The 42,686-nt window shown below is 40.8% G+C and carries 45 protein-coding genes and 2 riboswitches (1 of these 47 running past the window's edge); of the genes, 39 read left to right on the plus strand and 6 right to left on the minus strand.

What is annotated here, in order from left to right; genetic code table 11:
• The 7 genes from CSV64_RS01395 to CSV64_RS01425 all read left to right on the plus strand — a co-directional run.
• Nucleotides 1-452, plus strand: partial view of a SpoVR family protein gene (locus tag CSV64_RS01395; RefSeq protein ID WP_099633263.1) — the 3' end only. 946 nt of this gene lie to the left of the window's left edge; the window shows 452 of its 1,398 coding nt (coding positions 947-1,398); its start codon lies off the left edge, out of view; its stop codon occupies nt 450-452.
• Between the two features lie 168 nt (nt 453-620).
• The gene (locus CSV64_RS01400; protein WP_099633264.1) at nt 621-1,424 is read left to right on the plus strand and encodes an amino acid ABC transporter substrate-binding protein; all 804 of its coding nucleotides are present in this window, start codon (nt 621-623) and stop codon (nt 1,422-1,424) included.
• A gap of 109 nt (nt 1,425-1,533) precedes the next feature.
• A complete protein-coding gene (locus tag CSV64_RS01405; RefSeq protein WP_099633265.1) occupies nt 1,534-2,193 on the plus strand; it encodes an amino acid ABC transporter permease in 660 nt (219 codons plus the stop codon).
• 12 nt (nt 2,194-2,205) lie between these two features.
• The gene (locus tag CSV64_RS01410; RefSeq protein WP_099633266.1) at nt 2,206-2,955 is read left to right on the plus strand and encodes an amino acid ABC transporter ATP-binding protein; all 750 of its coding nucleotides are present in this window, start codon (nt 2,206-2,208) and stop codon (nt 2,953-2,955) included.
• 243 nt (nt 2,956-3,198) lie between these two features.
• Nucleotides 3,199-4,209, plus strand: a complete 1,011-nt coding sequence (locus CSV64_RS01415) for an ABC transporter substrate-binding protein (protein WP_099633267.1) — start codon at nt 3,199-3,201, stop codon at nt 4,207-4,209.
• Nucleotides 4,210-4,232: 23 nt separating this feature from the next.
• Nucleotides 4,233-5,276 carry an ABC transporter permease gene (locus tag CSV64_RS01420; protein ID WP_099633268.1) on the plus strand — a complete coding sequence of 348 codons (1,044 nt, stop codon included), beginning with the start codon at nt 4,233-4,235 and terminating at the stop codon, nt 5,274-5,276.
• On the plus strand, nt 5,251-6,048 hold the full coding sequence (locus tag CSV64_RS01425) for an ABC transporter ATP-binding protein (RefSeq protein ID WP_099633269.1): 798 nt from the start codon (nt 5,251-5,253) through the stop codon (nt 6,046-6,048). The genes CSV64_RS01420 and CSV64_RS01425 overlap by 26 nt, the downstream gene beginning before the upstream one ends.
• Before the next feature lie 50 nt (nt 6,049-6,098).
• Here CSV64_RS01425 and CSV64_RS01430 read toward each other — a convergent pair whose 3' ends face one another.
• Nucleotides 6,099-7,199, minus strand: coding sequence for a branched-chain amino acid aminotransferase (locus CSV64_RS01430; RefSeq protein ID WP_369823474.1), 1,101 nt, complete (start codon nt 7,197-7,199; stop codon nt 6,099-6,101).
• 130 nt (nt 7,200-7,329) lie between these two features.
• Here CSV64_RS01430 and CSV64_RS01435 point away from each other — a divergent pair, with 130 nt between their 5' ends.
• The 3 genes from CSV64_RS01435 (at nt 7,330) to CSV64_RS01445 (ending at nt 10,209) form a co-directional block, all read left to right on the plus strand.
• The gene (locus CSV64_RS01435) at nt 7,330-8,454 is read left to right on the plus strand and encodes an NAD(P)/FAD-dependent oxidoreductase (protein ID WP_099633270.1); all 1,125 of its coding nucleotides are present in this window, start codon (nt 7,330-7,332) and stop codon (nt 8,452-8,454) included.
• A 64-nt stretch (nt 8,455-8,518) separates the two neighbouring features.
• A complete protein-coding gene (locus CSV64_RS01440; RefSeq protein ID WP_099633271.1) occupies nt 8,519-9,430 on the plus strand; it encodes a pseudouridine-5'-phosphate glycosidase in 912 nt (303 codons plus the stop codon).
• Between the two features lie 20 nt (nt 9,431-9,450).
• The gene (locus tag CSV64_RS01445) at nt 9,451-10,209 is read left to right on the plus strand and encodes an exodeoxyribonuclease III (protein WP_099633272.1); all 759 of its coding nucleotides are present in this window, start codon (nt 9,451-9,453) and stop codon (nt 10,207-10,209) included.
• 147 nt (nt 10,210-10,356) lie between these two features.
• Here CSV64_RS01445 and CSV64_RS01450 read toward each other — a convergent pair whose 3' ends face one another.
• Nucleotides 10,357-10,887 carry a helix-turn-helix domain-containing protein gene (locus CSV64_RS01450; protein ID WP_099633273.1) on the minus strand — a complete coding sequence of 177 codons (531 nt, stop codon included), beginning with the start codon at nt 10,885-10,887 and terminating at the stop codon, nt 10,357-10,359.
• 613 nt (nt 10,888-11,500) lie between these two features.
• On the opposite strand from CSV64_RS01450, the gene CSV64_RS01455 reads away from it, so the two are divergent.
• Both CSV64_RS01455 and CSV64_RS01460 read left to right on the plus strand, forming a co-directional pair.
• On the plus strand, nt 11,501-11,833 hold the full coding sequence (locus CSV64_RS01455) for a DoxX family protein (protein ID WP_369823272.1): 333 nt from the start codon (nt 11,501-11,503) through the stop codon (nt 11,831-11,833).
• A gap of 37 nt (nt 11,834-11,870) precedes the next feature.
• Entirely contained in the window at nt 11,871-12,716 is an 846-nt protein-coding gene (locus tag CSV64_RS01460; RefSeq protein WP_099633274.1) for a VOC family protein, read from the plus strand.
• A gap of 537 nt (nt 12,717-13,253) precedes the next feature.
• Here the strand turns inward: CSV64_RS01460 and CSV64_RS01465 are convergent.
• Entirely contained in the window at nt 13,254-14,486 is a 1,233-nt protein-coding gene (locus CSV64_RS01465) for a CynX/NimT family MFS transporter (protein WP_099633275.1), read from the minus strand.
• 74 nt (nt 14,487-14,560) lie between these two features.
• On the opposite strand from CSV64_RS01465, the gene CSV64_RS01470 reads away from it, so the two are divergent.
• The 3 genes from CSV64_RS01470 to CSV64_RS01480 all read left to right on the plus strand — a co-directional run bounded on the left by CSV64_RS01470 (nt 14,561) and on the right by CSV64_RS01480 (nt 18,162).
• Complete coding sequence (locus CSV64_RS01470; RefSeq protein WP_099633276.1) at nt 14,561-15,490, plus strand: AEC family transporter; 930 nt, start codon at nt 14,561-14,563, stop codon at nt 15,488-15,490.
• Nucleotides 15,491-15,990: 500 nt separating this feature from the next.
• Nucleotides 15,991-16,092, plus strand: a riboswitch (purine riboswitch).
• 130 nt (nt 16,093-16,222) lie between these two features.
• Entirely contained in the window at nt 16,223-16,810 is a 588-nt protein-coding gene (locus CSV64_RS01475) for a xanthine phosphoribosyltransferase (protein WP_099633277.1), read from the plus strand.
• Nucleotides 16,807-18,162: a nucleobase:cation symporter-2 family protein gene (locus CSV64_RS01480; RefSeq protein ID WP_099633278.1), complete on the plus strand. Its 1,356-nt coding sequence runs from the start codon at nt 16,807-16,809 to the stop codon at nt 18,160-18,162. Before CSV64_RS01475 ends, CSV64_RS01480 begins: the two co-directional genes overlap by 4 nt.
• A 43-nt stretch (nt 18,163-18,205) precedes the next feature.
• Here the strand turns inward: CSV64_RS01480 and CSV64_RS01485 are convergent, their stop codons facing one another.
• A complete protein-coding gene (locus CSV64_RS01485; RefSeq protein ID WP_099633279.1) occupies nt 18,206-19,108 on the minus strand; it encodes an aldo/keto reductase in 903 nt (300 codons plus the stop codon).
• 69 nt (nt 19,109-19,177) lie between these two features.
• Between CSV64_RS01485 and CSV64_RS01490 the strand changes: the two genes are divergently transcribed.
• The 6 genes from CSV64_RS01490 (at nt 19,178) to CSV64_RS01515 (ending at nt 24,321) form a co-directional block, all read left to right on the plus strand.
• The gene (locus CSV64_RS01490; RefSeq protein WP_099633280.1) at nt 19,178-19,714 is read left to right on the plus strand and encodes an NUDIX hydrolase; all 537 of its coding nucleotides are present in this window, start codon (nt 19,178-19,180) and stop codon (nt 19,712-19,714) included.
• Between the two features lie 64 nt (nt 19,715-19,778).
• Entirely contained in the window at nt 19,779-20,291 is a 513-nt protein-coding gene (locus CSV64_RS01495) for a hypothetical protein (RefSeq protein WP_099633281.1), read from the plus strand.
• A gap of 96 nt (nt 20,292-20,387) precedes the next feature.
• On the plus strand, nt 20,388-20,864 hold the full coding sequence (fur, locus tag CSV64_RS01500; protein WP_099633282.1) for a ferric iron uptake transcriptional regulator: 477 nt from the start codon (nt 20,388-20,390) through the stop codon (nt 20,862-20,864).
• 45 nt (nt 20,865-20,909) lie between these two features.
• Nucleotides 20,910-21,800, plus strand: a complete 891-nt coding sequence (gene xerD, locus CSV64_RS01505) for a site-specific tyrosine recombinase XerD (protein WP_099633283.1) — start codon at nt 20,910-20,912, stop codon at nt 21,798-21,800.
• A gap of 24 nt (nt 21,801-21,824) precedes the next feature.
• Complete coding sequence (gene deoB, locus CSV64_RS01510) at nt 21,825-23,018, plus strand: phosphopentomutase (protein WP_099633284.1); 1,194 nt, start codon at nt 21,825-21,827, stop codon at nt 23,016-23,018.
• Nucleotides 23,019-23,025: 7 nt separating this feature from the next.
• A complete protein-coding gene (locus CSV64_RS01515; RefSeq protein WP_099633322.1) occupies nt 23,026-24,321 on the plus strand; it encodes a pyrimidine-nucleoside phosphorylase in 1,296 nt (431 codons plus the stop codon).
• Here CSV64_RS01515 and CSV64_RS01520 read toward each other — a convergent pair whose 3' ends face one another.
• Nucleotides 24,322-24,534, minus strand: coding sequence for a hypothetical protein (locus CSV64_RS01520; RefSeq protein ID WP_099633285.1), 213 nt, complete (start codon nt 24,532-24,534; stop codon nt 24,322-24,324).
• Nucleotides 24,535-24,824: 290 nt separating this feature from the next.
• On the opposite strand from CSV64_RS01520, the gene CSV64_RS01525 reads away from it, so the two are divergent.
• The 6 genes from CSV64_RS01525 (at nt 24,825) to CSV64_RS01550 (ending at nt 29,832) form a co-directional block, all read left to right on the plus strand.
• The gene (locus CSV64_RS01525; protein ID WP_233190380.1) at nt 24,825-25,178 is read left to right on the plus strand and encodes an STAS domain-containing protein; all 354 of its coding nucleotides are present in this window, start codon (nt 24,825-24,827) and stop codon (nt 25,176-25,178) included.
• Nucleotides 25,168-25,614: an anti-sigma F factor gene (gene spoIIAB / locus CSV64_RS01530; RefSeq protein WP_099633287.1), complete on the plus strand. Its 447-nt coding sequence runs from the start codon at nt 25,168-25,170 to the stop codon at nt 25,612-25,614. The genes CSV64_RS01525 and spoIIAB overlap by 11 nt, the downstream gene beginning before the upstream one ends.
• Before the next feature lie 3 nt (nt 25,615-25,617).
• Complete coding sequence (locus CSV64_RS01535) at nt 25,618-26,406, plus strand: SigF/SigG family RNA polymerase sporulation sigma factor (protein ID WP_099633288.1); 789 nt, start codon at nt 25,618-25,620, stop codon at nt 26,404-26,406.
• 1 nt (nt 26,407) lies between these two features.
• The gene (locus CSV64_RS01540; protein WP_099633289.1) at nt 26,408-27,865 is read left to right on the plus strand and encodes a spore germination protein; all 1,458 of its coding nucleotides are present in this window, start codon (nt 26,408-26,410) and stop codon (nt 27,863-27,865) included.
• Nucleotides 27,866-27,951: 86 nt separating this feature from the next.
• Entirely contained in the window at nt 27,952-29,277 is a 1,326-nt protein-coding gene (gene lysA / locus CSV64_RS01545; protein WP_099633290.1) for a diaminopimelate decarboxylase, read from the plus strand.
• A gap of 180 nt (nt 29,278-29,457) precedes the next feature.
• Nucleotides 29,458-29,832, plus strand: coding sequence for a GNAT family N-acetyltransferase (locus CSV64_RS01550; RefSeq protein ID WP_233190381.1), 375 nt, complete (start codon nt 29,458-29,460; stop codon nt 29,830-29,832).
• Here CSV64_RS01550 and CSV64_RS01555 read toward each other — a convergent pair.
• On the minus strand, nt 29,829-30,338 hold the full coding sequence (locus CSV64_RS01555; RefSeq protein ID WP_158232992.1) for a DUF309 domain-containing protein: 510 nt from the start codon (nt 30,336-30,338) through the stop codon (nt 29,829-29,831). The genes CSV64_RS01550 and CSV64_RS01555 overlap by 4 nt on opposite strands.
• 37 nt (nt 30,339-30,375) lie before the next feature.
• Between CSV64_RS01555 and CSV64_RS01560 the strand changes: the two genes are divergently transcribed.
• The 12 genes from CSV64_RS01560 to CSV64_RS01615 all read left to right on the plus strand — a co-directional run bounded on the left by CSV64_RS01560 (nt 30,376) and on the right by CSV64_RS01615 (nt 42,438).
• Entirely contained in the window at nt 30,376-31,107 is a 732-nt protein-coding gene (locus CSV64_RS01560; RefSeq protein WP_099633292.1) for a segregation/condensation protein A, read from the plus strand.
• Between the two features lie 13 nt (nt 31,108-31,120).
• On the plus strand, nt 31,121-31,732 hold the full coding sequence (gene scpB, locus CSV64_RS01565; RefSeq protein WP_099633293.1) for an SMC-Scp complex subunit ScpB: 612 nt from the start codon (nt 31,121-31,123) through the stop codon (nt 31,730-31,732).
• The gene (locus CSV64_RS01570; RefSeq protein WP_233190382.1) at nt 31,729-32,733 is read left to right on the plus strand and encodes a D-alanyl-D-alanine carboxypeptidase family protein; all 1,005 of its coding nucleotides are present in this window, start codon (nt 31,729-31,731) and stop codon (nt 32,731-32,733) included. The genes scpB and CSV64_RS01570 overlap by 4 nt, the downstream gene beginning before the upstream one ends.
• Nucleotides 32,734-32,840: 107 nt before the next feature.
• Nucleotides 32,841-33,572 (plus strand): pseudouridine synthase, encoded by a 732-nt coding sequence (locus CSV64_RS01575; protein WP_099633294.1) that lies wholly within the window; start codon nt 32,841-32,843, stop codon nt 33,570-33,572.
• Nucleotides 33,573-33,676: 104 nt separating this feature from the next.
• Nucleotides 33,677-34,213, plus strand: a complete 537-nt coding sequence (resA, locus tag CSV64_RS01580) for a thiol-disulfide oxidoreductase ResA (protein WP_099633295.1) — start codon at nt 33,677-33,679, stop codon at nt 34,211-34,213.
• A 15-nt stretch (nt 34,214-34,228) separates the two neighbouring features.
• The gene (resB, locus tag CSV64_RS01585) at nt 34,229-35,887 is read left to right on the plus strand and encodes a cytochrome c biogenesis protein ResB (protein WP_099633296.1); all 1,659 of its coding nucleotides are present in this window, start codon (nt 34,229-34,231) and stop codon (nt 35,885-35,887) included.
• On the plus strand, nt 35,878-37,062 hold the full coding sequence (gene ccsB / locus CSV64_RS01590) for a c-type cytochrome biogenesis protein CcsB (RefSeq protein WP_099633297.1): 1,185 nt from the start codon (nt 35,878-35,880) through the stop codon (nt 37,060-37,062). Before resB ends, ccsB begins: the two co-directional genes overlap by 10 nt.
• 104 nt (nt 37,063-37,166) lie before the next feature.
• Nucleotides 37,167-37,886 (plus strand): response regulator transcription factor, encoded by a 720-nt coding sequence (locus tag CSV64_RS01595; RefSeq protein WP_099633298.1) that lies wholly within the window; start codon nt 37,167-37,169, stop codon nt 37,884-37,886.
• Nucleotides 37,883-39,685 carry an ATP-binding protein gene (locus CSV64_RS01600; protein ID WP_099633299.1) on the plus strand — a complete coding sequence of 601 codons (1,803 nt, stop codon included), beginning with the start codon at nt 37,883-37,885 and terminating at the stop codon, nt 39,683-39,685. The genes CSV64_RS01595 and CSV64_RS01600 overlap by 4 nt, the downstream gene beginning before the upstream one ends.
• A 48-nt stretch (nt 39,686-39,733) precedes the next feature.
• Nucleotides 39,734-40,258, plus strand: coding sequence for an RNA polymerase sigma factor SigX (locus tag CSV64_RS01605; protein WP_099633300.1), 525 nt, complete (start codon nt 39,734-39,736; stop codon nt 40,256-40,258).
• Nucleotides 40,259-40,262: 4 nt separating this feature from the next.
• On the plus strand, nt 40,263-41,462 hold the full coding sequence (locus tag CSV64_RS01610; RefSeq protein WP_099633301.1) for a GerMN domain-containing protein: 1,200 nt from the start codon (nt 40,263-40,265) through the stop codon (nt 41,460-41,462).
• Between the two features lie 72 nt (nt 41,463-41,534).
• A riboswitch (FMN riboswitch) is annotated at nt 41,535-41,669 on the plus strand.
• Nucleotides 41,670-41,856: 187 nt separating this feature from the next.
• Complete coding sequence (locus tag CSV64_RS01615; protein WP_099633302.1) at nt 41,857-42,438, plus strand: ECF transporter S component; 582 nt, start codon at nt 41,857-41,859, stop codon at nt 42,436-42,438.
• Nucleotides 42,439-42,686 lie beyond the last annotated feature (248 nt).

Raw genomic sequence — 42,686 nt, forward strand, 5'->3', positions numbered from 1 at the left:
CTAAAGAAGCCACTTCACGTGGAGAAGAAGCGATGACGGGACGGGAAAAAATATTCGAAGCGCGTGAAATCGAAAATGATACATCTTTCATTCGAAATTACTTAACGGACGACCTCATCAAACAAGAGGATCTGTATGTATTTCAAAAGCAGGAAGACCAATACAAAGTCTCTGACAAACAGACCGATGCTGTCCGGAATCAGTTAATTGGTCAGCGAGTGAACGGTGGTTTTCCTTATATAGTAGTAGACGATGGGGACTATATGCGTAATGGTGAACTGTATCTTATTCACCGCTACGAAGACACTGAACTTGATTTGCCATATTTAGAACATGTTTTACCTCATATACATCAGCTTTGGGGACGCATCGTGCATATCGAAACAATACTTGAGAACAAACCTTTAGTATTTTCATATGATGGACACAAAGTGTTTAGGAGAAGTAAATAACGAAAAGAGAATAGTCATAGCGTATTCTTGGACTGAAGACAACTCCTGTAATATGGAGATTGCCTTCAGTTTTTTCACTTTGCTACTTTTCATTTTGTGTATCTAATGTTATTTTTATAGTATACTAACTCATTAACGTACTAAAGAGTAAAGAAAAGAGGAAAACCAATGAAAAAGACCACTATTGCTTTATTATTCGCAGCATTATTCCTAGTGCTAGCAGGATGTTCGGACAAGTCTTCAAGCGGTGAAAAGCCTTCAACGGAAACCGGTAAAGGAGACACGAAAGAAATTATCATCGGTGTAGATGACAAATTCGCACCTATGGGATTCCGTGACGATAAAAATAATTTAGTCGGCTTTGATATTGATATGGCGACAGCAGCGGCTGAGCATATGGGCGCTACAGCAAAATTCCAACCGATCGATTGGAAGACGAAAGAGACGGAACTTAGTAGTGGACGAATCGATTTAATTTGGAACGGCTATACGATCACGAAAGAGCGTCAAGAAAAAGTACTATTCACGAAGCCTTATTTGGATAATAATCAAGTTATCGTGACGTTAGTAGACTCTGATGTCAAAGCAATTGAAGATTTAGATGGAAAAACGGTAGGTGTGCAAGCATTATCATCTGCTGGACCAGCACTAGAAAGCCACCCGATTCACGAAAAAATAAAAAATATTACAGAATTTGCGGATAATGTTCTAGCGTTAACAGATCTAAAAACAGGTCGACTAGATGCAGTTGTTCTAGATGAAGTCGTCATTGATTACTATATGACTACTGAAGAAGGTGTCTTTGCAAAAGTTGATGGATCATTGGCAGTGGAAGAGTATGGCGTTGGAGTGAAACAAGGCAATGAAAAAATGCTTGAAAATCTTCAAAAGGCATTGGATACAATGAACGAAGATGGCACTTCAGCTGAAATTTCTACAGAATGGTTCGGAGAAGACAAAGTTCTACGCTGAGTAGTAGAATAAGTAATGTCAACGGAAGTTATAATTATGACTTCCGTTGGTATTTGTATTGTAAGAGAAGTACATAAAACCTTGAATGGTTTTTTGGAGGAATTTACTAATGAGTTATGAATATTTTATGTCCATGCTGATCCCCATGTTGGAAGGTGCTAAAGCGACTGTCCTATTATTTGTAATAGCGATCGTCTTATCTATTCCACTCGGATTCTTGTTGACACTTGCCGTAAGAAGTAGTATTAAACCAATTTCTTATTTGGCGCAGACTTTTATATACGTCATGCGTGGGACCCCTTTGTTATTACAGCTATTGTTCTTTGTATTTGGTTTACCACTTCTGCCGGTAATTGGTGAGTATTTAGTTTTTGACCGTTTTGTTGCGGCTACAATAGCGTTCATTTTAAACTATTCAGCGTACTTTGCTGAAATATTCCGTGGTGGATTAATTTCCATCGATAAAGGACAATATGAGGCTTCCCAAGTACTTGGATTATCGAAATGGCAAACAACGGTGCGAGTCATCTTGCCGCAAATGTTTCGTGTTACGCTACCGCCAATTGCGAATGAATCGGTATCTTTAGTAAAAGATACGGCGCTTTTATATGCGGTAGCTGTTCCTGAGTTGCTACACTATGCGCAAACAGTCGTAAACAGAGACTTCACAATCATTCCGTTCTTCATTGCAGCGGGGATTTACTTGCTGATAGCATTCGGTTTGACTGTAGTGTTTAAGTATTTAGAGAGAAAGCTGCAATACGAATGAGGAGAGAAAACTATGTCTTTCATTGAAGTACGTAACTTACAGAAATCATTCGGTCCATTGGAAGTATTGAAGGATATATCGTTTGATGTTCAAAAAAATGATGTAATGGCAATTATCGGACCTTCGGGTTCTGGAAAAAGTACGATGTTGAGAAGTTTAATTCAACTGGAGCAAGTCGGTGGCGGAAGTATTAGAGTGGATGGGGATTACCTAGTTAAAGATGGCATTTACACAAACCCTACAGATAGTAAAATAATTAATTCTAAAATGGGAATGGTATTTCAACAATTTAACCTGTTTCCTCATTTAACTGTAAAACAGAACTTGGAATTGGCGCCGAAACTTGTGAAGAAAGAAAAAGCTAACGATTATGGGCATAGAAGTATCGAGTTACTTGAGAAAGTCGGATTGGCTTCAAAAGCTGATGAATTACCTTCACGACTCTCGGGTGGCCAGAAACAACGTGTAGCGATTGCGAGAGCATTGATGATGGATCCGGATATTTTATTATTCGATGAACCGACTTCTGCTTTAGATCCGCAATTGACGAAAGAAGTATTGCAAGTTATGAAAAACCTTGCGGAAGAGCATATGACGATGATTGTGGTGACGCATGAAATGGAATTTGCAAGCAGTGTCGCGAATCATGTAATCTTTATGGACGACGGAATGATCATTGAATCGGGTACTCCAGAAGAAGTGATCAAATCACCGAAAGAAATGCGTACAAAGAGATTCCTGAATTACGAGTTAAGTAAATAACCAAAAGTAGTGATGCGAATATAATACTCGCATCACTACTTTTTTTGTGGATTACTCAATTCCTAGTGAAATTATTGCAATATATGAAAGATTACAGCAAAATGTTAGTAAACTTGTTAGAATTCACGAAAAATATTGAATAATGCATTGACGAATAACTTTGTTAAGGGTACGATTACGTATAATTATTACCTTTTCTGAATACTTCGAACCGGTAATAGATAATAGTTGAGGGGGATTTACATGAAGAAACGTTGGGTGACTTATGTAGCTGCACTATTCAGTATCGTGCTCATTCTAGCTGCGTGTGGTGGGAAAAAGGAGTCATCTGATTCAGTAGCAGATGATAAAAATGATGACAAAGCAAGCACTGAAGAAAAATACATAATTGGTGTTACACAAATTGTTGAACACCCGTCTTTAGATGCGGCGTTTGAAGGGTTCCAAAAGGCGATTGAAGATGCAGGATTGAATGTCGAATATGACAAGCAAAATGCGCAAAATGATAATAGTTCCAACTCAACAATTGCCAACAACTTAGCAGGCGCAGGCGTAGATTTAATATTTGCTAACTCTACACCAAGTGCACAGGCAGCAGCTAGTGCGACACAAGATATTCCAATCATCTTTACATCCGTTACGGATGCAGTAGCAGCGGAACTTGTTGCATCTAACGAAGAACCAGGTGGAAACGTTACAGGAACTACTGATAACCATCCGGATGCTATTCCAAATACAATGAAATTCTTAAAAGAAAACTTAGCTGCAAAAAAAGTAGGCATGATCTTTAACTCAGGAGAACAAAACTCTCGCTTACAAGTGGATCATGTAAAAGAAATTCTTGCAGATATGGATATGGAAGTTGTAGAAGCATCTGTTGCGACTTCAGCAGACGTAAAACAAGCAGCTGAATCATTAATCGGTTCAGTAGATTCATTCTATATCATCACAGATAACACAGTAGTATCAGCACTAGAATCGGTCATCTCTGTTGCGAACGACAATAAGATTCCGATGATGGTTGGTGAATTTGATTCTGTGAAACGTGGTGGACTTGGAGCATACGGCTTTGAGTATTACGACATCGGCTATGAGGCGGGTGAAATGGCAGTAAAGATTCTAAAGGGTGAAGAAACGCCTGAATCATTACCTGTTCAATTACCACAGAACTTAAAGTTAGTGATGAATGAAGAAACTGCAAACGCAATCGGCTTGAAGATTCAAGATGATTGGAATGCAGAAGTAGCAGAATAAATACAATTAGGAGATGATCTTGCATGTTTTCAGCTGTATTTGGCTCAGTTGAGCAGGGTATCATCTATGCGATCATGGCACTCGGAGTGTATTTAACATTTCGGGTGCTTGATTTTCCAGATTTAACAGTGGATGGAAGTTTTGTAACAGGTGCTGCAGTAGCGGCTACGATGATTGTATTTGATTATCATCCACTTGTTGCAACACTTACCGCGATCTTGGTCGGCTTTTTTGCTGGATGTATAACAGGTTTATTACATACCAAAGGAAAAATCAATCCACTTCTATCCGGAATCCTCATGATGATAGCTCTTTACTCGATAAATCTTCGGATAATGGGACTGACTACCGAAAGTTCAGTAGGCCGCCCGAATATTCCGCTTTTAAATTCAGAAACGATTTTCAGTAAGTTCCAAGGTTTCTGGAGTAGTCTAGGAATTGATGAAGCAATCAATGGCTTCTTAGCAGGTCTCGGCTTGGAACATTTACCATCGACTTGGGGAACATTAGTATTGATGATTTTAGTTGTCGTGATCATTAAATTCATTGCGGACTGGTTCTTGCAAACCGAAGTTGGTTTGGCTATTCGTGCAACTGGCGATAATAAAAAAATGATTCGTAGCTTCTCTGCGAATACAGACACACTCGTTATTCTAGGACTAGGAATTTCTAACGCATTAGTAGCTTTCTCAGGTTCTCTGATTGCACAATATGGGAAGTTTGCAGATAACGGCATGGGAATTGGTATGATTATTATCGGATTAGCTTCTGTTATTATCGGCGAAGCAATTTTTGGAACGAAAACTATTTTCCGCACTACGTTGGCGGTAGTTATCGGAGCAGTCATCTATCGTATCGTACTCGGTCTATCACTACGTGTGAAAATTCTCGATTCAGGCGATATGAAATTGATTACTGCAGTCATCGTAATCGCGGCATTGATTATTCCACAGGTTCTTGAAAAGAGACGGGAAAAATCACGTAAAGCGAAAAGACAAGCTGAACGAATGGCGATGAAGTCATCACAAGGAGGTCATAGCGTTGTTGAAGCTGGATCAAGTCAATAAAATATTTAATGAATCGACTCCGGATGAAAAAGTAGCGCTTGACCAGATTAACTTGCATTTACAACCAGGTGATTTCGTTACTGTGATCGGAAGTAACGGTGCAGGGAAATCCACCATGATGAATATGATATCAGGCGCATTGACACCGGATTTTGGTGCTATTTATATTGATAATAAAGATGTCACGCGTTTGGCAGAGTTCAAACGATCTAAAATGATCGGGCGCGTTTTTCAAGATCCAATGTCAGGTACAGCACCTACTATGACAATTGAAGAGAATTTGGCAATGGCTTATTCCCGTAATCGGCGTCGTTCATTGCACCGCGGAGTGGATAAGAAACGAAAAGATTTATTCCGTACATCGCTTGAAACATTGCACTTGAATCTCGAAAATCGGATGACAGCGAATGTTGGATTATTGTCTGGTGGTGAGCGTCAAGCATTGTCATTGTTGATGGCGACTTTTACGCAGCCTTCTATATTGTTGCTGGACGAGCATACAGCAGCGCTTGACCCGTCCCGTGCAGAGCTGATTACCGATTTAACGAAACGTTTAGTTGAGAAAGATCAACTGACGACGTTGATGGTAACGCATAATATGCAACAGGCACTCGATCTTGGAAATCGTTTGATTATGATGGATAAAGGTCAAATTATCTTAGAAGTGGAAGAAGAGCAGAAACAGCACTTGACGATTGCGAAATTGATGGAAGAATTTCAACGCATTCGTGGAGAGCAACTTACGAGCGATGCAGCTTTACTTTCTGTATAAACAAAAGTCCCTGTTTTCCAATTGTGGAAAACAGGGACTTTTTAAGCGTTTTAAGCAAGCTTTGCTATATGTTTCTTGATTTCATATACCCAATCAAATGGATCTTGTTCTTTACCTGTTTGAATATTTGTTAGCGTGTTATAGAGACGAGACGATAGTTCACCCGTTTGACCGTTACCGATGATCATTTTATAACCGTCCCAATTCAGTTCACCAACAGGGGAGATAACAGCAGCTGTACCTGTGCCAAATACTTCTTCCAGTTCTCCACTTTCATAGGCGAGTCGGATTTCATCCATCGAGATTTGGCGCTCTGCTACAGGCATATTCCAGTGTCTCAGCAATTGCAATATCGATTTTCTTGTTATTCCTTCAAGGATGCTGCCGTTGATTGCGGGTGTTACGACTTCACCGTTGATCTTGAAGAAAATATTCATACTTCCTACTTCTTCCACATATTTACGCTCGACGCTATCGAGCCATAAAACTTGGGAGTAGCCTTGTTTGTCCGCTGTCTCCTGTGCCTTTAAAGCGGAAGCATAGTTACCAGCCGTTTTAGCGCTACCGGTTCCACCTTTTGCAGCACGGACGAATTCATTTTCCACAAGAATTTTCACTGGATGAATTCCTTCTTTATAGTACGAGCCAACAGGGGACAGAATCATGTAAAATTGATAACTTTTCGCTGGTGCTACACCAAGGAAAGCTTCTGTTGCAATGACAAATGGGCGGATATATAATGAGGTTCCTTCTAGTGTAGGAATCCAATCCTGCTCAATTTGCAACAACTGATTAAGTGCGTATAATGCGTTTTCTTCATCGATCCGTGGCATACATAGACGGTCAAGAGAATAATTCAGACGCTTCATATTTTGATCTGGACGGAACAAACGAATGGTTCCTTCTTTAGAACGATACGCCTTCATTCCTTCAAAAACCGTTTGTCCGTAATGTAAAACGATTGCGGCTGGATCGAGCGTTAAAGGAGCGTAAGGAGTAATGCGATGATTATGCCAACCTTTGCCTTCCTCATAGTCTATAATGAGCATGTGGTCTGTAAATGATTTCCCGAAAACTAAAGTGCTAGGATCTGGCTTTTCTTTTTTATTTTGTGCAAGTTGAATTTGCATAGGTAATCTCGTCATAATCATCAAAACCCCTTAAGATATAGAATATTCCGAAACTTTAAGTTCGAATAGTGTAATTATACTGCTTTTTCAGAAAAAATAAAGTGTAAAGTTTGTCGATATTAAGAATTATTATAAAAAGGAGCAGGTTTTCATGAAGAAAATAGTAATTGTGGGTGCTGGAATCGTTGGAGCTTCTGCTGCTTATCATTTGTCTATGCAACATGCAGAAGTCGTTTTAATCGATAGACAGGAGCCAGGACAGGCCACGAAAGCTGCAGCAGGCATTATTTGTCCATGGGCATCTCAGCGCCGTAATAAGGATTGGTATGCATTGGCGTCGGCCGGAGCTGCCTATTATCCTGAATTCATTCGTTCTTTGGAAGAACAGGGCGAGCTAGAAACAGGATACAAGAAAGTGGGAGCATTGGCACTTCACACCGATGTAAGTCGTTTAGAGAAAAAAGTCGAGTTATTGAATAAAAGAAAAGAACACGCTCCTGAAATCGGAGAAGTGAAATTACTGGATACAGAGCAAGCAGCTAGCTATTTCCCGGTGTTATCTGACGAATATGCAGCGGTCCGTATTTCTGGCGCTGCCAAAGTAGAGGGGGATCAGCTACTTGGAGCATTAGTACGTGTGGCAGTTACACGTGGTGTGAAAAGTATAAAAGGCTCCGCAATACCGTACATAAAAGAAGGGAAAGTTTGTGGTGTTATCGTTGATGGGCAAATCATTGAAGGAGATCAAATTATCGTAGCGGCAGGTGCCTGGGCTAGTGAATTTACAGAGCCGCTAGGTAAGAAGCTACAAGTAGCAGGACAAAAAGCACAAATCCTCCATTTACAATCAAATCATGAGGCGTCAGGTGAATGGCCGGTCATTATGCCACCGAGCACTCAGTATCTCGTACCTTTCCAAGACGGCAGATTCGTAGCGGGCGCGACGCACGAGGATACAGATGATTTCGATATTCAACCGACAGCTGGTGGTATATTGGAAATATTATCGAATGCGTTACCAATTGCCCCTGAGCTGCGTCAGGCGGAATTGGCTGAAGTTCGTGTGGGCATCCGTCCACATACACCAAACTTCATGCCAGTCATTGGTCAATTGCCTGATCATCCGGAGGTGTGGATTGCCAATGGTCTTGGTTCATCAGGTTTAACAGTAGGACCTCTTCTTGGCAAGCTTTTATCCGAGCTAGTATTAGATCATGAGACAGGATGGGATTTGGAAAGCTACTCTATTGACCAAATAATCGACAAAGAGCATTGAATAAAGTGTGTATAATGATTAGTATGAATATATAGGGATTGAACGGTAAAGGGGAAGATTCTTGATGAGAAGATATGTTTCGTATTCTGAAGAAGTGAAAGAAGCGATGAAATACGGCAAGCCACTGGTCGCATTGGAATCTACAATTATTACATACGGCATGCCGTATCCTGAAAATGTAAAAGCCGCACGTGAAGTTCAGCAAATTGTGCGAGATCATGGAGCGGTTCCGGCAACCATTGCCATTATGGACGGTAAAATAAAAATCGGGCTATCTGATGAGGAATTAGAACGGTTCGGAGACAGCAAGGGTGTTATCAAAGCATCTAGACGCGACATCAGTTATTTAATCGCTACTAAAAAACCGGGTGCAACGACGGTTGCTGCCTCGATGTTCTTTGCAGACTTGGCGAGAATCCGTGTATTCACTACCGGAGCCATTGGTGGTGTCCATAGGGGTGTGGAACACACGATGGATATTTCAGCTGATCTTGAAGAGTTCGCACGCACAAGTGTAGCAGTTGTTTGTTCGGGAGCGAAATCTATTTTAGATCTCGGTAAAACACTTGAGTATTTGGAAACAAAAGGTGTGCCAGTAATGGGCTATCAAACAGACATATTCCCTGCGTTTTATACAAGAAGCAGTGCACATCATGTAGATTATCGAGTAGATGAAATCGACATGATAGCAGAGATGTTACGTGTTAAATGGAATCTAGGTTTGGAGGGAAGTGCGATTATCGCCAATCCTATTCCAGAAGAATATGCGATGGATCAAGAGTATATGGATGGATTGGTTTCAGATGCGCTTAAAGAAGCTGAACAACTGGGCATTAGTGGAAAGAATCTTACACCACATATGTTAAAAAAAGTTCAGGAAATGACAGGCGGTAAAAGTCTGGAAGCCAATATCGCATTGGTGAAGTCAAACGCTGAACTTGCAGCAAAATTAGCAGTAAGTTTTAACGGTAATTAATAAAGATAGGTTGTGTAGTATTGAAAGTTGTATCTTGGAACGTGAACGGTATTAGAGCATGTGTGAAAAAAGGTTATAATGACTTTTTTGAACAAGTACAGGCAGATATTTTCTGTGTTCAGGAAATCAAATGCCAAGAAGGACAAATCGATCTTTCTTTCGATGGCTATGAATCCTATTGGAACTATGCAGAGAAAAAAGGATATTCCGGTACAGCGGTGTTTACGAAAAAAACGCCTCTATCTGTACGCTATGGATTGAATGATCTAGATCACGAAGCAGAAGGACGAGTGCTGACGCTAGAATTTGAAGAGTTCTTTCTCGTCAATTGTTATACACCTAATTCACAACGGGACTTGGCACGATTATCATTTCGATTGGCATGGGAAGATGAATTACTCGAGCATTTACAGTCGCTTGATGCCATCAAGCCAGTCATCTATTGCGGAGATTTAAACGTAGCGCATGAAGAAATTGATATTCGCAACGTTAAATCAAACATTGGTAATTCAGGGTTCACGAATGAAGAACGTGGAAAAATGACACGGCTATTAGATACGGGATTCATTGATACATTTCGCTTTATGAATCCGGATCTCGAAGGAAGTTATACGTGGTGGTCTTATATGCGCGACGTACGTGCACGAAATATCGGCTGGCGTATCGATTACATTATCATTTCAGAGCGTCTCCAGTCAGCTCTAAAAACAACAGCCATTCATTCAGAAATCATGGGCAGTGATCATTGCCCAATTTCTGCAGAGTTAGAAATATACTAATTAGAGCCAATGCATCTGAAATTGACCTGTTTAGTTGGAGGATACTAAAGCTGTAAAATAAAAATCGCAACACAAGTCAAACTTGTGTTGCGATTTTTTGATTAAATCAGTTCTAGTTGCTTGGAAAAAATTAAATGAAAAGAAGTGTCATATGATTTTATCCTCGGAGTAGACAGCGATAAGTAAGACGGCCACTTCTTCTCCGATGTTTTTTACAAAGTGAGGTACACTAGCATTCCAACTGAATGAATCGCCTTCTTTTGCAATGACAGAATCTTCACCTTGTTCAGCAAGGACCGTGCCTTTAAGTACGACATGGCTCTCTTCACCTTCGTGGGCAATCGCTTGACCAGTCGATGTACCGGGGGGTAATTCAACGTGCATCATGCGAAGGCCGCTTTGAGTAGAAATATGTTCAATTTTTATGCCGTTAAACGTTGTATATACCCGATCGGCTTTCCTAATGACTTTCATATGCTCCTTTTTTTCTAGCAGCAAATAGGGTAGAGGAACGTCAAGGAAGCTGGCGATTTCTTGCAACGTATTTAGGGAGGGGGATGCATTATCGTTTTCGATGTTGCTTATGAACCCTTTTGAGAGTCCAATTTGTTCGCTCATCTGGGCAATTGTTATTTTCTTTCTCTTCCGTATATCTCGTATTTTCGAGCCGATTTCCACTCTAATCCCTCCAAGAATATTGTTGTTTGACTATATGATAACACACATATATTGACGTGAACTTTCGCATGATGTTATCCTATAGAGAATTATTATTCACCTAGTGATACTTATTATTGGGTTATATACTAATAATAAAGCTATTGATGTTTTTCACGAACATATATATAGTTTTAAAAAGTAAAATAATACTAGGGATATAGTAATATTTGAGAAAGGAGGAGAAGTTTATTAGTCAGATATTTAGCTATGCGGATTGAACGAGCTGTTAAAATATTTGAGCATTCCATTGGGAGTCTAGCTATGTTTTGGTTTCTTACGTTCCGTAAACTGTAATTTCTACTGGAAATCAATTGAAAGCGAAGGTTAATTATTTTTACAAAAAGTGTTCACCTATGTAGAAATAATAATCTTTTGGTACATAAAATTTGGGATGATGACACAACGGCTTTTTATGATCTTCGAAGCCCGGAACACAATGACTTTGGAATGAATTAAGTAATAAAATTTAGGAGGAAATGAAGATGAAGAAATTAGAGATAAGCATATTTTTATTAAGAATAATGTTAGGGATTATTTTTTTGTACATGGGTTCGTTAAATTTCAAGATGGAATAGGAAATACCGCAGGATGGTTTGATAGTATAGGAATTCCAGGGTTTTTAGCATACTTTGTAGGGGCTGTGGAACTAATAGGTGGAATGGCACTCATTTTAGGCGTAGGGACGAGAGTTGTTTCTGCATTGCTAGCTATAATCATGGTTGGTGCAATTCTAAAGGTTAAACTCACCGCTGGATTCTTAGGCACGGGGGAAAAGGTTGGCTACGAACTAGATCTTGTACTTTTAGTAATCGCTATATTTTTAACCATAAATGGAAGTAAGATTTGGGCAGTTGATCAAGCTATATTTAATAGAAAAAAGAAAAACTCATATCACGAACAGTAAGAAACAATACTAGATAGAAGAGAGGCTGATTGCAAAAATGAAAAACTTTCATCAAAGGCCTAATATATTTGTTGGACAGGTTAATATAAATGTAACAAATCTTAATTCATCGCTTGAATTTTACCAAAAGGTTATAGGATTTCAAATATTGGAGCAAACAGATCGAAAAGCCGTTTTAACAGCGGATGGTAAAATAGGATTATTAACAATTGAGCAACCGGTTGATGTACTACCAAAGAAAAAAGGGAAAACCGGTTTATTTCACTTTGCACTTTTGTTACCAACACGGGCTGACTTATCTGTCTTTTTACGCCATTTATCTGAGACAGGCCTTCGATTCGGAGCATCAGATCATCTTGTAAGTGAAGCTCTATACATTACAGATCCAGACGGAAATGGCATTGAAGTGTATATAGATCGGCTAGCTATCGAATGGACCTGGTCTAATGGGGAAGTCAAGATGGTTTCTGACCCATTAGATGTAGAAAGTCTATTAGCGGTAAGTGATATGGATTGGGATGGGTTGCCTGCTGACACGGTTATGGGGCATGTTCATTTGCATGTGGCCGATCTTCAGAAAGCAGAGGAGTTTTACACGAAGGGACTTGGTTTTACAGTTGTGAGTCATTATCCTCAAGCTGTTTTCATTTCAACCGGTGACTATCATCATCATATCGCCTTGAATACATGGCAAGGAGTAGGTGCTTCGAAGCCACGAGAAAATAGCGTCGGTATAAATTGGTATACTCTTACTTTTCCAAATGAAGAAGCAATAGCAAAGGTTATTGAACAATTACAGCATCTAGGCGCATCGTATATAGTTGAAGATGGATTGTTTGTCATAGAAGATCCATCAGGAAATAAAATTCAATTAACCGTGTAAACTCGTTTCAGTTATTCTTTCTAAAACGGTGTAATAGCTGAAGTTCCACTAATTTCATGTACATATTTCGTGGTTCTGTTCTAATGACATAGTCACCATTCCTGATCGATATAAGCACTTTTCCATGCTAACGAATTGCTTCATAAGTATCACGTGCACTCAACATGATAAAGTACGAATCTGCTCCAATATGTACCTTGTTAATCTGTAGGTTTAGCCATAATAAAATACACGAAAAGTTAGATATCACTCTAGCTTGTAGAGTGCACATTATTATTGGTTCTTCTATTTATGAGTTAACATAATTTATTAATGAGTTTTATTTATACATTGGCAGTGCAAAAACAGCAAACGACTGCCTGTTATTTGGATTGCTAACAAGCTATTTAAAACTGCCGGCTTTTTATACTCTAGGTTTATACACTGGTTAAACGAAGAACCCCAATTCGTATGAATTGGGGTTCTTCGTTTAATTATTGAAATGTGTTTTTATCATAGTGAACTAAAGAGCGTAACCCCAAACGTATTCTCACTTTTTTATGATGCATTCTGTTTTGGTTCAAGCGAAATATAACGTTTCTTACCTGCGTACATACCACTGATAAATAGTATAGTTGCTACAACTATGAAGGTATAAAGTGGTGCCGTCCATGAACCGGTAAAGTCGTGAAGGATACCGAACAACACAGGACCGACGGATGCTAGTAAGTAGCCGATCGACTGCGCCATTCCGGAAATCGAAGCCGCTTGGTCTGGTGTGTTGGTACGTAAAGTGAAGAACATCATAGCGAGTCCAAATGCCGAACCGCCTCCGAGACCAATGAAAATCATCCAAAGTGCAGTTAGACTTTCGCTTCCAAACTGTACACCGCCGTAGCCAATTAAATAACAAGCGAAAACAGCTACGACAAGAATACGTTGATCACGTACCTTATCAGCGACCACTGGTATGATAAACATCATTGGCAATTGTGCGAGCTGGACAAGCGCTAACATCCATCCAGCAGCATCAGCGGTCATACCATTCGTTTGCAACACAACGGGAATCCATGATGCTGTCGTATAAAATAGGAACGACTGTAGTCCCATGAATATCGTGATGCTCCAAGCTAGTGGTGAACGCCAAATAGGAAGAGCTGGTTTCGACTTCGTGTTTTTCTGAACTGTTTTGATGACTTCTTTCTTTTTGCGAATCTGCGGTATCCATACGATAATGGCTAACAACGTAATGACTCCCCAAATTCCTAGCGCGCCTTGCCAGCCATATACTGTTTCATTGGCGATGGGAGAAGCGATACCAGATGCAAGTGTTGCAGATATACTCATAGACACTGAGTACAGACCCGTCATCAATCCGATATGTAAAGGGAAGCTCAGTTTAAGAAGACTCGGCAATAGGACGTTTGCAAATGCGATTCCTACTCCGATTAAAAATGTACCAATTAGTAGCAATGTGCTAGTACCGATAGAACGCATGATGATCCCTAGCAATAAAATAATCATTGCATAGAAAAGCGTTCGCGACATGCCGAATCGTTTTGCAATCCGTGGTGTAAAAGGTGATACAATAGCAAATGCCAGTAGTGGGATGGTTGTTAGAAATCCTGCTAATGAGTTAGAGATTTGCAGTTGATCACGAATGTTACTGATAATAGGCCCTACAGATGTTAGTGGGGAACGGATAGTAGCGGCTAAAAATAAAATACCTGCTAATAACACCCACTGACTCTTAGGGAAATGTAAATGTTTACTTGGTCGTTCTTTTTTCATTGTGAAGCCTCCTGTATTCCTTGAAGATTGTTCTGAGAAGTATGTAGCTGAAGCAACAGAAAGGAGATTCCTTTATGGAGTACTTACTCATAGTCTTTGTAAATGTTATCACACCGATGCTTATTTTATTAGGAATTGGTGTTGTTTTACAAATAAAGTTTACTTTTAATGTTAAGGCATTAGGCAATATTCTGACATATTGTTTGATACCTGCCGCCGTATTCATGAACTTATATCATACCGTTATTGATGTAGAAATCTTACTTGACGTATTAATGTTTGTTGTATTATTCACGACCACTTTAATAATTACTGGTCATTTATTCAGTAAAATATTACGTCTAAATCGCCAGCAAACCGCCGTAATGAAGAATAGTATTGTTCTCATCAACTCAGGAAACTATGGATTACCTGTTAGTCAGCTAGTTTTTCATGCGAATCCGCTTGGTGTGTCCATTCAGATTGTTTTGATCGTCTATCAGAACTTACTGACGTATTCATATGGCTTGTATAATCTCGTATCTTCCACGCAATCGGGAAAAGACATTGCAAAACAGTTTATTCGGATGCCGATTATCCACGCTTTATGGCTAGGTGCATTGCTTAACTTGGCAGATATCCGGTTGCCGCAGTTTATCGAGCTACCGATCGGTCATTTATCGGATGCTTTTATCGCCATCGCACTCATCACACTTGGCGCACAGTTAGCACAGATTAAAGTGAAGACACTTTGGAATCGTTTGATCTACCTTAGCGCTATCGGCCGACTCATCATCTCCCCAGCCGTTGCGTTGCTGTTGATCTTACTGTTAAAAATAGACGGGGTCACGGCTCAGTCACTGTGGATCGCCAGTTCGTTTCCAACATCGAGAAATAGCTCAACACTTGCATTGGAATACGACGTAGAGTCCGAGCTAGCAGCCCAAATCGTCCTATTCAACACCGTAGCCAGCAGCTTCACAGTTGGCGTAGTAATTTATCTATCATCTATCTTGTTTCAATAAACGAATAAGAGAGAGTAATCGTTGGGATGGGGATTGGCACTTCGGAGGGGATGCTTACCTGAGGGTTCGCGGCAAATTGATTCTCTGGAAGTCGCCACTCCTAGTGCAAAGATGTGCTCCTAACGCTTCGCTTTTACTCGTAAAAGCCGTCCTTCGCTACGACTCTCGCTCCAATCCCTTGCAGTGTAAGTGGGTGATACTCCTAGTTGCGTATTGAAGTTAGGGTAGTAATTGGCTTTGAACTTCAGCACTTGAATCTAAATAAGTTAAGACAAAACAATGATTCACATACTTCAGACAGTGAGTGATCTAAGTAACACTACTATCAACTGGAGCTCCCATCCCCTCGCACTCATTATTAACTCACTTTGCAAATAACGTTTATTCCAATCCCTCCCAACTTCTTGTCAAGAATATGTCCACATGCTCACTGAGTGAAAGCTAGCAAGCAAATCGTCAAATATTCGTATTGAAAAAATGTCGAATCGTGCTATACTGTTAGCATTCAGTTAAATAAGACTCATATAATCACGGGGATATGGCCCGTAAGTTTCTACCGGTCTACCGAAAATAGACCGCCTATGGGGAGAATGAAAAGCAGCTTTCTTTGTCGTTCGACAAGAAATTGCTTTTTCATTTTTAAAAGCGTACATGCCGCTCTCTCATAGTTGTTATATGGGAGTATGGCATATACGCTTTTTTTATTCGGAAAAATGAAGGGAGCATAACAGCGTGGAGTTGCTAAAAAACAAGATTCGACAAGAAGGTAAAGTATTATCGGAAGAGGTACTAAAAGTGGATTCCTTTTTGAATCATCAAATCGATCCATTACTGATGCAAGAAATCGGAAAAGAGTTTGTTAGCCGATTCAGCGATCAAAACATCACGAGAATCCTCACGATTGAATCTTCAGGTATTGCTCCTGCGACAATGGCGGGAATGATTTTAGGCGTTCCGGTAGTGTTTGCCAGAAAACGTAAATCACTTACATTGACGGATCATTTATACTCCGCGAAAGTGTATTCTTTCACGAAGAAGGAATCAAATGATATATCAGTTTCTAAAGATTTCATTTCAAGTGAAGATACGGTATTGCTCATTGACGATTTCCTTGCGAATGGACAAGCTGCACTTGGACTCATAGATATCGCAAAACAAGCAGGTGCAACTATTGCAGGAGTTGGAATTGTTATTGAAAAATGCTTCCAGCCAGGCGGAGATCTGATCCGCAAAGAAGGGGTACGTTTGGAATCGTTAGCTGAACTTCAGTCGTTACAAAATGGTCAAGTCCAGTTTGTCGGGGAGGAAACGGAACGATGAAAACTACGCTGCTAGGTTTTCAACATTTACTAGCTATGTATGCAGGCGCAGTATTGGTACCGCTTATTGTGGGGAATGCTATTGGTTTAACTCCAACACAGCTGACATATCTTGTTTCGATTGATATTTTAATGTGTGGTATCGCCACGTTGTTACAAATTTCACGTAATAAATATTTTGGCATTGGATTACCTGTAGTTCTCGGTTGTACATTCACAGCGGTTGGCCCGATGATATTGATAGGCAATGATTATGGAATTTCAGCTATTTATGGAGCGGTTATTGCTTCAGGCGTAATCATTTTCTTCATCAGCCGATTCTTTGGGAGTCTTGTGAAATTCTTCCCGCCAATCGTTACCGGCTCTGTCGTAACAATTATTGGAATCACGTTGATTCCGGTTGCGATCAATAATATGGGTGGCGGACAAGGTGCGGAAGATTTCGGATCGTTGACAAATATATCACTTTCATTTGGAACGTTATTATTTATTGTCTTGATGTTCCGATTTACTTCAGGTTTTATGCAGTCGATCGCCATTTTATTAGGTTTAGTCGGTGGTACGATCGCAGCGATTTTCCTTGGTATTGTAGATTTCTCCAATGTACAAGATGCTTCTTATGTTCATATGGTCATGCCATTTTATTTAGCAACACCTACGTTCCATCTACTGCCGATTGCCATTATGACACTGGTTGCAATGGTGTCGCTCGTAGAATCGACTGGCGTATACTTTGCACTCGGCGATATTTGTGAGGAAGAAATCGATCAAAAAATGCTGGAAAAAGGATATCGTGCAGAAGGACTAGCTTCCGTTATTGGGGGCATATTTAACGCATTTCCTTATACGACATTTTCACAAAACGTCGGCTTAATGCAATTGTCTGGTGTGAAATCACGCCGTGTAATATTCGTTACTGCAATCATGCTGATTTCTTTAGGTTTCTTGCCGAAAATAGCAGCTCTTGCAACGATTATCCCTCCCGCAGTTCTGGGCGGAGCGATGGTTGCTATGTTCGGCATGGTGGTTTCGCAAGGAATTAAAATGTTGAGTCCTGTTATTTCAAAAACTCAAGATAACGCGATGATCGTAGCATGTTCTATCGGTATCGGCCTTGGTGTTTCGGTTGTACCGGATCTATTTAAGGAATTGCCGGAAAGTGTACAAATTTTAACTAGTAACGGGATTGTACTCGGAAGTATCACTGCGATTTTCTTGAATATCATTTTCAATATGATTCCTTCAAAAAAGAAGCAAACAACAAAACAAGCGTATGAAGCTAAAGCTATGCCTCTTAGCATCAAAGAAGGGCCATCTTCTATCTTGGTAAATGCAACTGCTAATCATAAATAAGTAAAAGAGCAACTGCTGGAAAATGCAGTTGCTCTTTTACTATTTACACTCGGTGCTGTTCATATTGATGTGGCTCTGTTTTGCTTGTCAATAATGTTAGCAATTGTGGATCAATTTGCGTTTCATAAGCGTTTAAAGATTCGCGAAGTTGTTGTTGTGTTCTTGAACCAATCAAAGCAGAGGCAACAGCAGGCTCTTTCAGTGCAAAAGCAAGAGCATATGCATGTAAGTCGTTCGTTTCTTTGGATAGTGCTTCAACTGTCTGCTGTAAATCAGACGGTGCATAAGCTACGAAGCCATTCAATTTCTTCGCACGCTCCATGCCTTCGTTCGTCAGTAAGCCTTTTGCCAGAGTGCCTCTAGTGACGACAGATGCACCCTTTTTAGCAATCATAGAAAAGTATTCTTCGGGACGTCGGTCAAGCAAGTTGTATTGCATCATGACGGAAACAGCATGGCTATTATTCAGGAAACGTTCGATAACAGTGGGACGAATACTTGAGATACCATATTCACGTATGATTCCTTCTTTTTTTAATGTTTCAAACGCCTCAATTGTTTCATCTACATCATCTTCCATCGTACCGCCGTGAAGCTGATACAGATCGATATAATCGAGTTGTAAACGTCGTAAACTCTGTTTTACAGCATCCATAATATGCGCTTTGGAAGGATCCCATGTCCAGGACTCTTCTCCTGACATCCACTTGTTACCGGCTTTTGTCGCAATGATCAAGTCTTGACGTTTTTCTTTCAACACTTTTCCAACGAGTTCTTCATTGGTTCCTTTATCATAAAGATCTGCTGTATCGAAATAATTGATGCCATGATCCACTGCTTCGTCGAGTACAGAACGAGCCGCTTCCAATTCACTTGGTAACGACATACAGCCCAATCCGAGTTCCGAAACAAGCAAATTACTTGTACCAATAGTACGCTTCTTCATGTGCCTCACTCCTTTCGTTTCATGGTACAATGAAAGCGGGATATAAAACCAATGGAAAGGGTTGAGTGCTTGATGAAGTTTGAAGAAAGAACCCTCTCAACAGAACAGATCTTTAAAGGCAAAATCATTTCGGTGCAAGTCGACGAAGTAGAATTGCCTGATGGAAAACTAGCAAAAAGAGAATTAGTTAAACATCCAGGAGCGGTGGCGATTATCGCCTTGACTAAAGATAAAAAAATCGTGTTAGTTGAACAGTACAGAAAGCCTTTGGAACGAACGATGCTAGAAATACCTGCAGGCAAGATTGAGCCGGGAGAAGAACCTAAGCTGACGGCGATTCGTGAACTGGAAGAAGAGACTGGATACCGTGCGCATTCATTCGAATATTTGCAGACTTTCTCAACTTCACCAGGCTTCGCGGATGAAATCATTCACTTATATGTGGCAAAAGAGCTCGAAAAAGTGGAGCAGCCTGCTGTTGGAGATGAAGATGAATTCATAGAAGTGCTGGAAGTAACTGTTGAAGAGGCAGAGGAATTCATTGCGAATGAAAGGATTTATGATGCCAAGACGGTCGCTGCTGTCTGGTATGTAAAAAACCTATAAAGGATTGAGCTATTTCTGGACGGACAAGCATATGTTATAGAAACGATGCGGAGGTGTCCTATTTATGGCTCGATCATTGTCTTTTGTGTATTTATTCGTTATACTCGCAATCAGTTATATAGGAGGGGCTTTATTATTCAGGGAGTGGCCGGTCACGTCGCTAGAGCAGATCATCGGTTTATATGATCAACGCGTAGTGAAGGGATCTGAAGCGGCTATGTGGTCGCCTGTTGTGGTGACATTGAGCTTTATTCTAGTAGCCATCATTCTGTCTAAATATAAAAGACTCCGTTTTATCACTATGTTTCTCGGTGCAATTAAATGTGCTTTTTTTGGCTTGTCATCCACTTATTTATTGTCGACAGGCTTAAAATTGGTATCCTATACGATTTGGTGGTTCCCATTTCAATTAATCAGCTGTTTGTTGTTCCTGATTTTATGTTCTGCGTTAAATCCACCATTTTTCTCTACACCAGCAAGTAAAAAAGATCGTCCATTAACTGCTGTTCCGCCATTGATTGCTTTATTGTTGATCACGCAAATACTGGAACTATCGATCTTTCATTTTATAAAGTAATATCCACTACACACTATAATGAACTGAACCTTTCCTTTCTATTGTCATCTGGAACGACAGTTTGGTATAATGGAAACAATTTGAGGGGGGCGTCGTATGGAAAGCCGAATCGAACGAATCAAGAAGCAATTGCACGGGGCCAGCTACAAGTTGACGCCTCAGCGTGAAGCGACTGTAGCAGTTCTTCTGGAAAATGAAGAAGACCATTTAAGTGCAGAAGATGTATTTTTATTAGTAAAAGAAAAAGCGCCAGATATCGGTCTGGCGACTGTATATCGTACATTAGAATTATTAACTGAACTAAAAGTTGTCGATAAAATTAACTTTGGCGATGGTGTAGCACGTTATGATTTGCGAGAAGAAGGCGCTGCGCGGTTCCACCATCACTTAATTTGTCTAGAATGTGGAACGGTTGATGAAATTCAGGAAGACCTACTTGGCGAAGTCGAAAAAGTCGTAGAAGGTCGTTATGGTTTTACAGTCAAAGATCATTGGCTGACGTTCCATGGAATTTGTAAACGTTGTAAAGCGAAAGACGAAGAGACAGAACAGGAAGACAATGGGATGGCCTAAGCGCTGTCCTTTTTTACTTTTTACATAAGAAAGGAGGGACAGTCTATGAAGGATGCGCAGTTTGCTTTAGAAGACTATGTGCATTTTTTAACAGTTGAAAGACAATTAGCTCAAAACACCGTCAAGTCGTATCAACGCGACCTTACAGCCTATATACGTTTCATAGAAAGTTTGAATTTGGAAACAGTGAATTTGATCGAACGAACGATGGTTCTACAGTATTTGCAGAAGTTGAAAGATAGTGGTAAATCCAGTCGTACCCTTTCTCGACATATTTCCTCCATTCGTTCGTTTCATCAATTTTTAGTGAGAGAGCAAATCACGACACATGATTGTACGATTCATATCGAATTACCTAAAATTGAACAAAAGTTGCCGGATGTGCTCTCTATACCTGAGATTGAACGATTGATTCATGCCGTTGATGGTAATACTTCACAAGGCATGCGCGATATTGCATTGCTTGAATTGTTATATGGAACGGGAATGAGGGTAAGTGAATTAATAGCGATTGATTTGGCTGATCTTCATTTGACAATGGGTTTTGTGCGGGTATTCGGAAAAGGTAGTAAGGAACGGATAGTTCCACTTGGACGTTCCGCAATCGATGCTTGTACTTTATATTTAAATGAAGGGCGTCCTAAGTTGATCAACGATACCGAAGCCTTGTTTCTCAATATGCATGGCAGACGGCTGACGAGACAGGGATGTTGGAAAATCTTGAAGGATGCAGGAGTGAAGGCAGAAATTCAGAAAGTCATTTCACCACACTTATTGCGCCACTCTTTCGCCACGCATTTGATTGAAAATGGAGCGGACTTGCGCGCAGTTCAGGAAATGCTCGGACATGCCGATATTTCTACGACGCAACTTTACACGCATGTCAGCAAAAAACGTTTGAAAGATGTCTATAGTCAATATCATCCTAGAGCGTAAACTACTATTACTGGAGGTTTTCATATGGAGAAATTTCGTTATAATCGTATACATTTAATCGTACTTGACTCAGTAGGGATCGGTGAAGCACCCGATGCTAAAGCTTTTGGTGATGTTGGATCCAATACTCTTGGACATATCGGCGAAGAGATGGATGGACTGAAACTACCAAACTTGGAACGTCTCGGTCTTGCGAATATAGCACCAATTAAAGGTCTTGCACCTCAAAAAGAAGCGCAAGGATATTACACAAAGATGCAAGAAGCATCTGTCGGTAAAGATACGATGACAGGACACTGGGAAATCATGGGCTTGCGTATAGATGATGCATTCAAAGTGTATCCAAATGGTTTTCCAAAAGAATTAATAGATGAATTGGAATTAAAAACGGGTAGGAAAGTTATCGGAAATAAGCCGGCAAGCGGAACGGAAATTATCGAAGAACTTGGAGAAGAGCATATGAAGACAGGCGCTCTCATCGTTTACACGTCAGGTGACCCTGTACTGCAAATTGCAGCACATGAGGAAATCATTCCTATTGAAGAGCAATATCGTATTTGTGAAATCGCAAGAGAACTTACGTTGCAACCCGAATTCTTAGTAGGTCGCGTGATTGCACGTCCATTTGTTGGAGAACCCGGTACATTCACACGCACAACAAATCGTCATGATTATGCATTGAAGCCATTTGGTAAAACGGTGATGAATGAATTGCAGGATAAAGGCTATGACGTAATCGCAATCGGTAAAATTGCAGATATTTATAATGGTGAGGGTGTAACGGAAGCAGTTCGTACAACTGGGAACATGGACGGTGTGGATCAGCTTGTCACGGTTATGAAAAAAGATTTTGAGGGCATCAGTTTCGTTAATCTAGTAGACTTTGATGCATTATATGGTCACCGTCGCGATCCGATTGGTTACGGTAATGCACTTGAAGAATTTGATGCACGTTTACCTGAGATCATGGATGCACTGCGCCCGGATGATTTATTAATTATCACAGCAGACCACGGAAACGACCCGACTCATGAAGGAACGGATCACACAAGAGAATATGTACCACTACTTGTGTATTCACCTTCGAATAAAGGGGCTGGCCAGTTGCCAATCCGTAAAACATTCTCTGACGTAGGTGCAACGATTGCTGAAAATTTCCAAGTAGATAAGCCTGAACATGGTGAAAGTTTCTTGTCTGCATTGGTTAAGGAGGACTAATTTTATGTTGCGCATGGTAGATATCATTGAGGATAAGCGAGACGGGAAAGAACTAAATAAAGAAGAGATAGAGTTTTTTGTGACGGGGTATACCGATGGCTCAATCCCTGATTATCAAGCCAGTGCATTTTTGATGGCTATTTACTTTAAAGGCATGACTACAGAAGAACAAGGCTACTTAACGATGGCTATGGCGGAGTCAGGTGATCAAATCGATTTATCTGCCATTGAAGGAGTGAAGGTAGACAAACACTCAACGGGTGGAGTAGGTGATACTACGACACTCATCTTAGCTCCACTGGTCGCAGCATGTGGTGTGCCAGTTGCCAAAATGAGTGGTAGGGGACTAGGTCATACAGGCGGTACACTTGACAAGCTTGAAGCAATTGACGGCTTTCACGTAGAGATTTCTACGGAACAATTTATTCAACAGGTCAATGATTTGAAAATCGCTGTAATCGGCCAAAGCGGCAACTTGACGCCCGCTGATAAAAAACTATATGCGCTGCGAGACGTCACAGCGACCGTCAATAGCATCCCGCTGATTGCAAGCTCTATCATGAGTAAAAAGCTTGCGGCGGGAGCAGATGCTATCGTATTGGACGTCAAGACAGGCGCGGGGGCCTTCATGAAAACTTTGGCGGACTCCAAGCGGTTGGCGGATGCGATGACTGCGATCGGAAATGAAGTGGGAAGAAACACAAGTGCTGTTATATCGGATATGAGTCAGCCGCTCGGATTTGCGATCGGTAATGCTCTCGAAGTAAAAGAAGCCATTGATACGTTGCAAGGAAAAGGTCCGGCCGATTTAACAGAGCTATGTTTAGTACTTGGTAGTAAGATGTTGCTAGCTGCGAACACAGATCAAACTGAAGAAGACGCGCGTAAACAACTACTGAATGTCATAGAAAATGGTGACGCACTGCGCTTGTTCGGTGAATTGATCAAAGCGCAAGGTGGCAATGAAAAAGTGATAGTGGATACAAATCTACTGCCTCAAGCACAGAATCAAATTGAAGTACCCGCTCTTGAAAGTGGGTATGTATCCATGATTGATGCCGATGAAATAGGTGTAGCTGCCATGCTTCTGGGTGCAGGTCGTGCCACAAAAGAGGACGTCATTGATCTCGCAGTTGGGATTGTATTGCGCAAGAAAATAGGTGACTTTGTAGAAAAAGGAGAAGCGCTCGCGATTCTCCATGCAAACACCGAACAAGTTGATGACTCGATCAAACTACTGCAATCTCATATGCACATCTCAAAAGAAAAAATAGAAGCACCACCACTTATACATTCCCAATAATCAATTCAAGCCATGTGCCTGAAGAACGCCAAGAAATTGGTCGCCTTCAGAGCACATGGCTTTTTTGTCGTTCATGTGTAAAAACAATTCCAACTGTACATACTCTTGTGTAGCTCGTGAAGAGTGAAGGAGTGACGTCATTAAATACACTACAGCGCTGACGAATGGCTTCCACGTAATTAGCCAGTTCGAAAGTGTGACTAACTGTCTCATTGAGAGGCTTACCTTTTGGAAGCTAGCTTTATTTAGTAATGGAACAACTATTTACACGTCATAATAGTTAGAAAGCCAAACTAGTTGATGGAAGTGGAAGGCGGTGACTCAAGCCGTACCCGCAGGAAAGTATCCGCCTGGAACGCAGACCAACGATGACTTCTCACACACCCTTAGCTTCTCTGTCACAACGTAAGAAGTTTTAGGGACAGCTGACTAGTTTTGTCAAAACTAAAGGATAGCGGTTCTAAATGTGCGACAATGCCTTCATGAAGGAGGCGTATCCACACATGGCAACTATTACACAACTGGAAAATGGCATAGTCCTAATCACGCTAGCAGGAGAACTCGACAACCACGAAGCGAATCAAATTAGAGAAGAAGTATCTACCGCTATATTCACAGGAAAGACGCGTGCAATCGTCTGGGACCTCTACCAACTAGGCTTCATGGACAGCGCAGGAATTGGGCTTATACTCGGAAGAATGCGCGATTTAGTCCCTGTAAACGGAGAAACACTTATATTGAATCCATCTCCGACAATGCAGAAACTATTCCAATTTTCGGGTCTTGGTGATGTCGTCAGAATATGTACAGTCGAAGAAGCAATCGACGAAATCGGAGGGGTTGTACATGAAAAATGAAATGACCTTGTCGTTTCTAGCGATAGAACAAAATGAAGCACTTGCCAGAATGGCACTCACCTGTTTTATCGCACCGTTGGATCCGACACTGGAAGAAATTTCGGAATTTAAAACTATTGTTTCCGAAGCTGTCACTAATGCCATTATCCACGGTTACGAATGCGATGGGAAAAGTATGGTGAAGATCCATGCAACGATCGATGACCGCTCAGTAAAAATGACGGTAACAGATGAAGGAATGGGTATCTTCGACATAGAGCAAGCGATGGAACCAATGTTCACGACTAAACCACAAATGGAGCGTTCCGGTATGGGCTTTACGATCATGGAAAGTTTCTCGGACGGTATCCGTGTAGATTCTACCCTTGGAAATGGGACAATCGTGACATTTGAGAAGAATTTTTCTCCAGTCACAGAAGTAAGTAGAATGAGGTGACGTATGGAAGCATCTGTTGAGAAGCAACACGCTCTATTGTCACAAGAAAAAATGCGAGAACTCATCAAAGAATCACAAGCGGGTGACAAAGAAGCTAGACGAATGATGGTAGAAGGCAATACAAGACTCGTGTGGTCCATCGTTCAACGCTTCGCTTCGCGTGGTGCGGATTTAGAAGATTTATTTCAAATAGGCTGCATTGGCTTGATGAAATCAATAGATAAGTTCGATCTATCCTATGAGGTGAAGTTTTCAACGTATGCAGTGCCGATGATCGTCGGAGAAATCCAACGTTATTTACGTGATGATGGAATGGTGAAAGTAGGGCGCACCATTCGTGAGTTAAGCTATAAAATTCGTCACGCAACCGATGATTTCTTTAAGAAAAATGGCCGTTCACCTTCTATTTCAGAAATTGCGGAAATATTGGAAGTGAAACAGGAAGATATTATTCTAGCTTCTGACGCGCTTCGAGATCCGGCTTCGCTACATGAACAATTGTATGAAAGCGATGGAGATAGCTTGACGCTAATGGATCAACTTCGGGACGATAGATCAGAAAGGGTATTCGATCATATTCCGTTACGTGATGTCATTACACGGTTGAATAAACGTGATCAGACGATCATTTATATGCGCTATTATTTGGATTACACACAAAGTGATATTGCGAAACGAATCGGCATATCACAAGTTCAAGTATCACGGCTGGAAAAGAAAATTCTAGCTCAAATGAAAACATGGATGGGCGCAGATGCCGAAGATGCGCTCGAGAAGGTGAGGAGACCGTAATTTGACCGATACACTATTTACGTCCATACGAGAAGGGGAAAGGTGGTTTATCAATCAGTTTGGCGAAGACGAGACATTCGACGCGACTAAACGGTTGATCCACCTATGGGATAAAGAAATACTTCTTCTGTATATGAACGGGTTAGTGGATGGTGAGGTCTTAACTACCTTATTGACAGAAATGCAGAATCGAAATGAAATATTTGCAAGTGAATCCGTTGAGAATATTGATCGTGCTATGGTCGATTATTTTCCGTATCATTCGCTGGAAATTGTAAAGGATGAAGATCAACTTGCGAAAGTGATCTTAAGTGGGTTAGCTGTATTCGTTATGAAAGACGGTTTCACATTCGCGCTTGATGTTCGGTCATATCCAGGTAGAAACCCTGAAGAACCGGATACTGAAAAAGTCATACGTGGCTCACGAGACGGTTTTACGGAAAATATTCTGACGAATACAGCATTAATTCGGAGACGCTTACGCACAACGGAACTACGGTTTGAAATGCATGAGACGTCCGTAAAGGGTAAAACGGACATTACTATAGCTTTTTTGAAAGGTGCCGCCAATGAAGGGCATTTGGATTTTGTGAGAGAGCGACTGGATGCATTGAAAACGGATGGCTTGACGATGACCGATAAATCACTCGAAGAATTTCTCTTCAAACAAGGTTTTCATCCGATGCCATTCGTTCGGTATACGGAACGCGCTGATATTTGTGCGGCCCATTTACTCGAGGGGCATATTGCCATCATCGTCGATACGTCCCCATCCGTCATTTTAGTCCCGGTTACGCTTGTACATCATCTGCAACATGCGGAAGAATATAGACAAGCGCCTTTAATCGGGACGTTCATTCGATTGGTACGCTTCATGGGGACATTTTTAAGTTTAGTCATGTTGCCGTTTTGGTATTTGATGTCCGTCGAAACACAATTCGTTCCGGAAGCAATCAAATATATTGGTCCAAATGAATGGGGAGAAGTTCCGTTATTGGTCCAATTGTTAATAGCAGATGTCGGTATAGAAATATTACGGATGGCTGCAATCCATACACCGACACCGCTATCGACAGCCATGGGACTCGTTGCAGCTATTGTTATTGGGCAAGTGGCGATTGACGTAGGCTTGTTCTCTTCGGAAGTCGTATTATATGTGGCGGTCAGTGCCATTTTAACATTTGCGATTCCTTCATTTGAATTAAGTATCACGACAAAAGTGTTTAGGATTTTCTTATTAGTCTCCACTGCATTACTCGGGGCTCCAGGATTTTTCATAGCACTTGCTGTCATTTATTATTATTTATGTTCATTAAAGCCTATGAATGTGCCATATTTGTGGCCGTTTACGCCTTTCTTCCCGAAAGCTTTGTTGCGTGTATTGATTCGTTTCCCTATGACAATCGACGATCCACGGCCGTTTATCACGAAATCGCCGAACCGTGACAGGATGTCGTAAGGGTGTTCAGACATTCTGCATGTCGTTGCTACTTTCCGTCTTCTTGTGATAAAGTTATCTGAGAGAATTCGGAAGGGGTATGGGACATGCATCTTTATGGAACACAGGCAGTGAATGAAAACGGTCATCTGACAATCGGTGGAGTGGACGTTTCAGAACTGGCTTCACAATATGGAACGCCAGTCATGGTCTATGATACAGAGTTATTCAAAGAGCGTGCGCAGGCATTTAAAGAAACGTTTGAGAAAAAGGATATTAAAGCACAAGTTGCTTATGCGAGTAAAGCCTTTTCTTCAATCGCAATTTATCAGTTGGCAGAACAGCAAGGGTTATCCCTTGATGTTGTTTCAGGTGGGGAATTGTATACGGCCGTAGCGGCAGGATTCCCGCGCGAGCGGATTCATTTCCATGGTAATAATAAAAGCAGAGAAGAAATAGTATATGCATTTGAAGAAAAAATTGGATGCATCGTAGTCGACAATTTTTTGGAAATCGATATCATCAAAGAAATTGCAGATGAACGAAAGCAGACAATGAATGTCTTAATCCGTGTAACACCGGGAATTGAAGCACATACTCATGACTATATTACGACAGGCCAAGAAGATTCAAAGTTTGGTTTTGATTTAAAAAATGGCCAAACGGATCAAGCGTTCCTAGCATTGCATGATCATGGATATATTAAATTCCTAGGCATGCATTGTCATATAGGCTCACAGATTTTTGAAACCGATGCATTCAAATTCGCAGCAGAAGTGCTAATGGAAAGAATGGTTGAATGGCGGAAGAATTATCAATTTATCTGTCCTGTCTTAAATCTAGGTGGCGGATTTGGTATTCGTTATACTGAGGAAGATACGCCGCTTGAGCCAGCTGTCTATGTAGAAGAAATGGCAGATGTAGTGAAAAAGATGGCGCAGGAATGTGAGTATCCAATTCCTGAAATTTGGATTGAACCCGGCCGCTCGCTTGTCGGAGATGCAGGAACGACCATTTATTCTGCTGGCAGTACGAAAGTTGTGCCGGGTGTCCGTACATACGTAGCAGTAGATGGCGGAATGTCTGATAATATTCGTCCGGCTTTATATGACGCACACTATTCCAGTGCGCTTGCTAATCGGATGAACGAACCACATGACCAGCAATGGACAGTAGCAGGGAAATGCTGTGAGTCTGGCGATAAATTAATTGAAAATGCCGATTTACCCAATGTGGAAACCGGTGATCTACTAGCTGTCTTTTGTACAGGAGCCTATACGTACTCCATGGCCAGCAATTATAATCGTTTGCCTCGACCTGCCGTTGTGTTTGTAGAAAAAGGACAACATCAATTAGTGGTAAGACGCGAAACCTACGAAGACATCATTAAATTGGACCTTCCGTTACAATTAGATGAGAAGGAGAATTTCTGATGAAGAAGAAAAACATTATTCTTTTTGCTTCCATTGTTGCTGTCGCTATAATTTGGGGAGTCATCTATTGGTACTTGGTTGTCCCAGTGATCGATCCGCGCTATAAATAATGCGCTAGTTGAAGTAAGCGAGCTAATGGTGTAGACTGTACAAAGGATTTCTGAAAAGAAGGGGTTACTATTGAATCTTATTCGTTTTAAGAAGGCACAAGAGAAAATTGCTATGGGCTTTTTATCTTATATCCCTAGTGAAAAGATGTTATGCAAATTGCAAGAGACTGTACAGCAATATCTAAGTGTTGAACAGTGGCAGCTATTTCTTTATAAAGAGGCAGAAGATTACATCGGATTAATAGGGGTAGAAGTCAACGACACTGACAAGATGTACACTGTTCAACATATTTCCGTCAATCCATCGTTTCGTGGAGAAGGAATTGCATTTAAGATGATGAAAGAATTGCAAGAAATCTATCCAGGGTACGGTTGTCAAGGTACTGACTTTACCGAACCATTTATACAAAGTTGTTTAAGGAAAGAAGAAGGCGCAGATCTTTAACCTCTGCCCTTCTTCTTTTCTTCACGTTGTAAAAGAATATCTGACCTGTCCCGTTGCATATGCTTATGAATAACAGACGCGCTGTCTTTAGGCAGTAATGCAATCAGAGGCTTGGATTTCTCTGCTTTAACTCTCAACTCTGGAGAGATCGGAAGTTGGAATGAATAAAAATCTTCATCTGATTCAATGCGTGTAAGGCAATACTCCAGCTGCATGATAATTTCATCAATGGCCACATCTTCAAGGTAGTCGCCAAATTGTACAGGCATTTCACGGAAGCGTGTGATGGCTTTAGTTAAAGTACGAGAAGCACCTGCTGTATTTCCTCTGCGCCAATGGTATAATCCGGTAGCCATAAGAATATACCCTGTCAGTGGATGGTCTTTTGAAAAGTTCTCTTGTTCTTTCCAATATTCCTCCAGCACCTCATGGCATTCGAAATAATCTTGATTGTCGTTGAAATACACAATAAACTGTAGAAAAAGAGGATGGTAGTAAGGGTTCATCCAAATCATTCCTTTCTGGTTAGGTAGGTTGGTAAAAATGAGTTATAGTGTAAAACTCGAAGTCTTCGAAGGGCCACTTGATCTGTTGTTGCATTTGATCAATCGGCTCGAAATTGACATTTATGACATCCCCATGGCGGAGCTAACACAGCAGTACATAGAACATTTGCATGCCATGCGTGTTCTTCGTTTGGATGAATTAAGTGAATACCTTGTACTGGCAGCGACGTTGCTTGAAGTGAAAAGCAAAATGCTGTTACCGGTCAATGAAGAAGAAGCGTTCATCGAAGAATTCGGTTATGAGGAAGATCCGCGTGAAGAATTGATTGCCCGCTTAATGGAATATCGGAAGTTTAAAGAAGCAGCAAACTCGCTTCGTGAGTCGGCGGCGCACCGTGATGAGCATTTCACCAAAGAACCTGAAGACTTAACGGATTATGGTGAACCGCTTGTAACCGAGTCAGAAGAACAGCTGAATGTTTTTGACTTGATTGGTGCATTTCAAAAAATGTTACACAGAAAGAAGCTGAAACTGCCTCTTACTGCGAGTATAACAAAATCCGAGCAATCTGTCGGGGATAAGATGTCATCGATCATGAGCAAGTTGGAACTATGCGGTGGAGAATGTGATTTTCATGCGCTTTTTGAAACGACGACTGTGCCCGAACTCGTATTAACATTTTTATCGTTGCTTGAACTGATGAAGTTACAAGAAGTGAAAGTGCGACAAAATAATAATTTTGAAGAATTACGAATCTCGTTGATGTGAAGGGATGATAGGAATGGACATCGAAACACGTTTCGTCGGGATGACGGAAAGCTTTTTATTCGTAGCAGGTGAAGAAGGCTTATCAATTGCACAACTAGCTGCGCTATTGGAATGTGAAGAGCAAAAAGCAGAACAAGTACTTATATTCTTGCAAGCTGCGTATGACGACGATGACACACGTGGCATCACGTTGAAAAGTTACGGCGGGATTTTCCGCTTGGTGACGAAGAGTAAATGGGCAGATGACATCAAACGAATGCTAGAAGATCCAAAACCTTCTACATTTACACAAGCAGCACTCGAGGTACTTGCCATCATCGCCTACAAGCAGCCTGTGACGCGTGTAGAGATTGATGACTTGCGTGGTGTAAAGTCCGAGCGGGCATTGTCTTCGTTGGCCGGCAAAGGCTTTGTAGAAGAAGTAGGGCGCATGGATGGACCAGGTCGACCTATTCTATATGGAACAACCACTTTCTTCTTAGATCGTTTCGGATTGGCGTCGCTCGAAGATATGCCGCCACTATCACTTGACGAAGAACAAGAAACGTCGGAAGAAACGGATTTATTCATGACGAAATTCCAAGAAGCATTTTCCATAACAGAAGAAGGAGGACATGATGCTTGAAAAAGATTTCGGTCATCGCTCTACTGATCATCGGTTTATTGATGAATCCCGCAAGTAGCCAGGCTATGGGTTCGTCTTATGCAGTGATAGACGGAGAGAATGGTAGGTTACTGATGGGATCAAATGAACATGTTCCACTTCCTATCGCCAGTTTAACTAAAATGTGGACGGCTTATACTTTTTTGGAGTTAAAGCCCAGTGAAGAGGAAACGGTCATTTCTTCACAAGCCGCGACAGCAGAAGGGTCATCCATTTATCTCGAAACGGGTCAAGTAATGAAGACAAAAGATTTACTGTATGGCTTAATGCTTCGTTCAGGTAATGATGCAGCGCAAGCGCTCGCTGAACATGCGGGTGGCTCACTTGAAGGATTCGTCTATCTAATGAATGAAGTAGCGCAAAGTCATGGCCTAGAGCAAACGCATTTCATGAATCCATCCGGTTTACACGGCGAGCATCATCTCTCTTCTGCGTATGACACGGCTAAAATGTTGTATTTTGCTATGAAGAATCCAGAATTTCGTAAGATAGCTTCTACAAAGAACTATCCTTTTGAAACGGAACAGGGGAAAAATAGTTGGCAAAACAAACATCGCCTAGTGATATCTGAACCGACTGCTGTTGCAGGTAAAACAGGTTTTACAAAAGCAGCAGGACGTACATTGGCTACCTATTTCGAAAAGGATGGCAAGTCCGTCATTGTCGTTACATTAAACAATGGAAACGATTGGCAAGTCCACAAGCAGTTATCCGAGCAAGTATTCTCTGAATATCAATCGTATACTGCAGTGAAAAAAGGTAAGTATCAAGTATTTCCTCATATGATCGCAAAGCTAGATCAATCTGTTAAGTTACTCGTAACGAAAGAAGAGAAGAAAATGTTGTCCAATGTGTTACAGATTCCTCAAGCAGATGAACCACAGAAAAAAGGCTATTGGTCTATTTATTTAGGGACAGAACCAATTAAGACGGTAGCAGTAGATATCGAGTCCGAAAAGTGAATAGAAAACATACTATTTCGAAGATTGACCTACACAGGTCAGTCTTCTTTTCATTTACCCGAAAGTATGACATAATTTTTTCAGTATGTAACATCAAGGAGGAACCCATGGAAAGATTACAAAAGGTATTGGCACAGGCCGGCGTAGCATCAAGAAGAAAGTCAGAAAAACTAATTTTGGACGGTTTAGTTAAAGTGAATGGTAAAGTCATAACGGAACTTGGGACAAAAGTTAGCAGAATGGACACAATTGAAGTGGAAGGCGTTCAATTGACGAAAGAAACACCTGTCTATTATCTGCTTTATAAACCACGCGGTTATATCTCTACAGTTGATGATGAAAAAGGTCGTAAAACAGTAATGGATTTAGTACCGGAAGTCAGCCAGAGAATATTCCCAGTTGGAAGACTAGACTATGATACATCAGGCGTATTGCTGATGACAAACGACGGTGATTTCTCGTATTTAATGACTCACCCGAAATTTGAAATAAAAAAGAAGTATGTAGCTAAAGTAAAAGGAATCCCTTCTCGCGATGATCTCAAAAAGCTCGAGACAGGAATTGAATTAGATGACGGCAGTACGGCTCCTGCTCGTGTGAAAATGACAAGCTCGGATAAAAAAACGAATTCTGCAATTGTCGAGATCACAATTCATGAAGGACGTAACCGTCAAGTACGAAGAATGTTTGATGCAATTAATTGTCCCGTGCAAAAATTGAAGCGTGAAGAGTTTGCTAACTTAACTACACGTGGATTGAATGCCGGAGAAGCGCGTGAACTAACGAGACATGAATTGAAACAACTACGCGTGTTAGCAGAAACAGGAAAGATCGGCTAAGAAAGTGTCAAAAGTTCACAAACCTATCACTAGTGCCGAGCCAACTGATTTTATGTTTTGGTATAATAGCAGTTGGGACATAAATTAGACAGGAGGTTACATGATTGGCCCAAAAAAAAAATAAAAAGACTATCAGGCTAATTAGCAGAGCAGCCCTTCTATTAATTTTAGCTGCAATTCTTATCTACGCAATTACTTCAAAAGATAAAGTGAAAGTCTTGGCGGAAGGTGATACAGCGCCTGATTTCGAGCTTGTAGATTTAGAAGGAAATGAACATAGGTTATCGGATTATAAAGGACAAGGCGTATTCCTGAATTTCTGGGGTACATGGTGTCCACCTTGTAAAAAGGAAATGCCTCACATGGAGGATCTCTATAAAGACTTTGAAGCGAAAGGTGTACATATCCTTACTGTCAACGTAGGAGAACCCAAAGTGAAAATAGAACTTTTTAGAGATGACATGGACCTTTCATTCCCGATGTTATGGGATAAGAACAAAACCGTTATGGATTTGTATAATATCAAACCATTACCTACAACTTTCCTCATCAATCCAGAAGGAAAGATTACGAAAGTCATTAAACAGGGAATGACAGAGCAACAAATTTACGAGTATTTAGAAAGCATTCAACCAAAGTAAGGAGATTGTTACTCAATGAGCAAAATCAAATGCCAATGCGGGCATGAAAATCCTTATGGTACAGAGCTTTGTGAGAAGTGTGGTCGTCCCTTATCTGAAAAAGCAAAGAAAAGTGATATTGTAGATATGCGCTACGAAGGATCTTCTAGAAGATCTCAAACCTATAAGAGTTCCATTGTCGATAAAATTTGGAACTTCTTCTCCAGTGTCAAGATTGGCGTTAGTATTATTGCGGCGGTATTAATCGCGTCAGCAATTGGAACCATCTTTCCGCAGAAGTTCTATGTACCTGCCACTACGCCGGAAGGCTATTTGGAATACTATGAGCGTTTGTATGGTACGGTAGGAAAACTTTATTATGAGCTAGGCTTATATGATATGTATAATAGCTGGTGGTTTAAAGTGCTGGTCGGTATGCTTGCAACGTCTATTATTATCGCAAGTATTGACCGTGTGGTTCCGCTTTATAAATCACTTAAAAAGCAACGTACACGTCGTCATCCATCCTTTATGAAGCGTCAGCGGATTTTCGGAGAAGGTGATGTTCAAAATACAGAAGAGTCACTTGTAAAAGCAGAAGAGAAACTAAAAGCAATGCGCTACAATGTGAAAACGGAAAATGGCGCAATTTTAGCTGAAAAACATCGATTTTCACGTTGGGGCCCATATATTAACCACGTCGGATTAATTATTTTCATTTCGGGCATTCTGCTGAGAGGGATTCCTGGTTTTTATGTTGACGAAGCGATGTGGCTCCGTGAAGGAGAAACACGTAATATCGTCGGAGCACCAGGTTATGTACTTGAAAATAAAAAGTTCACTTTAGAGAATTATACAAAAGAAGAAGCAGAAGAAGTATTCGGTGAGGCGTTGGATAAGAATGGCACGATCGCCAAATCATATACAACAGACGTTACATTGTATAAACAAGAAGAGGGAGCACTACCTGGTAGTGAAAGTCTTAAAAAAGTGGAGGATTACTCCATCAATGTCAACAAGCCATTGAAGTTTGATGGATATAATGTTTTCCAGATGGATTATAAACTGGACGAGCTTAAAAACATGACATTCCATTTGGTAAATAAATCTTCTGAAGAATCTCTTGGAGAATTTACGGTGAATTTAAGTGACCCAGAGAAGGAATATGATCTTGGAAATGGCTCTACTGTCAATATGCTCGGTTTTTATCCAGATTATGATGGAATTAAAGACGGGGAACCCTATTCGAAATCACCTGTTCCGAATAATCCAGCGTTCATTTTTCAAATGAACACACCGGATAAGCCAAAAGGTGAAAAGAGTTTCGTTGCAATTCGTCAAACGCTGGAAGTAGAAGAGAACGACTATGCGATTAAGTTCGCAGCTGCCGAGACTCGAAACATTTCAGGTTTAACCATCCGCAAAGATAAAACTTTATATATTCTCTTACTCGGTGGCCTAGTATTTATGATTGGTGTTATTCAAGGTATGTACTGGCAACATCGCAGAGTATGGATCCAAGAAGATACAGAAGGTCATCTATTGATTGCTGCACATACGAATAAAAACTGGTTCTCTTTACGAAAAGAGCTGGATACATTACGAGAAACTGCAGACTTGCCTGCTTATATAGATCGTCAGGATCCTGAGTTGGACAAGCCAGAACAGGAAGGGGACGAGGAAATATGGACTTAGTAACCATTAGTAGTAACTTATTATTTGTTTCATTTGTTGCTTATTTAGTAGCGACACTCTTTTTTGGAGGCGCTATAAAAAAGTCGAAATCAGAAAAAGCATATCATAATAGTAAATGGGGAACGATTGGTCTAGTTATTACAATCATTGGGTTCCTTACTCACTTAGGCTATTTCTTTACAAGATGGGCTGCATCAGGTCACGCACCACTTAGTAATATGTTCGAGTTTACAACTGCGTTCGGCATGATGCTCGTAGGGGCATTTATCCTGTTGTATATTATTTACCGAACACCATCACTTGGATTATTCGCGTTGCCCATTGCGATTATCATTATTTCATATGCAACGATGTTCCCAACTGATGTCACTCCACTAATTCCTGCACTTCAAAGTAAATGGTTGTTTATTCACGTAATCACGACGGTTATTGGTGAATCCATACTGGCGATCAGTGCAATAGCGGGTCTTGTATTCTTAGTGAAGAATATCGATATGACGAAAAAATCTAAATCACGCTTTTGGATAGAAGCAGTTATGTATACACTAGTTCTAGTTCTTGGTTTTGTCATATCTTCTACGACTTTCAAAGTCATGGACTATGAAGCAGAATTCACGTATATAGATAGAGATCAAGCACCAGCTGAAATTACGTATCACGTACCTCCGTTATTCGGAATGAATGAGTATGAAGCGATGACGCCGGAGAAAATGACACCTTGGGTTGAATTACCTCCGATTATCAATGCACAAAAAATGTCTTCTCTTGTTTGGTCTATAGCTGTAGGTTCAGTGCTTTACGTATTATTACGCTTAATCGCACGCAAACCTCTTGCCGCGGTATTCCAACCGTTGGCGAAGAAGGCGAATTCTCAACTGATGGATGAAATCGGCTATCGTGCTGTATTGATTGGTTTCCCCGTCTTCACGCTCGGTGCGTTGATTTTCGCCATGATTTGGGCACATGAAGCCTGGTCACGATTCTGGGGTTGGGATCCGAAAGAAGTGTGGGCACTCATTACATGGTTGTTCTACGCTGCATTCCTTCACTTGCGTCTATCAAGAGGTTGGGAAGGTAAGAAGTCTGCATGGCTTGCTGTCATCGGATTTGTTATCATCATGTTCAACTTGATTGCCGTAAACTTAATTATTGCAGGTTTACACTCATACGCATAATCTTCGACTGCATGACAATTATTGTCATGCAGTCTTTTTATTTCTTTTTATAGGTCAGTAATTGTACAATAGAGATAGAAGGTTGTCGAAAGGGGTAATGAATTGTGGAAGAAACAGTGAAGCTCTTAGTGGTGGATGATGAGGATCGCATTCGTCGCCTATTGAATATGTATTTATCTAGAGAAGGTTATGAAATTGAAGAAGCGGTCGATGGAGCAGATGCGCTAGAAAAAGTGTTTGCTGGACAATATGATTGTATATTGCTCGACGTCATGATGCCTGAAAAAGATGGCATGGAAGTATTAGCCGAACTGCGTGAAAATAAAATTATGACACCTGTTATTTTATTGACAGCAAAAGGTGAAGAAGCAGACCGTGTAAGCGGTTTTGAAAGTGGTGCAGATGATTACATCGTCAAGCCATTTAGCCCGAGAGAAGTAGTTTTACGCGTAAAAGCTATGCTCAGACGTTCAGTTGCATTCCCGAACGTGTCGTCTAACTCAACGTCAAAAGATTTAGTAGTATTCCCACAGTTGACGATTGATCATGATGCACATCGTGTAACAGCTGAAGGTAAAGAAGTGAATTTAACACCGAAGGAATATGAGTTATTATATTTCTTGGCGAAATCACCAGACAAAGTGTTCGATCGTGAACAATTGCTGAAGGAAGTATGGCATTACGAATTCTTTGGAGATTTACGTACGGTGGATACACATGTTAAACGGCTACGTGAAAAATTGAGCCGTGTTTCAGAACGGGCAGCGAAAATGATTGTCACCGTTTGGGGTGTAGGGTATAAGTTCGAGGTTCCAAACGAATGATTAGAATATGGAATTCAATTGTCGGGAAGCTATGGGCCACCATATTGCTTCTCGTTTCCTTTGTCTTGTTTATTGTCACTCTGTTCCTGTTAGAGTTTCTAGATAACTTCCATACGAAACAAGCAGAAGAGTCATTGCAGAGGGAAGCAACTACCATCAGCAAAATCGTCAATGATTATAATGGGCAAACGAATCCCTCCATGAAACAGTCTATGAACCAGATTATCGATGACATCTTGGATGTGGAGACCAATGCCATTGTCGTTGATCAACAGGGGGATGTGTTGTATTCATTCCATACGTCTTCAAGTAAAGATGAAATTGAAGATAAATTGCTATCCGAAGGCAGCTTATTCAAGTCGCCAGAATTGGGTAAGCAAAAAATGAAAGAAATGATATTGCCTTCATTGACAGAGAAAGACGTCATGGAGCAATTTTTGATTTTATCCTATCCATTCGAACGGGTAAGCGGTGAGCAAGCGAGTGTACTTATGTACCAAAGTCTTGATGCTGTGCACCGTACGACGAAAAGCACGACGAATATTGTCTTCCTATCTGCATTCATCGCATTTATTTTAACTACATTCTTTGCATTTTTCTTATCTACACGTATCACGTTGCCGTTACGTAAGATGAAACAGGCGGCGTTTGAGTTGTCAAAAGGAAATTTCGATACGCATTTACCAGTTGCACAAAAAGATGAAATTGGTCAATTGGCAACTGCGTTCAATCAAATGGGACGGCAGTTGAAATATAATATTGAAGTAATTAAGCAGGAGAAAGAACAGCTCTCGAGCATTCTTACATCTATGACAGATGCAGTCGTGACGTTTAATCAAGATTATTCAATCCTTCTGAAAAATCCGCAAGCTGAGCTATTGTTGAAAAAATGGTATGGATATAATCAGAAAAATCATCATCCGTTGCCTAAAGAAGTTTTTCATATGCTAGAGCATGCCATTTCATTCGCCGAAGAAGTCGAGGATGAGTTGGAATTGGGTGGACAGTTTTATGTAATTTCCATCAGCCCGTTGTACAGTGAAAATAGTATTCGAGGAGCGGTGGCTGTATTCCGTGATATGACGGAACAACATAAACTGGATAAATTACGTTCGGATTTCATTGCCAACGTATCACACGAATTGCGAACGCCGATTTCGATGTTGCAAGGATATAGTGAGGCCATCATAGACGATGTTGTGAGCAGTGAGGAAGAACGGTTGGAAATGGTTCAGATCATCCATGATGAATCTAAGCGTATGAGTCGCCTCGTCACAGACTTGCTGAATTTGGCAAGAATGGAGTCCGGCTACATTCAACTAAATAAAAATCCTTTATCAATAGTAGAGTTCTTGGAACGTATGGTAACAAAGTTCTCGCAAGTAGCGAAAGATGCAAAAGTGGACTTGTCTTTGGAAACGGAAGAATTGAATACGCTACTGGTAACGGCTGATGAAGATCGGCTTGAGCAGGTATTCACTAATTTGATTGATAACGCCATCCGACATACTCCAGACGGTGGAGCAGTGACACTGGGTGTCTTCCGGTCTACTGGAATGCTTGATATTACCGTAGCCGATACAGGTGTCGGTATACCTGAAAGAGACTTGCCATTCGTCTTTGAGCGTTTCTATAAGGCGGATAAAGCAAGAACAAGAGGAAAAGGCGGTACAGGACTTGGTTTAGCCATTGCCAAAAATATTATGGAAGCACATAATGGGGCGATTTTAGCTACGCGTGGTAAAGAAAAAGGAACCATCTTTATCTGTTCACTTCCTTATGAACCAATAGACCAATGAAACTTTCCCTAAACTGAACCGACTACTATTATAGAGCGAGGGGATTGAATGGATGATTCCGTTTTTCAACGATTATATGAAGACTATAACGGTGACGTATTCAACTTCCTCACCTATTTGACTCGCAATCGAGAAGTAGCGGAAGATTTGATGCATGAGGTATATGTGCGTGTACTCAAATCATATGGCCGTTTTGAAGGGAAAAGCTCTGAGAAAACTTGGCTGTTTGCGATTGCGAAAAATGTCTCCATTGATTATTTCCGAAAACAATCCACAATTAAGAAACATGCAAATATTCATTTCGATTGGGAAACAGAGCAATTAGCTTCAACTGATCGCTTGCCTGAACATTTAATTGAAGCGGATGAAGAACAGAAGCAAGTGCTTGAAGCGTTGCACACATGTACGGGTGATCAGAAAATGGTCATCCTCATGCGGTTCTTTCAGGATCTATCAGTTGCTGAAACGGCTGAGGTCTTAGGTTGGACCGAAAGCAAAGTGAAAACGACACAACATCGTGCGATCAAAGCGTTGCAGGTGAAATTGGAAGTACGTTCCGTGAGGGAGGGGTGATGAGGTGAGCAAAGACAAGTGGAATGAAGACGATATTGAAAAACGTTTACGTGACATGCCGGTCGTTAAAGATCAGCGTACCAAAGACGAAATTTTGCAACGGTTAAAAGAAGATTCGAGACTTTCTGAATCGAAAGAGCCTATAAAAAAGCCTTCCAAGTCAAAATGGCCACCAATCATTGCAGCTGTTGCTGCCATTGTATTGCTCACCATCATCGTGCCGACATTCATTCAGCAAAATAATGAAGTATCGATGGATAAAGCAACGACAGACGAAACAGCTGATACTATCGAGATGGAGAATAGTGAAGAAATGCAGTCGAATGACGCGAGTGATGCAGACGTGTTTACAAGGCAAGTTTCAGCTCCGCTTTCGTACGCTGTCTATCCTGCCGACGTCCTGGATCACACAGCGTTTCATATTGGCTTGGCTACCGATCAGGCAACCATTGTTCCTATAACATTCCTAATACCGAATGAACGTCTTCCTGAAGGCTTAGGGGCATCGCCGGATACAGTTGCACTGTATAATGAGTATGCAAATACAATAGATGAAGAAGCACTTGGATTTATAGAGTACCATCCGTATAAAGCGATGATCTCCTCAAACGGTAAGCAAGTTCAAATGAAGTTTACTGCAAACCATAACTATGATACGTCGAGTGCGACACTTGAGATGTTGAATTTATCTGTACAAGATACATTTCAAGGATACGATGAAATAAAGTTTTCACAAGAAGATGCATCTTCAATAACGTTTGAACAAGTAGGTCAAGTGGATGAACCGATTGCCTTGTCAGGAGCGGTTTCACATCAAGCCTACTATCGATTTTTAAAATCAGATGGAGAAGCAGTACTCTCCACTAATTTCGGCAAGACCTCTGAAACGGTAGAGCAAGCTTTGCGTGACATGAAGAAGACACCAAATGATATCTATTCGACAGTGGTCCCTAAAGGAATAGACTTCACAGTCAAAGAAGTTAAAGGTATTGTTAACGTAAAATTTACTGATGTGCTTGATTTAGATAAAATGCAATCAGAAGAAGCAATGCAACTACTAGACGGAATCTTGCTGACGGCGGCAAGTTTCGATAAACAGGTAGAATTTGATCAAATCGCGCAGGAACAATGGAATCATTTTGACTTCACTCAACCATTGGAAAAGCCGATTGGTTCAAATCCAAAGTATTTAATTAACGAATAATTCTGTTTTGTAAACTCGTGAAGTTTACAAAACAGTTTTTTTACGCTATAATAGGTTCATAATTAAATATTGATTCATCTTCGGGGCAGGGTGTAATTCCCGACCGGCGGAAATGAAGTAGAATTCTACTTTTAGCCCGCGAGCTTAACAGCTGATTCTGGTGAGATTCCGGAGCCGACAGTATAGTCTGGATGGGAGAAGGTGAAGGTGCAGCCATCTTTTTGTGTACGCAAAAGTGGTGCTTGTTTCCTGACGGATAAGTTTGTTAATTATCTGTTCTTAACAGTGCATTTAACTCTCCCTAAAGCATTTATGCTTTAGGGATTTTTAGCGGAACAACAGATGAGCCAGCCTTTCCTCTTTTGAAGTGAATCGCAAAAGGAGAGAGGAACAAGTGAATAACAAGAAGTTACGTAAGCTAATTTTGGTGGCGATTTTGGGAAGTATTTCAACTGTGCTAATGCAGTTCAACTTTCCGATCCCGGCAATGCCTGGATTTTTAAAGATCGATTTTAGTGAGATTCCTGCTGTTATGGCAATCATGACGATGGGACCTGTTGCAGGTATAGGCGTAGAGATATTGAAGAACGTCATGCACTGGTTCTTATCAGGAAGCCCGACAGGAGTACCGGTAGGAGAAGTTGCAAACTTTGTGACAGGTGTATTATTCATTATGCCAATCTACTGGATTTTCACGAAGTATCGTTCAGCTAAAGGTCTTGCATCAGGTTTGATCGCGGGTACGGTAGCAATGGCAGTAGGTATGAGCGTATTAAATTACTTAGTGTTCTTGCCAATGTACACATATTTCCTAGGTATGCCAGCAGTTACAGGCGACTCGCTGTATCAGATGATTATATTAGGAATCTTACCGTTCAACTTGGTCAAGGGTGTAATGCTATTAGCCATCACGTTGATGTTATATAGAAGCATGGAGAAGTGGATTCTTCAGCAACAAAAGAAATTATCGTTTTAAACAAATACACGCCAGGCTCCCTGAATAATAGGAAGCCTGGCGTTTTTTATTGTCGTTTAATTATTGAAGTTCAAATGCATATCGGGTTTAAAATTGAATGCCACTCTATTTTTAGGTTCTATAATAAATGTTGGGGTTCTCAAACAATTGAACAAAAAAATGCACGTGATCACCAATTTCTTTTATACTTGAATTGTCGAGAAACAAGTCAAAGAGAAAGGTGATACGTGCATATGAATTTTATCATG

Source organism: Sporosarcina sp. P32b, from assembly GCF_002743335.1.
Taxonomy (GTDB): Bacteria; Bacillota; Bacilli; order Bacillales_A; family Planococcaceae; genus Sporosarcina.

Bases quoted from the DNA above. Each gene is read 5' to 3' on its own strand.
- CSV64_RS01525 (WP_233190380.1), top strand. From the start codon at position 24,825: ATGGCAACTATTACACAACTGGAAAATGGCATAGTCCTAATCACGCTA.
- CSV64_RS01495 (WP_099633281.1), top strand. From the start codon at position 19,779: ATGGCTCGATCATTGTCTTTTGTGTATTTATTCGTTATACTCGCAATC.
- CSV64_RS01460 (WP_099633274.1), top strand. From the start codon at position 11,871: ATGAAAAACTTTCATCAAAGGCCTAATATATTTGTTGGACAGGTTAAT.
- scpB (WP_099633293.1), top strand. From the start codon at position 31,121: ATGGACATCGAAACACGTTTCGTCGGGATGACGGAAAGCTTTTTATTC.
- spoIIAB (WP_099633287.1), top strand. From the start codon at position 25,168: ATGAAAAATGAAATGACCTTGTCGTTTCTAGCGATAGAACAAAATGAA.
- CSV64_RS01410 (WP_099633266.1), top strand. From the start codon at position 2,206: ATGTCTTTCATTGAAGTACGTAACTTACAGAAATCATTCGGTCCATTG.
- CSV64_RS01485 (WP_099633279.1), bottom strand. From the start codon at position 19,108: ATGAAGAAGCGTACTATTGGTACAAGTAATTTGCTTGTTTCGGAACTC.
- CSV64_RS01600 (WP_099633299.1), top strand. From the start codon at position 37,883: ATGATTAGAATATGGAATTCAATTGTCGGGAAGCTATGGGCCACCATA.
- CSV64_RS01420 (WP_099633268.1), top strand. From the start codon at position 4,233: ATGTTTTCAGCTGTATTTGGCTCAGTTGAGCAGGGTATCATCTATGCG.
- CSV64_RS01555 (WP_158232992.1), bottom strand. From the start codon at position 30,338: ATGAACCCTTACTACCATCCTCTTTTTCTACAGTTTATTGTGTATTTC.
- xerD (WP_099633283.1), top strand. From the start codon at position 20,910: ATGAAGGATGCGCAGTTTGCTTTAGAAGACTATGTGCATTTTTTAACA.
- CSV64_RS01400 (WP_099633264.1), top strand. From the start codon at position 621: ATGAAAAAGACCACTATTGCTTTATTATTCGCAGCATTATTCCTAGTG.
- deoB (WP_099633284.1), top strand. From the start codon at position 21,825: ATGGAGAAATTTCGTTATAATCGTATACATTTAATCGTACTTGACTCA.
- lysA (WP_099633290.1), top strand. From the start codon at position 27,952: ATGCATCTTTATGGAACACAGGCAGTGAATGAAAACGGTCATCTGACA.
- CSV64_RS01415 (WP_099633267.1), top strand. From the start codon at position 3,199: ATGAAGAAACGTTGGGTGACTTATGTAGCTGCACTATTCAGTATCGTG.
- CSV64_RS01465 (WP_099633275.1), bottom strand. From the start codon at position 14,486: ATGAAAAAAGAACGACCAAGTAAACATTTACATTTCCCTAAGAGTCAG.
- resB (WP_099633296.1), top strand. From the start codon at position 34,229: ATGAGCAAAATCAAATGCCAATGCGGGCATGAAAATCCTTATGGTACA.
- CSV64_RS01575 (WP_099633294.1), top strand. From the start codon at position 32,841: ATGGAAAGATTACAAAAGGTATTGGCACAGGCCGGCGTAGCATCAAGA.
- CSV64_RS01605 (WP_099633300.1), top strand. From the start codon at position 39,734: ATGGATGATTCCGTTTTTCAACGATTATATGAAGACTATAACGGTGAC.
- CSV64_RS01520 (WP_099633285.1), bottom strand. From the start codon at position 24,534: ATGAGACAGTTAGTCACACTTTCGAACTGGCTAATTACGTGGAAGCCA.
- CSV64_RS01405 (WP_099633265.1), top strand. From the start codon at position 1,534: ATGAGTTATGAATATTTTATGTCCATGCTGATCCCCATGTTGGAAGGT.
- CSV64_RS01470 (WP_099633276.1), top strand. From the start codon at position 14,561: ATGGAGTACTTACTCATAGTCTTTGTAAATGTTATCACACCGATGCTT.
- CSV64_RS01430 (WP_369823474.1), bottom strand. From the start codon at position 7,199: ATGATTATGACGAGATTACCTATGCAAATTCAACTTGCACAAAATAAA.
- CSV64_RS01560 (WP_099633292.1), top strand. From the start codon at position 30,376: ATGAGTTATAGTGTAAAACTCGAAGTCTTCGAAGGGCCACTTGATCTG.
- CSV64_RS01435 (WP_099633270.1), top strand. From the start codon at position 7,330: ATGAAGAAAATAGTAATTGTGGGTGCTGGAATCGTTGGAGCTTCTGCT.
- CSV64_RS01480 (WP_099633278.1), top strand. From the start codon at position 16,807: ATGAAAACTACGCTGCTAGGTTTTCAACATTTACTAGCTATGTATGCA.
- CSV64_RS01535 (WP_099633288.1), top strand. From the start codon at position 25,618: ATGGAAGCATCTGTTGAGAAGCAACACGCTCTATTGTCACAAGAAAAA.
- fur (WP_099633282.1), top strand. From the start codon at position 20,388: ATGGAAAGCCGAATCGAACGAATCAAGAAGCAATTGCACGGGGCCAGC.
- ccsB (WP_099633297.1), top strand. From the start codon at position 35,878: ATGGACTTAGTAACCATTAGTAGTAACTTATTATTTGTTTCATTTGTT.
- CSV64_RS01440 (WP_099633271.1), top strand. From the start codon at position 8,519: ATGAGAAGATATGTTTCGTATTCTGAAGAAGTGAAAGAAGCGATGAAA.